The sequence below is a fragment of the Azospirillum brasilense genome, assembly GCF_003349955.1.
Classification (GTDB): domain Bacteria; phylum Pseudomonadota; class Alphaproteobacteria; order Azospirillales; family Azospirillaceae; genus Azospirillum; species Azospirillum brasilense_B.
In genome coordinates this window covers 1-50,914 of the sequence record NZ_QLKQ01000053.1, presented here as the reverse complement: position 1 = coordinate 50,914, position 50,914 = coordinate 1, and the positions used below count along the sequence as shown (strand labels likewise).

Genomic DNA, 50,914 nt, shown 5'->3' with positions numbered 1-50,914 from the left:
ATTTCGGCCGCGAGGCGGAGGCCGACGGCGGCTTCTCCTGGGAGAAGACCGACCTTGTCAACGATCTGCGCGCCGCTTTCTTCTAAGAGCGGCTTCTTCCAAGACCGGACCCGCTTGTCCGGGACGCAGGGGCCACACGGCCCCTGCGTTCGTTTTGGGACCCTGCTGTCACGATGACCGACTCCTTCCTGGACTCGTCCAAGAGGCTCTACGGGCGGCGCAAGGGGCGTCCGCTCCGCAAGCGCAAGACCGAGCTGCTCGACGGGCTCCTGCCGTCGCTGGAAATCCCGGTGCCGCAGCCGGGCGACCGCATCGACCCCCACGCCCTGTTTGCCAAACCCATGCGCGACGTCTGGCTGGAGGTCGGCTTCGGCAGCGGCCACCACATGGCGTGGCAGGCGGCGAACAACCGCGACGTCGGGGTGATCGGCGCCGAACCCTTCATCAACGGCGTGGCCGGCCTGCTCAAGCTGGTGGACGATGAGGGCGTGCAGGACAATGTCCGCGTCCTTCCGGACGATGCCCGCCCGCTGCTCGACGCCCTGCCGGACGCCTCCATCGGGCGCGCCTTCGTGCTGTTCGCCGATCCCTGGCCGAAGAAACGCCACTGGGAACGCCGCTTCATCGGTCCGGACAACCTGCCGCGCCTCGCCCGCGTTCTGAAGGACGGGGCGGAGCTGCGTCTGGCCAGCGACGACATGGGGCTGGTGCGCTGGATGCTGGAGCACACGGTGCGGCACCCGGATTTCGAATGGACCGCCCGCGGCCCGTCCGACTGGCGCCACCGCATCGCCGACTGGCCGCCCACCCGCTACGAGGAGAAGGCCATCGAGGCCGGGCGCAAGCCGGTCTTCATGCGCTTCATCCGCAAGGCGCGGGGGTAGACACCGCCGGCGCGCCGTAATGCTCCACCACCGGGAACGGGTCGTAGAAGCGGTGGAGCAGCGCCTTCCAGCGGGCGTAGCGGTCGGACCCGCGGAAGCCTTCGGTGTGGTCCTCCAGCCGTTCCCAGCGGACGAGCAGAAGGTAGCGGTCCGCCGCCTCCAGGCAGGGCCGCAGCTCCAGCCCGAGGAAGCCCGGAGTCGCGGCGATCAGGGGCTGTGCCTCGGCCATCGCCCGTTCGAAGGCCGGGCCCTGGCCGGGTTTGACCGCCAGGATGGCCGTTTCAAGGATCACGGTGAACTCCGTCTTGGAGGCGTTTTCCATGCGGCGCAACGGCCGCCGGAGGCGTGACCTTACCCCGCCCGGACCCGCTCACCAAGCGCCGGGCATAGGACCTTGCGGAAAAGCGCTTGCGGCCTGCTCCGGAATGTCTATATTCACCGCATGAACCCATACGGATCGGCGGCTCGGGAAACCGGGCCGGCGGGACGCTTTGCGGGTGGGCCTTGGCCCACTTATTTTTTTATCAGCGTATGGAATCCCCGTGTTGGTCCCAGGGCGCTGTGCCAGGGGAGACCGCGGGGGCGGGTCAGGTGGAATGGAAGCAACCGGTCGTATCGAGCAGATCATCACGCCGTCGGTCGAGGCCATGGGCTACGAACTCGTGCGTGTGCAGTTGACCGGTGGGCAGCGCATGGTTCTGCAGGTCATGGCGGAACGCGCCGACGGCGCGCCCATGACGGTCGAAGACTGCGCCGACATCAGCCGCGCGATCTCCGCGGTGCTCGACGTTGAAGATCCGATCAAGAGCGCCTACACGCTGGAGGTCAGTTCGCCCGGCATCGACCGGCCGCTGACCCGTCTGAAGGATTTCGAGCGTTTCGCCGGTTTCGAGGCCAAGCTGGAGACCCGGCTCGCCGTCGATGGCCGCAAGCGCTTCAAGGGCATGCTGAAGGGCGTCGACGACGGCCTCGTGTGCATCGAATCGGAACAGGGAGCCGCCCGGCTGGAGTTCGACAACATCCTGCGCGCCAAGCTGGTCTTGACGGATGAACTGATCCGCGCCAGCCAGGGCCAGGGTTGACGGCCGCTCCGGGCTTCACTCGAAGAACAAACGCCAGTCCAGGAAGTGTGACGGATGGAACTGCTGCAAGTCGCTGACGCGGTTGCCCGCGAAAAGAACATCGACCGGGACGAGGTCCTGGAGGCGATGGAGCAGGCGATTCAGAAGGCCGGGCGCTCCAAGTACGGCCACGAGCACGACATCCGCGCCCGCATCGACCGCAAGACGGGCGACATCCACCTGACCCGCCACCTGGAGGTGGTCGAGGCGGTGGAGAACGAGGCGACCCAGGTGACCCTCGCCTACGCCCAGCGCCGCAAGCCCGGCGCCCAGCTCGGCGATTTCCTGGTCGATCCGCTGCCGCCCATCGACTTCGGCCGCATCGCCGCCCAGACGGCCAAGCAGGTCATCGTCCAGAAGGTCCGCGACGCGGAGCGCAAGCGCCAGTTCAACGAATACAAGGACCGCACCGGCGAGATCGTCAATGGTCTGGTCAAGCGCGTCGAGTACGGCAACGTCACCGTCGACCTGGGCCGCGCCGAAGCGATCCTGCGCCGCGACGAGCTGCTGCCGCGCGAGCACTTCAAGAACGGCGACCGCGTGCGCGCCTACATCTTCGACGTGCGCGAGGAAGCGCGCGGCCCGCAGATCTTCCTGTCGCGCACCCATCCGATGTTCATGGCGAAGCTGTTCGCCCAGGAAGTGCCGGAGATCTACGACGGCATCATCGAGATCAAGGCGGTCGCCCGCGACCCGGGCTCGCGCGCCAAGATCGCGGTGATCAGCAACGACAGCTCCATCGACCCGGTCGGCGCCTGCGTCGGCATGCGCGGCAGCCGCGTCCAGGCGGTCGTCGGCGAGCTGCAGGGCGAGAAGATCGACATCATCCAGTGGAACCAGGAGCCGGCGACCTTCATCGTCAACGCCCTGGCCCCGGCCGAGGTCGCCAAGGTCGTGATGGACGAGGACAACAGCCGCATCGAGGTGGTGGTGCCCGACGACCAGCTGTCGCTGGCCATCGGCCGTCGCGGCCAGAACGTGCGGCTGGCCACCCAGCTCACCGGCTGGGACATCGACATCCTGACCGAGCAGGAGGAGTCGGAGCGCCGCTCGGACGAATTCCGCACCCGCTCGCAGCTCTTCATGGAAGCGCTGGACGTGGACGACGTGATCGCCCATCTCCTGGTCGCCGAGGGCTTCACCACGGTGGAGGAGATCGCCTACGTCGAGACCGAGGAGCTGGCCGAGATCGAGGGCTTCGACGAGGACGTGGCGGAAGAGCTGAAGCAGCGCGCCCTGAACTTCCTCGACGAGCAGGACGTCCGCATGACCGAGAAGCGCCAGGCGCTCGGCGTCGAGGACGCGGTGGCGGAAGTCACCGGCTTCAGCCCGACCCTGCTGGTGAAGCTGGGTGAGAACGGCGTGAAGACGATGGACGACCTCGCCGATCTCGCCGCGGACGAGCTGCGCGACATCCTCGGCAAGGAGGCCCCGACGGAAGACGAGGCCAACGAGATCATCATGGCCGCCCGTGCCCACTGGTTCGATGGCGAGGAAGGCGCGCCCACCGCGGCGCAACCCTCCACCGACGACCAGGCGGCGCAGAGCTGAGCCGGGACTTAGGACGCACAAACGGTACGGATGGTTGGGCTGAGCGACAGGAACGAACTGACTCCGGCGGACGGTGAACCGGATGGCTTCGCGGCCGAAGGGGAGGCGCTGTTGCCGGCGGACCTGGAAAAGGGCCCGCTGCGCCGCTGCATCGCCACCGGAACCGTGCAACCGAAAGACGGCATGATCCGTTTCGTGGTATCACCCGATGGCGAGATCGTGCCCGATCTGGAGGAACGGCTTCCGGGCCGCGGCCTCTGGCTGTCGGGGGACAAGGCGGCCTTCACGAAGGCCGTCGCCAAGAACATGTTCGCCAAGGCGGCGCGGCGCGCGGTGCGTGTCCCGCCCGATCTGGCGGAACGGCTGGAGAAACTGCTGGAACGGCGGTGCCTGGATGCCTTCGGGCTGGCACGCCGGGCCGGGCAGGCTCTGGCCGGATACGAAAAGGTGCGCGAGGCGCTGAAGACCAATCAGGTCGGACGCGCCGGACCGCCCTATCTGCTGGTCGAGGCCAGCGACGGTTCGCCCGACCAGCGGGGCAAGATCACAGCGCTGGCGCCGGATATGCCGGTCGTGGACCTGTTCGACGCCGCGGCGATGGCCGCGGCCCTGGGACGGGAAAACGCCGTGCACGCGGTGGTGGCGCGCGGGAAGCTGGCCAAGGGATTGGCACGCGACTCCGCGCGTCTCAAGGGTATCAAGGGCTTTGTCGCCGGCTCTGCGCCGGCCGGCCACGTAAGCAACGTCTGACCATTCGGGAACCGATGACCGACAGCAACGACCAGGACCAAAAGAAAGTCTTGCACCTCTCCGGCTCCGGCAAAGGGAAGCTGGAGCTGAAGAAGCCGGTCGAGACCCAGGTCCGGCAGAGCTTCTCCCATGGCCGGTCGAAGCCCGTGACCGTGGAGGTCAAGCGTAAGCGGGCCGTGGAGAAGGGCGCCCTGCCGGGTGTGGCCGATGGCGGCGCCGCCGCGCGTCAGGCCGCCCAGGGCATCCCCGTCCGGGGTGGGCCGGGCCAGCGCCAGCGTGGCGGTGGTGGCGGCGCGGTCCGTCAACTGACCAACCAGGAACGCGAGGCGCGCATCCGCGCCCTGCAGGGGGCGGCTGAAGACAACCGCCGCCGCGCCGAGGAGGAGGCCGAGGCCGCCGTCCTGGCCGCCGAGGCTGCCGCCCGCGCCGCCGAGGAGGCGGCCTCGCAGCCGGCCCCGGTGGTCGAGGCGGAGCCGGAGATTCTCGACGCCGAGACTCTGCGCCAGCGCGAGCTGGCCGAGCTGCGCGGCATCGAGGAGGCGGAGCGCGCCAAGGCCCAGGAGGCCGAGCGCCGCCGCCAGGAAGAGGAAGCCAAGCGCAAGGAGGCCGACGAGGCCAAGCGCAAGGACAGCGAACCGGCCCGTCCGCAGGGCGCCGGCGCCCGTCCGGCCGCCGGTGGCGCCGGTGCGCGCACCGCGGCCACCACCACGGAGGCTCCGGCCGCTCGTGGTCCGGGGGCTCCGGCCGCTCCCCGCTTCGGCGAGGAAGAGGACGACCGCCGCGGCAAGCCCGGGAACAAGAAGGCCCCGGCGCCGGCTCCGGTCCGCAAGGCCGCTCCGGGCGCCGACCGCCGCAAGGGCTCCAAGATGACCGTCTCGCAGGCGCTGAGCGACGAGGGTGGTGAGCGCACGCGCTCGCTGGCCGCCGTCCGCCGTGCCCGTGAGCGCGAGCGGCTCCGTCAGATGAGCCGTCAGGAGACGCAGAAAGTGACCCGCGACGTCGTGCTGCCCGAGGTCATCACCGTCCAGGAGCTGGCGAACCGCATGGCGGAACGCGGCGCGGACGTGATCAAGCAGCTCATGCGCATGGGCGTGATGGCCACCATCAACCAGACCATCGACGCCGACACGGCGGAGCTGATCATCGCCGAGTTCGGCCACCGCGTGCGCCGCGTGTCGGAGGCGGACGTCGAGGTCGGCCTGCGCCTCAACGACGATGCGGAAACGGCCCTGGTGCCGCGTCCCCCGGTCGTCACGATCATGGGCCACGTCGACCACGGCAAGACCTCGCTGCTCGACGCCCTGCGCCAGACCGACGTGGTCAGCCGCGAGGCCGGCGGCATCACCCAGCACATCGGCGCCTATCAGGTGCAGCTGGAGTCGGGTGCGAAGATCACCTTCATCGACACGCCGGGCCACGCCGCCTTCACCGAGATGCGCGCCCGCGGCGCCAACGTCACGGACGTGGTGGTGCTGGTCGTCGCCGCGAACGACGGCGTCATGCCGCAGACGATCGAGGCGATCCATCACGCCAAGGCCGCGAAGGTTCCGATCATCGTCGCCATCAACAAGATCGACCTGCCCGACGCCAAGCCGGACCGTGTCCGCCAGGAGCTGCTCCAGCACGAGCTGGTCGTGGAAGAGCTGGGCGGCGACATCCAGACCGTGGAAGTGTCGGCCAAGGCCAAGCGCAACCTGGACAAGCTGGAGGAGGCCATCCTCCTGCAGGCGGAAATCCTGGAGCTGAAGGCCAACCCGGGCCGCACCGCCGAAGGCGTCGTGGTCGAGGCCAAGCTGGAGCGCGGCCGCGGTTCGGTCGCCACCGTGCTGGTCCAGCGCGGCACGCTGAAGGTCGGCGACGTGTTCGTCACCGGGTCGGAGTGGGGCCGCGTCCGCGCCCTGGTCAACGACCGCGGCCAGAGCGTCGAGCAGGCCGCCCCGGCCAGCCCGGTCGAGGTGCTCGGTCTCAACGGCACGCCGCTCGCCGGCGACGACTTCACCGTCGTCGAGTCGGAAGCCCGCGCCCGTGAGATCGCCGAGTTCCGCCAGCGCAAGAAGCGCGAAGCCGCCAACGCGGCGTCGGCCCGCGGCTCGCTGCAGGACATGTTCAGCCGCATCCAGGCCGGCGAGGCCAAGGAACTGCCGGTCGTCATCAAGGGCGACGTGCAGGGCTCCATCGAAGCGATCTCCAACGCCCTGGAGAAGCTCACGGCGGAGAACACCGAGGTCAAGGTCCGCGTGCTGCACGCGTCGGTGGGTGCGATCAACGAGTCCGACATCACGCTGGCGAACGCCTCCAACGCGATGGTCATCGGCTTCAACGTCCGCGCCAACCCGCAGGCCCGCGACATGGCCAAGCGCGACAGCGTCGAGATCCGCTACTACTCGATCATCTACAACGTGATCGACGACGTGAAGGCGGCGCTGACCGGCATGCTGTCGCCGACCCTGCGCGAGCGTTTCATCGGCTACGCCGAGATCCGCGAGGTGTTCAACATCACCAAGGTCGGCAAGGTCGCCGGTTGCATGGTCACGCAGGGCACCGTCAAGCGCGGCGCCGGCTGCCGCCTGCTGCGCGACAACGTCGTCATCCACGAGGGCACGCTCAAGACGCTCAAGCGCTTCAAGGACGAGGTCAAGGAAGTGCGCGAGGGTTACGAGTGCGGCATGGCCTTCGAGAACTACGACAACATCCTGGCCGGCGACATCATCGAGGCCTTCGAGATCGAGGAGGTGGCGCGCGAGCTGTAAGGCCGCCGCCGCACCCCGGCTCTCGGACCGGTCACGGACGACGTTACAAGTGATGTTATAGATGACAAGGGCGCCCATGCGCCCTTGTCGTGTTTTCGCGGAGGGACCATTCCCTGCCGCACCGCATTCGGGATCGACAGCATGAGAAAGAAACACGATCTGGCTGGAAAGCCGCCGTCCCAGCGCCAGCTCCGCGTCGGCGAGGAAATCCGCCACGCCCTGGCCGACCTGTTCCGGCGCGGCGACTTCCACGACCCCGAACTGGCGGACCTGAACGTCACGGTGACCGAGGTGCGGATCAGCCCGGACCTGCGCAACGCCACCGTCTTCGTCACGCCGCTGGGCGGCGGCGCGATGGACGAGACGCTGACGGCCCTGCGCCGCGCCGCCCCCTTCCTGCGCGGCCAGGTCGCCCGTGCCGTCAACCTGCGCCATGCCCCGACGCTGAGCTTCGAGGCCGACACCTCCTTCGACTATGCCGGGCGCATCGACGACATCCTGCACAGCCCGGCGGTCGCCCGCGACGTCGGCTACCGCTCGCTCGCCGACCGCGTGAACGGCGACGACGACCATGACGACGACCATGACGAAGAGGACGACGGCTGGGACGAGGAGGACGAGGCCGAGTCCGACGACCTCGATGACGACCTCGACGGCGATGACGACCTCGACGACGAGGATGAGGGCGACGAGGATGAGGGCGATGGCGGCGAGGGCGAGGGGCGCCGTGGCTCGTAAGCGCAAGGGCGAGCCGATCCACGGCTGGATCGTGCTGGACAAGCCGGCGGGGATGACCTCGACGCAGGCGCTGTCCAAGGTGCGCCGCCATCTGAACGCCGAAAAGGCCGGGCACGGCGGCACGCTGGACCCCATCGCCACGGGCATCCTGCCCATCGCGCTGGGCGAGGCGACCAAGACCGTCTCCTACGCCATGGACGGCGAGAAGACCTACCGCTTCACCGTGGCCTGGGGCACCCGCACCACCACCGACGACCGCGAGGGAACAGCGGTGGAGACCTCCGCCGTGCGCCCCGACGCCGAGGCGATCCGTGCCGCTCTGCCCGCTTTCCTGGGCTTCGTCGAGCAGATTCCGCCGCAATACTGCGCGCTGAAGATCAACGGCGAGCGCGCCTACGACATGGCGCGCGAGGGGGAGGTGGTGGACATCGCCCCCCGCACTGTCCGCATCGACCGGCTGGAGCTGATCGAAACCCCGGACGCCGACCACGCGGTGCTGGAGGTGGATTGCGGCAAGGGCACCTATGTCCGCTCCATTGCCCGCGACCTCGCCCAGCGGTTGGGGACGGTGGGACACATCCGCGATCTGCGACGCCTGCGCGTCGGGTCCTTCACGCTGGACGGGGCGATTTCCCTGGACGATCTGACCGCGATGGAGCAAGGTGCCGCGGTCGAAAGACTTCTGCTTCCGATCGAGACCGCGCTGGACGACATCCCGGCGCTGGCCCTGACGGACGCGGAAGCGCACCGACTGAAGCACGGCCAGACGGTGGCCCTCCTCACCCGGCAGGACCGCGAACGCCTCACGGCGCTGCGCGGGGATGTTGGTGGGGATGGCACCGTCATTGCGCTTTTCGGCGGCAAGCCGGTGGCGCTGGCGCGCGTGGAGGGGGCGGAGGTCCGTCCGGTGCGCGTTCTCAACCTATGAACGATGGAGACCCCGATGTCGATCACGCCCGATCGCAAGCAGGAACTCATTAAGGACTATTCGCGCGGCACCAACGACACCGGTTCGCCCGAGGTCCAGGTCGCGATCCTGTCCGAGCGCATCCGGAACCTGACCGAGCACCTGCAGGGCCACAAGAAGGACTTCCACTCCCGCCGTGGTCTGCTGGTGATGGTCGGCCAGCGCCGCCGTCTTCTCGACTATCTCAAGAAGAAGGACAACAGCCGCTACGCCACGCTCATCGAGCGTCTGGGCCTGCGTCGCTGATTTCCAAAAGGCGTCCGTGCCGGTGACCGAACATCCGTCCCGATCCGCGCTCGACCCGCCGCACCGCGTTCCGGTGCACCAGGGAGCGTCGCGCCGGTCGGGACGTTCGGTTGTTCGCGAAGGTATGTTCTAGTCAGACGGCCGGCCCGGACCTTCCGGGACCGGCCGTTTGATTTTTTTAGCCCTTTTCGGGTTTTGCCCTTTGTTGGGTTTTCACATGCGGGGTCCGACGACCGATGACCCCGGCTTAGGCCAGCAATCCGGCGGGCCTAGGTGTCGGATGGAAGGAAGAATCCATGTTCAAAGTTTTCCGTAAAGAAATCGAATGGGGTGGACGCAAGCTGACGTTCGAGACGGGCAAGATCGCCCGTCAGGCCGACGGCGCGGTGCTGGTCACCTATGGTGAGACCACGGTCCTCTGCACGGTCGTCGGCGCCAAGTCGCCGAAGCCGGGCGTCGATTTCTTTCCGCTGACGGTCAATTACCAGGAAAAGTCCTTCGCAGCCGGCAAGATTCCCGGCGGCTTCTTCAAGCGTGAAGGCCGCCCGACGGAGAAGGAGACGCTGGTCAGCCGCCTGATCGACCGTCCCATCCGTCCGCTGTTCGCCGATGGCTTTCGCAACGAGACGCAGGTCATCTGCACCGTGCTGAGCCACGATCTGGAGAATGATCCGGACATCGTCGCGATGGTCGGCACCTCGGCCGCGCTGACGATCTCCGGCATCCCGTTCCTCGGTCCGATCGGCGCCGCCCGCGTCGGCTACGTCGACGGCCAGTATGTGCTGAACCCGACCATGGACGCCGTTGACGGTTCCGCGCTCGACCTCGTGGTCGCCGGCACCCAGGAAGGCGTGCTGATGGTCGAGTCGGAAGCCAAGGAGCTGTCCGAGGAGGTCATGCTGGGCGCCGTGATGTTCGGCCACAGCGGTTTCCAGCCGGTCATCAACGCCATCATCGATCTGGCCGAAGAGTGCGCCAAGGAGCCGTGGGACCTGCCGGAGCCGGCCTACGACCGCGCCGCCCTGAAGGCGAAGCTGCGCGCGACCGTCGGCGCCGACGTGGAGGCCGCCTACACCGAGACGGTCAAGCAGGTCCGCTACGAGAAGATCGGCGCCGCCAAGGCGAAGGCGCTGGAGGCTCTGGCCGAGGCCCATGAGACCCAGGCCATCGTGACCGAGTTCAAGGAGCTGGAAGCCGACATCCTGCGCGGCGCCGTCCTGAAGACCGGCCGCCGCATCGACGGCCGCGACACCAAGACGGTCCGCCCGATCGTGTCGGAGGTCGGCGTGCTGCCGCGCGCCCACGGTTCGGCTCTGTTCACCCGCGGCGAGACGCAGGCGCTGGTCGTCACCACGCTGGGCACCAGCCAGGACGAGCAGATCATCGACGCGCTGCAGGGCGAGTACCGGGAGCATTTCATGCTCCACTACAACTTCCCTCCGTACTCGGTGGGCGAGGCCGGCCGCATGGGCTCGCCGGGCCGCCGCGAGATCGGCCACGGCAAGCTGGCGTGGCGCGCCATCCACCCGCTGCTGCCGAAGAAGGAAGACTTCCCCTACACGCTCCGCGTGGTGTCGGAAGTGACCGAGTCCAACGGCTCCTCGTCGATGGCGACGGTCTGCGGCACCTCGCTGTCGCTGATGGACGCCGGCGCCCCGCTGGCGCGCCCGGTGGCCGGCATCGCCATGGGCCTGATCAAGGAAGACGACGGCTTCGCGGTCCTGTCGGACATCCTGGGTGACGAGGATCACCTGGGCGACATGGACTTCAAGGTGGCCGGCACCGACGCGGGCATCACCGCGCTGCAGATGGACATCAAGATCACCTCGATCACCGAGGAGATCATGAAGATCGCGCTGAGGCAGGCCAAGGACGGCCGCCTGCACATCCTGGGCGAGATGTCCAAGGCCCTGACCGGCGCCCGCGAGGCGGTGAACGAGAACGCCCCGCGCATCACCGTGATCAACATCCCGAAGGAGAAGATCCGCGACGTGATCGGCTCCGGCGGCAAGGTGATCCGCGAGATCGTGGAGCAGACCGGCGCCAAGATCGACATCGAGGACGACGGCACGGTCAAGGTGGCCGCGGTGGACACCAAGGCCGCCCAGGCCGCCATCGACTGGATCAAGGGCATCGTCGCCGAGCCGGAAATGAACGTGGTCTACACCGGCAAGGTCGTGAAGGTCGTCGATTTCGGCGCCTTCGTGAACTTCCTGGGCTCGCGCGACGGCCTCGTCCACATCTCCGAGCTGGCGCAGCAGCGCGTCGGCAAGGTGTCGGACGTGGTGTCGCAGGGTGACTCGGTGAAGGTGAAGGTCATCGGCTTCGACGACCGCGGCAAGGTCAAGCTGTCGATGAAGCAGGTCGACCAGACCACCGGCGAAGACCTGACCAAGAAGGACGGCCCCGCCGCCTGATAGAGGTCTTCTTCTCCCTCCCCTGCGAAAGCGGGGGAGGGTCGGGGAGGGGGCGACAGCCTCCGGCGGAAAGATGCCATCCCGATTGGCGTTCATCTTTCCCGTCGCCCCCCGCGAAGGCGCATAGGCGCTCACTTACCCCCCCAAGCCTCCGTTCCGAAACACGACCAGCTTTCTCGTCGTCACCCCCGCGAAGGCGGGGGTCCGGGAAACTCCGCGGACAAGTGCCTGAACGGACTGGATTCCCGCCTTCGCGGGAATGACGGGTGGGGGAAAGTGGCGGCCGACCGGAAGGGCACCCGGACAGTCAAAGACAGCGCCTGTCGGAGAATCGGAGAGGGGCAAGACGTCCTTCGTTCCGACCATTCTCCTTTCTCCGTCCCCCCTTCGCCTCGACAAACCTTTGCACGTTCCGACCGCGCCGGCAGTTCACTTCGGAGATTCGTGAACTGCCGGCGCGGTCGGAAGGTTTCTTGCCAAAGTTAAGTTTTTGGCGTCCGTCAGGTTGGCGCCCGTCAGGTCGGCGTCCGTCAGGTTGGCGTCCGTCAGGTCGGCGCGCATCAGGTCGGCGTCCGTCAGGTCGGCGTCCGTCAGGTCGGCGCCCGTCAGGTCGGCGTCCGTCAGGTCGGCGCCCGTCAGGTTGGCGTCCGTCAGGTTGGCGCGCATCAGGTTGGCGCCCCACAGGTCGGCGCCCGTCAGGTCGGCGCCCGTCAGGTTGGCGTCCGTCAGTTTGGCGCGCATCAGGTTGGCGCGCCTCAGGTCGGCGCCCGTCAGGTCGGCGCCCGTCAGGTCGGCGCCCGTCAGGTTGGCGCCCCTCAGGTTGGCGCCCCTCAGGTCGGCGCCCGTCAGGTCGGCGCCCGTCAGGTCGGCGTCCGTCAGGTTGGCGCGCCTCAGGTCGGCGCCCGTCAGGTTGGCGCCCCTCAGGTCGGCGCCCGTCAGGTTGGCGCGCATCAGGTCGGCGTCCGTCAGGTTGGCGCGCATCAGGTCGGCGTCCGTCAGGTTGGCGCCCCACAGGTCGGCGCCCGTCAGGTCGGCGCCCGTCAGGTTCAGGCAGGACAAACAAAATCGGGCAATGCTCCAATCAGCGACAGGCCCAAGCAGGCGATGCAGGGTTGTGATGGCCAACTTGGAGTTTTCCATTCCCTCCGGCTCCAACCGGATGATGGACCGTTCGGACGGCGCCAGCGTTGCCGAAACGGTGGCGTCCAAGGTGGCGAGAAGGGCGACCTCGGCGTTGCGGACTCGCCGCTCGGCCTCCCGGGCACGAAAGCTTCCTTCAGGAAGGGGCATGCCCACCCGGACGCAATCGTCGAACAGGCGGACCAGGGTGTGCCTCCAGCCGGCGGCATCCTCAGCGTTCTTCTTCGCCCTGCAAACGACCTCCGCCCTCAGGAAATCCAGCAGGTCGCGATCCATCACCGCCGGACCGCACAGGGCGAGCCAGCGCCGCAGTGCGCCCAGCACGTCATCCCGGTCGCCATCCGGCCCGAGCCTGCGATGGATCGCCGTCACCTCGTGCGCAATGCGCCGCGCAGTCAGAAATTGCCCAAAGCTCTTGTGGGTGAACTCGACGGCGCGATGCTCCTGCCCCGCGTGGGCGCGGCAGAAAAAGCTGTCCAGCAGGCTGGCGAGCGCCTCGTCCCGCTTGTCCGTCAGCCGGTCCAGATGCCCGTCGAGCCCGGCGTTCCCCAACCGCTTCCGAACCACAGGGAAGGGCACGGTTCGGTAGCCGCCAGCGTGCCAAGCCGCCACCGCCACTTCCTCCAGCATCCGTTCCAGATCGTCGCGGCCCAGCGCGTCCATCGCTTCCGGCGGCGCGTTTTCACCCCGGCGGTGGAAGCGGGTCAGCACATGGCCGAACAGGCGCGTGTAGAGGTCGTGAACGTCGTCGATGGTGGCGGCTCGCTCCTCCCCTTCCAATGTCAGAAGCTGGGCGACCAGCCAGTTCAGCAGCGGCTGTTCGGTCAGCGAATCCAGATGGCTGCTCTTTTCTTTGAGAACAACCGGCAAGCCTTCGGCCCGGCCAAAGCGCTTCCACCACTCGGACCGCTGGTCCAGCCGAGCAACCTCCTTGTCGTCGAACCACTCGCGCCGGTGATCCTCAATGCGGAACCGCAGAACATGCAGGCGGGCGCCGTCGGCGCGGGCGATGGGCTCCATGGCGTTGGCCGCCCCTGGACGACCGGCCAGCAGCAGCAGAACCCGCAGGCCGTCCCGATTCCATTCCGACCAGGCGTGCCCCAGGTTGCCGACGAAGCCACCCAGGAGCGTCTGCGCACCCTGGCCGGCCTTCGCCAATTCGTCCAGCCCGTCGAGAATCAGGACCAGCGGCGGCCCCCGGTCGCCCCGGATGCCGTCCAGCGCAACATGGCCCAGCTCATCGAGCAGGAAGCGGGACAGTGCGGTCCCCGCATCGTCCCGATAATTCAGCCGGCCGAGCGGCACCAGCAGAACCCGCCGGCCTTGCCGTGCCAACCTTGCGGCCAGCATGGCGCAGGCGCTCGACTTGCCGGCCCCCGGGTCGCCCGACAGGACCCGCACCGTGTCACGCGCGTCGGCCCGCCCGATCCATCCATCAAGCTCGGCGTCCAGCCAACGGATCGGGATCTTTGGATCGTCCTCACGCCGCTGGCCGGGGGCCGGCGGTTCTCCCACCGACGCCCGCAGCGGCACATAGAGATCGTGCAGGGAAAAGCGCGGAATTTTCTCCGAATCGAGCGAGCGCAGGGGCCGATGCACCGCTTCCACCAGACGGGCACGGTAGGCTTGCCAGTCCAGCGTCCGTTGCGCCGCGCCATCCAGCAGGGTCGTGCGCGTTACCTCGGCGAGCATGGCCCGGTAATCGGCCTCCCGGCTGGGGTCGCGCAGTTCGGCGGCCAGGGCCAGAACGAAATCCTCGCGGAAGGCTGACAGCATCGCCTCGCGATGGTCCTCCGGCACGCGGCAGACGCGCTGCCAGCCGGCGAAGGCGTCCAGCACCTCGGACAGCGCCGGCCAGCGCTCCGGGTCGGAAAAGGCGGTGGCGGTCAGTTCCAACGGCGTGCCGGCGGTGTGGCGGGCCAGTTCGGCCTCGATCTCGCGCGGGTCGGCCTCCGCGGCGAGGAAAGGGGCCTGCCGGGCGAAGCGCTGGATGCTGCGGATCGCCGCCGTGTAGGCGCCGCGCTGAAGCAGCAGGCGGGCGCCGTCCTCCGCTGTCGGGTCGCCCGGCCCGTCCTTGGTGAAAGCCGTCGCCGTATCGGCGAAGCCTTTGACCACGCCGCCGATGTCCAGCTTGATCGCGTCCACCACGACCTTGACGAGGGCTATGGAGAGTTTCTTGCGATCGACGCTTACAGTCATGCGGCACGCCTCCTGATCCAACCGAACAACGATAGGTCGGATCAGAAAAACACTCAACTCTTGCGGATGGAGGATTACAGCCGCTCCGCCCGGAACGTGTCGCAGGCGTTCAACTCACCACGCTCCAGACCGGTGCGGAACCATTGCACCCGTTGGGCGGAACTGCCGTGGGTGAAGCTGTCCGGAGTCACGGTGCCGCGGGATTGCCGTTGCAGGCGGTCGTCGCCGATGGCGCTGGCCGCCGTCAGGGCCTCCTCGACGTCGCCGGGCTCGATGATCTGGCGCTCGCGGTTGGCGTGGTTGGCCCACAGGCCGGCGAAGCAGTCGGCCTGAAGCTCCAGCCGCACCGACAGCCCGTTGGCCTCGGCCTGGGACCCGGCCCGACGCTGGGCCTGCTGCACCCGGTCGGAGATGCCCAGCAGGTTCTGCACATGGTGGCCGACCTCGTGGGCGATCACATAGGCCTGGGCGAAGTCGCCCGGCGCGCGGAAGCGGTCGCGCAGGTCGCGGTAGAAGCTGAGGTCGATGTAAACCTTGCGGTCCTGCGGGCAATAGAAGGGACCCATCGCCGCCTGGGCGAAGCCGCAGCCGGAATCCACCGTGCCGGAGAACAGCACCAGCGCCGGGTCCTGATAGGTGCGGCCGATCTGCTGGAACTGGGCGGCCCAGGTGTCCTCGGTGTCGGCGAGCACGACGGAGACGAAGCGCTTCAGCTCGTCGTCGCCGCCGCCGCGCGGGGCGTCCGACTGTTCGGTGCGGGCCTGCTCCTGCGGCGCCGTGCCCTGCAGAAGATCCAGCGGGTTGATGCCGAGCAGGAGCGACACCACCACGATCACCGCCAGCCCGCCGATGCCGATCCCGCCGCGCCCGATGGGGATGCCGATCCCGCCGGTGCGGAACCCGCCGCTTCCGGGCGCGCCGCGCCGGTCCTCGACATTCTCGCTCTCGCGACCGTCCTGCCACCGCATCGCCCGATCCTCCCCCGACGCATTGCGAGAGGAAAACCAGCGAGGGGGCGCGGCTGTTCCGGCGCTCCGCCGGATGCGTCAACCCCGCGCTTGACCGCAAGCGGGGCCGTGCCATTTCCTAAGGCATGAACCACCGCTCCTTCGTCCCGACGGAACCCGCAACCGACACCGGCCCGCTGCCCTTCCGGGTGTATTGGTGGCAGGCTCTGGTCTTCTGGCTGCTCACCAACACCTATGGCGTGTTCGAGCGGGGCGGGGAGCCGTTTCCCGGCTACCAGCCCTCGCCGCTGCAGCCGCCGGGCTGGGCCTTTCCCGTCGTCTGGTTCAGCATCAGCCTGATCCAGCTCTGGGGTTGCGTGCGGATGCTGAACGCGCCCTGGCCAATCGGCTGGCGCCCGGCGCTGATCGGGATGCAAGGGGCGCTGTGGCTGCTCTACGCCAGTTTCGGATTCGCCTATTTCACCATGGGCAGCCCGATCCTGGCGGCGGCCTGGACCATGGCCTATTTCATCATCGCCGCGACCTGCGTGCTGCTGGTCTGGCCGGACGACCGCGCCATCGCGGCGAGCTGGCTGCCGCTGGTGCTGTGGACCGGCTTCGCCTCCATCGTCGCCGTCCATGGCGTGGTCCTCAACCCGGACCCGCTGTTCGGGCTGGGGCCGGGGCTGGGGACGCGCTGATCAGCCGCGGTAGCGGTGGGTCGCCCCCGTGAAGTCCTCCGCCACATAACCTCCTTCGCCGTCCGGCCGCACCCAGCCCGGCGCGGCGGGTGCCTTGCCGTGCCCGCCGGGGATGTCCAGCACATAGGTCGGCTGGCAAAGGCCGGAAACGCGGCCGCGCAGCCCCTTCACCAGCGCCTGCCCCTCGGCCAGGGTCGGGCGGAAATGGCTGGTGCCGGCGGCGAGGTCGGGATGGTGCAGGTAATAGGGTTTGATCCGGTTGCGCACCAATCCCCGGAACAGCGCCTCCAGCGCCGCCGCGTCGTCGTTGATGCCCTTCAGCAGCACCGTCTGGCCGAGCAGGGGAATGCCGGCCTCGGCCAGCCGGGCAATGGCGCCGCGCGCCGGCTCCGTCAATTCGTCGGCGTGGTTGACGTGGACGGCCATCCAGGTCGCCAACTCCGGCGCCTTCAGCGCCTCGACCAGCTCCGCGGTGACGCGCGCCGGGTCGGCGACGGGGATGCGGGTGTGCAGCCGGACCACCCCGACATGGGGAATGTCCGACAGGCTGCGGACGATGTGCGACAGGCGCCGCGGCGACAGCAGCAGCGGATCGCCGCCGGTCACCACCACCTCCCACACCTCGGGATGCGCACGCACGTACGCCAGCGCGGCGTCCAGCTCGTCGGGCGACAGCGCCTCGCCGCCGGGGCCGACCATTTCCCGCCGGAAGCAGAAGCGGCAATAGACCGCGCAGGCGTGCAGCGGCTTCAGCAGGACCCGATCGGGGTAGCGGTGGACGATGCCCTTCACCGGGCTGCGCGCCACGTCGCCGATGGGGTCCGCGCGCTCCTCCGGCGCGGTGTACGCCTCTTCGGGAGAAGGGACGTACTGCGCGTACAGGGGATCGCCGGGCGCGGCGTCCGCCAGCGTTTCCAGCAGGTACGGGGTCAGGGCGATGGCGTAGCGGTCGGCCACGGCGGCCACCGCCTCGCCCGCCGCGGGCGTCATCAGCCCGGCGGCCACCAGATCGGTCACGCTGTGGGCTGCCTTCATCGCTCGTTCCCGATCCGCCGCTTTGCGCCTATCATGAGAGGCCCGCTCTTACTCCCGCAGGACCCATGCTGTCGACTCTTCCCCGTCTGATCGGCCACCGCGGCGCCAAGGAAAACGCGCCGGAAAACACCCTCGCCAGCCTGCGCGAGGCCGCCCGCCAGGGCGCCGCCTGGGTCGAGGTGGACGTGATGCTCACCCGCGACCGGGTGCCGGTGCTGATCCACGACGACACGCTGGAGCGCACCACCAACGGCGCCGGGCCGGTGCCGGACCTGACCCTGGCGGAGCTGAAGGCGCTGGACGCCGGCTCCTGGTTCGACGCCCGTTTCGCTGGCGAAACGGTGCCGACGCTGGAAGAGGCGCTGGGCGTGATCCGCAAGTTGGGCCTGGGCCTCAATCTGGAAATCAAGCCCTATCCCGGCCAGGAGGTGGCGACGGCGGACGTCGCGCTGGAGCTGCTGAAACGGCTGTGGCCCGCCGGTCTGCCCCTGCTGGTGTCCAGCTTCGAGGTGCCGTGTCTGGAGGTGGCGCGCGACCGGGCGCCGGAGATTCCGCGCGGCTACCTGCTGTGGGACCCGCCCGCCGACTGGGCGGCCATCGCCGACCGCATCGGCGCCGCCACCCTGAACGTCCATCAGGATCGCCAGACGGCGGAGAGCGTCGCCGCCTACCGCGCCACCGGGCGTCCGGTGCTGGCCTACACGGTCAACGACGCGGCGCGGGCGCGGGCGCTGTTCGGCTGGGGCGTGGCCGGAGTCTTCACCGACGCGCCGGGCCGCTTGGCGGCGGAACTGGCCGCCGGGACGACCCCGTGAGACGGTTTCCCCGGAGACCTCAGGTTGACGTTTGGGGACATGTCGCCGTGACAGATTTTTTTCTAACACCGCGAATCCACTCGTCCGCACGGAAATTTCCTCATATATAGATCGCTCATGGCGGCTTGGGCCGTCGGGGGCACGACTCCCGGCGGCGTTTTTCGTCGTCTTTCGGGTCGCGCTGTCCGGGCGCCCGCGCGCGGGCGCTCTCATGGTCTTGGAGGTTTCGTTGAAGGCGCTTAAGCCGTTGCTGATGTCTGGCCGGGAGGTTCTGCCGCTCGTCGAGGGTGGCAAGGGAATTGCCGTCTCCAACGGGGAAAGCTCGGGCGCCTGGGCGGCGGCCGGGGGTATCGGAACATTCTCGGGCGTGAACGCCGACAGCTACGACGAGAACGGGAATCTCCTGCCGCAGGTCTATCACGGCAAAACCCGCCGCGAGCGCCATGACGAGCTGATCAAATTCGGCATCCAGGGCGGCATCGCGCAGGCGCGCATCGCGCACGAGGCGTCGAACGGCCAGGGCCGCATCCACATGAACGTCCTGTGGGAGATGGGCGGCGCCGAACACATCCTGCACGGCGTGCTGGAAGGCTCCCAGGGTCTGATCCACGGCGTCACCTGCGGCGCCGGCATGCCCTACCGCGTGGCGGAAATCGCCGTTCACTACGGCGTGCACTATTACCCCATCGTCTCCTCGGCCCGCGCCTTCCGCGCCCTGTGGCTGCGCGCCTACCACAAGTTCCGCGAGAATCTGGGCGGCGTGGTCTACGAGGACCCGTGGCTGGCAGGCGGTCACAACGGCCTGTCCAATTCCGAGGACCCGCTGAAGCCGGAGGATCCGTTCCCCCGCGTCCTGGCGCTGCGCCAGATGATGAACAGCTTCGGCCTGAACGACACCCCCATCGTCATGGCGGGCGGCGTCTGGTGGCTGTCGGACTGGGAAGACTGGATCGACAACCCCGACCTCGGCCCGGTGGCCTTCCAGTTCGGTACGCGTCCGCTGTTGACCCAGGAGAGCCCGATCTCCAACGCCTGGAAGCACCGCCTGCTGACGCTGAAGGAAGGCGACGTCTTCCTGAACCGCTTCTCGCCGACGGGCTTCTACTCCTCCGCCGTCAAGAACCCGTTCCTGATGGACCTGATGGCCCGCTCGGAGCGTCAGGTGGCCTATCTGCCCAAGCCGGTGGGCGAGCATTCCGCCGAGCTGCCGCTGGGCCCGCGCGGCCGCCCGGTCTATGTGACCGAGACGGACAAGGCCCGCGCCGAGGGCTGGCTGTCCCAGGGCTTCACCAGCGGCCTGAAGACGCCGGACAGCACGGTCATCTTCGTCACGCCGGAGCAGGCGGAGCGCATCCACCGCGATCAGGTGGACTGCATGGGCTGCCTGTCGGCCTGCAACTTCTCCAACTGGGCGCAGAACGAGGAAGGCACGAACGGCAAGCGCGCCGATCCGCGCTCCTACTGCATCCAGAAGACCCTGCAGGCGGTCAGCCACACCGACGACTGCGAAAACCAGCTGATGTTCGCCGGCCACAACGCCTTCCGCTTCGCGTCGGACCCCTACTACAAGGACGGGTTCATCCCGACCGTGAAGCAGCTGGTCGAGCGGATCGCCACCGGCTACTGACGCCGGCGGTTCGCGGCTTTGCGGGGGGCGCTTGCCCCCTGACCTGAAATCGTTCTAAAGTGAGCGGGCTGCGGCAGATCGCCGCGGTCCGTTTCGCGTTCCGACTTTGCGACCTGAACCACGGCGAACAGACGACGATGACCGGCACCCGACCCTTCAAGCGCGCCCTCGACCGCCTGCAGACGGCCGGCTTCCGCCCGACGCGCCAGCGTCTGGGGCTGGCCCGCCTGCTGTTCGAGGGGGAGCACCGCCACGTCACCGCCGAGCAGCTCCACACCGAGGCCATGGGGGCGGACCTGCGGGTGTCGCTGGCCACGGTCTACAACACGCTGAACCAGTTCACCGCCGCCGGCCTGCTGCGCGAGGTGGTGGTGGAGGCGGGCAAGTCCTACTTCGACACCAACACCAGCGACCATCACCATTTCTTCCTGGAAGGGACTGGCCGGCTGGAGGACATCCCCGGCGACGACGTGGTGGTGCAGCATCTGCCGCCGGCCCCGCCGGGAACGCGCATCGCGCGGGTGGACGTGATCGTCCGGCTGAGCGCGGAGCAGGGCGAGGAGCGCTGAGGGGCGGGCGGCTCATGGCTGCTGCTGGAAAAAATCCGTCTCCCGGCCGGGTCCTCGGGGAATTTCCGGAACATTGACGCGTTTTGGGAGCAATGGCATAAGCCGTAGCCGAGGCTCGGCCGCCGGAGGCCCCACGCCCGCGCGCGGCCGGGCCGGACAGAACCCCGTCTGGAGAACGCCGCCATGTCGCTGAAGGGCACGAAGACCGAGCAGAACCTCAAGGCGGCCTTCGCGGGTGAGAGCCAGGCCAACCGCCGCTATCTCTATTTCGCCCAGAAGGCCGACGTGGAAGGCCACAACGAGGTCGCCGCGGTCTTCCGCTCCACGGCGGAGGGCGAAACCGGCCACGCCCACGGCCATCTGGAGTTCCTGGAGGAGGCCGGCGACCCGATCACCGGCCTGCCCATCGGCGATACGGTGAGCAACCTGAAGGCCGCCATCGCCGGCGAGACCCACGAATACACCGACATGTATCCGGGCATGGCCCGCACCGCCCGCGAGGAAGGCTTCGAGGAGGTCGCGGACTGGTTCGAGACGCTGGCCAAGGCCGAGCGCAGCCACGCCGGGCGGTTCCAGAGGATGCTGGACCAGCTGTCGTCATGACGGCGCGCCGGACCGCGATCACCCGCGCCGACATTCTTCCCCTGGACCGCTACGCCCGCGAACGCGCCGCCCGCCGCAGCGCTCTGGTCGCCGTGAAGAAGAGGCGCCGCGTCGCGGTCGGCCCCGACGCCCTCGTCCATTTCGAGAATTACGAGACGATGTGGCAGCAGGTCCACGAGATGCTGTTCATCGAGCGGGGCGGCGAAGACCAGATCGACGGCGAGCTGCGCGCCTACAACGGCCTGATTCCGCAAGGGACGGAGCTGGTTGCCACCGTGATGTTCGAGATCGCCGACCCGGCGCGTCGCGCCGCCGAACTCGGCCGGTTGGGCGGGGTAGAGCGGACGATGACGCTGCGCTTCGCCGGCCACACGGTGACCGGCCGGCCGGAGGAGGACGTGGCGCGCACGAACGGGGCGGGCAAGGCCTCCGCCGTCCATTTCCTGCATTTCGACTTCACGCCGGAGCAGATCGCCGCCTTCCGCACCCCCGGCACGGAGGTGATCCTCGTCATCGGCCATCCCGAGTACGGCCACATGGCGGTGATGCCGGAGGCGGTGCGGGCGGAGCTTGCGGGGGATTTCGGGTAGGGAGACCCTTGCCCCCACCCTAGCCCTCCCCCGCTGCGCAGGGGAGGGGACTTTTCTCCCTCTCCTGCGCAGCGGGGGAGGGAAGGGGCCCGCGGCGCCAGCCGTGGGAAGGGTGGGGGCAAACGGCCCACCGCCCGCCGGTTACTCGAACGTCTCGTCCTTGTAGGCGCCCCAGAACTCGCCGCGGCTCATCCAGCCGCGATAGCCCTTCAGGTCCACCTCGCACCATTCGCCCTTGCACTTGCGCAGCCAGCCGATCACGCCCGGCTGGGCGCGGGCCACGACGGCGGCGTCGCCGCGCGGCTCCTTGCGGACGGTGCGGATGTCGCCGGTGATGACGATGCTGCGCTTGCCCGACAGCATGCTCTGGTGGACCCAGCCCTCGCTGCCTTCCCAGTCGCGGATGCGGCGCCAGGTGTCGAATTCCTGAGTGATCTCCACCGGCATTTCCTTGCGGGTGAACACCCATTCGATGGGGTAGCGCACGTTGGGGCCGGTGCGCGCGTTCACCTCGCCCGAGCGCAGCGACACGAAGCGGGGGATCGGCAGGCCCGAGGCGTGGGTCGGGTCCTTCTCGCGCCGCGCGCCGTCCGACGCGTCGGCGGTGGACGGCGTGACCGGCGCCAGGGCTGCGACGGCCAGCGCCAGGACGGCGAGAGCGCGGCGGATGGCAGACGTCGTCGGCAACGGCAGCCCCGTGCTGTGGAGATCGGAAGGATGTGAGTCGGAGGCACTATAATTAGGGGTAGCCGCCGGGGGCAAGCGCAAGGCGCGGGCGGGCGAACGGCATCGGTTCTTGTCACATGGCGGGGCGGCTCATCGGGCTGGTCGCCGCGCCGAATCGTCACTGCCATCTGGACAGCTTCCCAACCGCTTGATAGGACAAGCGTCGGCCCGGAATGGGGGGAGGCACCGTCTATGACCGAAAAGAAGAAGCCGCTCGTCGTCGTCACGCGGAAACTGCCCGACGTCATCGAGACGCGGATGATGGAGCTGTTCGACGCACGGCTGAATTCCGACGACGAACCCCTGACCCACGCACAGCTCATCGACGTGGTGCAGACGGCCGACGTGCTGGTCCCCACCGTCACCGACCGGATCGACCGCGAGGTGATCGAGAAGGCCGGGCCGCAGCTCCGCCTCATCGCCTCCTTCGGCACGGGCGTCGACCACATCGACCTGAAGGCGGCGCGGGAGCGCGGCATCAGCGTCACCAACACGCCGGGCGTCCTGACCGAGGACACGGCGGACATGACCATGGCCCTGCTGCTGGCGGTCGGCCGCCGGGTGGCGGAAGGCGAACGGCTGGTGCGCTCCGGCCAGTGGAAGGGCTGGGGGCCGACGACGATGCTCGGCCACCGCATCCAGGGCAAGCGGCTGGGCATCCTCGGCATGGGCCGCATCGGGCAGGCGCTGGCGCGCCGGGCGCGGGCCTTCGGCATGTCGATCCACTACCACAACCGCCGTCGCGTCTATCCGGACGTCGAGCAGGAGCTCGAGGCGACCTATTGGGAGAGCCTGGACCAGATGCTGGCGCGCATGGACGTGGTGTCCATCAACTGCCCGCACACCCCGGCCACCTACCATCTGCTGTCGGAGCGCCGGCTGAAGCTGCTGCGTCCGCACTGCTTCATCGTCAACACCTCGCGCGGCGAGGTCATCGACGAGACGGCGCTGACCCGGATGCTGTCGAAGGGGGAAATCGCCGGCGCCGGCCTGGACGTGTTCGAGCATGAGCCGGCGGTGAACCCGAAGCTGCTGCGGCTCGACAACGTGGTCCTGCTGCCGCACATGGGCTCCGCGACCATCGAGGGCCGCATCGATATGGGCGAGAAGGTCATCATCAACATCAAGACCTTCGCGGACGGCCACGCCCCGCCCGACCGCGTCCTGGAAACGCTGCTGTAAGGCGGTGGGAGAGGGCGTCTAGAGGACGCCCTCATACAGGCTGGCCATGGGGATCTCGATCCCGACCGAGGGGAAGCGCAGCGTCCCGCCCCCGATGACATCGCGGACCACCCAGCTCTGTTCGTCCTCGCGGTGCCACAGCTCGGCATAGCGCTTCGTCGAGTCGAGCAGCAGGATTTCCTGCACCGACGGGATTTCCCGGTAGATCGCCAGCTTCCGGCCACGGTCGAACTGGGCGGTGGAGGGCGACAGGATCTCGACGATGATCGTCGGGTCCGGCACCGGAACCATGCCGGGCTTCAAGGGCTGGCAAGTCACCGCGATGTCCGCCTGGAAATAGGTGTCCTCGTGGTCGGACAGCCGGATGCCCGCTTCGGAAACGACACGGCATGGAGGCCGGAGCCGGGTTCCGATCTGAATGCCGATGGCCATCGCCAAGGCGCCATGAGTTGCGGCGGGCGGCGCCATGGCGACGGGTTGACCGCCGTCCAGCTCATAGCGGGTGTCCGTTCCGTCGTTCCAGACGAGGAACTCCTCCACGGTCATCGGGCGGGGTGCCGGATCGCTCATGCCCATGAGTATGGCCCTCTCCCTCGTCGCTTCCAAGTGGGCGCCGCCCAAGGGGCCGCCGCGGCTATTTCGCGGCCAGCCCGCCGCCCAGCTCGATGCGCACCTCCACGACACCCGGCTCGTCCAGGTTCTCCTTGCGGATGAAGCCGAGCGCGCGGCACATGCCGAGCATGCTGGTGTTCTCGCGCAGGACCTCGCCGTAGACCTCCCTGATCCCGCGGGAACGGGCGTAGTCCAGGATCTTGTTCATCAGCTGGTAGCCCAGCCCTTGGCCCTTCATGTCCGATCGCACCATCACGGCGTATTCGGCGCGCAGGTTGTCGGGGTCGGCGGTGATGCGGACCACGCCGTACATGATGGTCTCGCCGGTCTCCGGGTCCGGCCCGACCGCGACCAGACCCATCTCGCGGTCGTAGTCCATCTGGGTCAAACGGGCGGCGGCCTGGTGCGACAGCCGCTTCAGCGGCGCGAAGAAGCGCAGGCGCAAATCCTCCTGCGTCTGGTTGGCCACCATGTGGTGCACCAGCGGCTCGTCCTCCGGCAGGATGGGGCGGACGAGGAACTGGCGGCCGTCCTTGATGGTGATCCGGTCCTCCAGCCCCTTGGGGTAGGGGCGGATGGCCAGACGCTTGGCGCCGGGCAGGGCCGGCACCCCGACCTTGATGCGGGCGTCGAGCGCCAGCACGCCCTCCGCGTCGGCGAGCAGCGGGTTGACGTCCAGCTCGGCGATCTCCGGGAAATCGACGATGAGCTGGGAAATCTTGTTCAGCGTCAGCGCCACCGCCTCCAGATCGACCGCCGCGCGCGAGCGGTAGCCCTGCAACTGCCGCCAGATGCGGGTGCGGCCCATCAGCTCGGTCGCCAGCTTCATGTTCAGCGGCGGCAAGGCGAGCGCGTAGTCCTCCACCACCTCCACCCCGATGCCGCCCTCGCCGAACAGCAGGACGGGGCCGAACAGCTCGTTCTCGGTCATGCCGACGATCAGCTCGTAGGCGTCGGCGCGCACCGCCATCTCCTGGACGGTGAAGCCCTCGATGCGGGCGTCGGGCACCGCCTCGCGCACGCGGGCCAGCATGGCCTCGGCCTCGGCCTTGACCTCCGCCGGCTCGGTCAGGTGCAGGGCGACGCCGCCGACGTCCGACTTGTGGGTGATGTCCGGCGACAGGATCTTCAGCGCCAGCGGCCCGCCGATCATCTCGGCGCAGTGGGCGGCCTCCTCCGGCGTGTCGGCGCGGCGGGTATCGACGACCGGGACGCCGTAGGCGGCGAGCACGCGCTTGGCCTCATATTCGCTGAGCCAGTCGCGCTTCTCGGCGATGGCGCGGGAGATAATCTTGCGCACCGTGATGCCGTCGGGCTGGAAATCCTCCGGCACCGACGGCGGCGTCTCCATCAGCAGCTCCTGGTTCCGGCGGTATTCCACCAGATGCAGGAAGGCGCGCACCGCGTGGCTGGGCGTGTCGTAGGTGGGGACGCGGTTGGCGGCGAACAGCTTGCGCGCTTCCGCCGCCGTGTTGTCGCCCAGCCAGCTCGTCAGCACCGGGTGCTTGCGCGTCTTGTTGGCGATCATGGTGTCGACCACCGCCTGCGCGGCGGCCCGCCCGTCGGTCACCGCGGTCGGGCAGTTCAGCACCAGCACGGCGTCGTTGTTGGGGTCGGCCATCAGCGCGTTCAGCGCGTCGGCGTAGCGTTTGGGCGGGGCGTCGCCGCCGATGCGCAGCGGGTTGCGGGCGCTGCCGGCGCCCAGCGCCTTCTCCAGCGCGTCCATCGTCTCCGGCGCGAACTGGGCGAGCCGCCCGCCGGACAGGATCAGGCTGTCGGTCGCCATCACCCCCATGCCGCCGCCGTTGGTCAGGATGGCCAGCCGGTCGCCGGTGATCGGCGACCCGGTGCCCAGCGTGCCCACCGCGTCGAACAGCTCGTCCAGGCCGCTGACGCGGAGGATGCCGGCGCGGCGGAAGGCGGCGTCATAAACGGCGTCGGACACCGCCAGCGCCCCGGTGTGGGAGGTCGAAGCCTCCAGCGCCTCGTCGGTGCGGCCGGACTTGATGACGATCACCGGCTTCTGACGGGCGGCGGAGCGCGCCGCCGACATGAACTTCCGCGCGTCGCTGATGCTCTCGATGTAGAGCAGGATGGCGCGCACGTTGGCGTCGCCGGCCAGATAGTCCAGAAGGTCGCCGAAATCGACGTCCGCCTTGTCGCCCATCGAGATCAGGTGCGAGAAGCCGATCCCCCGCGCCGTCGCCCAATCGGCGATCGACGTCACCACCATGGAGGACTGCGCCACCAGGGCCACGTCGCCCTTTTTCGGCGTGACATGGCCGAAGCTGGCGTTGACCCCGCGGCCCGGCACCATGATGCCCAGGCTGTTGGGGCCCAGGACGCGCATCAGGTGGGGCTTCGCCGCCTCGCGCAGGGTCTGGATCTGCTCCTTGGAAAAGCCGCTGGAGATGACGATGGCCGCCTTGGTCCCGCGCTTGCCCAGCGCCTCGATGGTGGCGGGCACCGTGGCGGCGGGGGTGCAGATCACCGCCAGGTCCGGCGTGACCGGCAGCTCGTCCACCGTCTTGTAGGTCAGAACCCCCTCGACCGCGCGCTCGCCGGTCACCGGCATGATCGGGCCGTCGAACCCGGCGTTGAACAGGTTGCGGGCCACCACGGCGCCGATGGTGTTCGGCTTTCGGGTCGCCCCGATCAGGGCGATGGAGGCGGGTTTGAACAGGCGGTCGAGGTTGCGAACGGTCATGGCCGGGTTCCGGGAGTTCGTCTCACACAGCAAGGCTCGAACAGCCGCCATTCCGCTAAAGATCGGACCGGGGCCGTCGAGTTGCAATCAGCGGTAAGGAGGCAATCGCAGGACGGGAACGCGACCGATCGCCGCTCATGTTGCGGTGCAACATACACATTGGTCATACCTTTGTACAGGCGCCCTTTGTCGCGCCCCCCTCCGAAACGGATATCCATGCCGCGCATCGGGGCTTGAGCGGGCGGGCGCGATGCTCCACCCTGTTGACCTCAATGGAAAAAATGGGAGCGGGAGCCATGAAGGTCGGGATCGTCGGGGCTGGCGCGGTGGGCGCCACGGCGGGCTTCGCCATGGTGATGAGCGGTTCGGCCAGCGAGGTCGTGCTGGTCGACATGAACGAGAAGCTGGCCGCGGCCCAGGCGCAGGACATCGCCCATGCCGTGCCCTTCGCCCGCGCCGCCCAGGTGCGCCAGGGCGGCTACGCGGCGCTGGCCGGGGCCGGGGTGGTGGTGCTGGCCGCCGGCGTGGCGCAGCGGCCCGGCGAGACGCGCCTGCAACTTCTGGAGCGCAACGCGGCGGTCTTCGGGGCCATCATCCCGGCGGTCCTGGCGGCGGCGCCCGACGCCATCCTGCTGGTGGCGACCAACCCGCTGGACGTGATGACGCAGATCGCCACCCGCATCTCCGGCCTGCCGCCGTCGCGGGTGATCGGCTCCGGCACGATCCTCGACACCGCGCGGTTCCGCGCGCTGCTGGCCGACCGGCTGGGGGTGACGGCGAAGTCGGTGCACGCCCATGTGGTGGGCGAACACGGCGATTCGGAAGTCCTGCTGTGGTCCGGCGCCACCGTGGCCGGACTGCCGGTGGATCGTGGTGCCGAGCGGCTGAAACGTCCCCTGACCGCGGAGGACCGCGCCGCCATCGACGAGGGTGTGCGCCGGGCCGCCTACCGCATCATCGACGGCAAGGGCCACACCGCCTTTGGCATTGCGGGCGGCCTGTCGCGCATCGTGGCGGCCATCGCCGGGGACGAGCGGGCGGTGCTGACCTGCTCGATCATCAACGACGAGGTTCTGGGCGTGCCGGACGTGGCGCTGTCGCTGCCGCGGGTGATCGGGCGGGGCGGCGTGCTGGAGACGGTGATGCCCGACCTGTCGGAGGAGGAGGCGGCGGCGCTGAAGCGCAGCGCGGAAATCCTGAAGGAGGCGGTGACCTCGGTGGAGAAGTCGCTGCCGTGACCGGGTGAGAAAAAAAGCGGGTCCGGTCCGCGTTGCAGGACCGGCCCCGCGCTGCGGAGCCGGCCCTTGCAACCCGTCCAGTCGACAGGCGCGTCAGACCACCGGGCCGAGCTGACCTTTGGTGGCGGCGGCGGCGCGCTCCATGCCTTCCTGGATCTTCCTGGCGGCTTCCTGCTCGTCGCCCCAGCGCAGGATCTTCACCCACTTGCCCTTTTCCAGATCCTTGTAGTGCTGGAAGAAGTGGGCGATCTGCTCGGTGGTGATCTCCGGCAGGTCCTTGTAGGACTTCACGCTGCTGTAGAAGGGGTGCAGCTTGTCGACCGGAACGGCCAGCAGCTTCTCGTCCTCGCCGCCCTCGTCCTCCATGAACAGCACGCCGATCGGGCGCGAGCGCAGGACGGCGCCCGGGATGACCGAATGGCGGCCGACCACGCAGACGTCCACCGGGTCGCCGTCACCCGACAGGGTGTGCGGGATGAAGCCGTAGTTGCAGGGGTAGTACATGGCGGTGTGCAGGAAGCGGTCGACGAACATCGCGCCCGACTCCTTGTCGATCTCGTACTTCACCGGCTCGCCGCGCAACGGGATCTCGATGACCACGTTCACGTCCCACGGGGCGTTCTTGCCGACCGGAACCTTGCTGAGATCCATGGAAAACCATCCTTCGACTGCAAAAGCGGGTTGCGCTTGGTTGTGGACGCGGGCCAAAGCTCCCGGCGCCGCGCGCGCGGAGTTTTAGGCAGATGCGGCCATAAGTCAAAGCGCACTTGCGCAGGTGCGGCAAAGGGACGAGCCTTCGCCATGCCCTGCATCCTCTTTGCGCTGCTCTGTCTCGCCTTTTTTCCCCTTGCGGCATGGGCCGACCCCCCTGCGAAGGCTGCCCACGCCATCGCCATGCATGGCGACGCCGCCTACCCGCCGGGTTTCGCGCATTTCGCCTACGTCAACCCCGACGCGCCGAAGGGCGGCACGCTGCGCCAGGCGGTGACCGGCGGCTTCGACACGCTGAACCCCCATGTGGTCAAGGGCGTGCCCGCCCTGGGGCTTGGTTTCGTTTTCGAAACGATGCTCGCCCGCTCGTGGGACGAGCCCTTCTCGCTCTACGGCCTGCTGGCCGAGAGCCTGGAGGTGCCGGAGGACCGGAGCGCCGCCGTCTTCCACCTGAACCCCGCCGCGCGCTGGCACGACGGGACGCCGGTGACCGCCGCCGACGTGTTGTTCTCGCTGGAGGTCCAGCGCGCCCACGGCACGCCGAACCGCCGCCAGTACTACGCCAAGGTGGCGGACGCCGAGGCGCCCGACGCGCGCACCGTCCGCTTCGCCTTCGCCCCCGGCCCGGACGGGCGGTTCGACCGCGAGATGCCGCTGCTGATGGGGTTGATGCCGATCCACGCCAAGGCGTGGTGGGCGGGGCGTGACTTCGCCGCGACGACGCTCGACCCGCCGCTGGGCAGCGGCCCCTACCGGGTCAAACAGGCGGAGGCCGGACGGCGCATCGTCTACGAGCGGGTGGCCGACTATTGGGGGAGGGACCTGCCGTCGCGGCGCGGGCTGTTCAACGCCGACACGCTGGATTTCACCTATTACCGCGACGACTCGGTGGCTCTGGAGGCCTTCCTGGCCGGGCAGGGCGACGTGCGACGCGAATCCGATCCCGCCAAATGGGCCACCGGCTACGACGGCCCGGCGCTGCGCGCGGGGCGGATCGTGCTGGAGGAGTTGCCGCACCGCCGCCCGGAGTTCGCCCGCGGCCTGATCTTCAACACCCGGCGTCCGCCGTTCCAGGACATCCGGGTGCGGCGGGCGCTCGGCCTCGCCACCGACTTCGCCTGGATCGGCAAGACCCTGTTCCACGGCGCTCTGGTCCGCACGGCGAGCTATTACCCGAACTCCGAACTTGCGGCCGAGGGGCTGCCGGGGCCGGAGGAACTGGCGGTGCTGGAACCCTTCCGCGACCGCCTGCCGCCGGCGCTGTTCACCGAGCCCTTCACCTTGCCGCGCACCGACGGCAGCGGTCCGGCGGGGGCGCGGGACAATCGGCGCGAGGCGCTGCGCCTGCTGGCCGAGGCCGGTTGGCGGGTGAGCGGCGGGCGGCTGATGGACGGGGCGGGGCGTCCCTTCGCCTTTGAGATCCTGCTGGGCAACCCGTCGGACGAGCGGGTGGCGCTGGAATACACCCGCTCGCTGGAGCGGCTGGGCATCGTCGCGACGGTGCGCACGGTGGACAACGCCCAGTATCAGGGGCGGCTCGACCGTTTCGATTTCGACATGACCTTGCGCTGGTGGGTTTCCAGCCTCTCGCCGGGCAACGAGCAGCTTTACTATTACGGGTCGGAGGCGGCGGACCAGCCGGGCAGCCGCAATTACCCCGGCATCCGCGACCCGGTGGTGGACGCCATTGCCGCCTCCATCGCCGAGGCGCGGACGCGCGCCGACCTCGTGGCCCGCACCCGCGCGCTCGACCGGGTGCTGCTGTGGGGCCAGTACATGGTGCCGCTGTTCCACAGCCCGGCCGACCGCATGGCCCGCTGGTCGCGGCTGAAGCACCCGGAGGCGACGCCCCTCTACGGCCCGCTGGTCGAGTCCTGGTGGATCGAAGAGGGCGGCTGAACCTCCGCATGCCCATCATGGACCCGGTAAGCGTGTAGGATCACATCGACCACGGCGTCCAGATCGGTGAAGCGGTCGGTGTTGACGATCAGGTCGTATTGCAGCGGATCGCCGTTGGAGATCTTGAAGAACTCCTTGAAATAGCGGGCGCGGGCGGCGTTGACCCGCTGCACCTCGTGCAGCGCGTCGGCGACCTTGGCGGGGTCGCCGCCGGCCAGCCGCGCGGCGCAGACCTCGTCCGAGCCGACGATGCGGACGCGGAAGCGCGGCGCCCCGCGCAGCAGCAGATGCGCCCCGCGCCCGACGATCACCCCGCCGCGGAAGGCGATGCCGTTGACCACGCGGGTCAGCAGCCGCTGGTGCTCGGTCAGCGGGTCGTGCAGCCCCATCAGGCTGGCGTAGAGGAACATCCCCGCCCGCCCCGGCAGCTTCTCGTCGAGCTGGCGCATCAGCGTCGGGTCGGAAGTGGCGGTCGCCACCACGGCGTCGAGGATTTCCTTGTCGAAGCAGGGCACCCCCAGCGCCTGGGCGAGCTTCGCCGCGATCGCCTCGCCGCCGGTGCCGTGCTCGCGGGCGATGGTGACGACGGGGGGCGGGGACTCCAGCGGGCCGGAGCGGGGCCGGTGCGGCTGGAGCTGGTCGGTTCGGATGTAGGTCAGAAGCGCCTGGAATTCGTCGCGGGCCATGGCTTCCCTCCGCGAACGGTTGCGACGGTTCCAGTGTCCGGCCGGGCGGCGGCGGGGTCAACGACCCCCAAGGGGGAGGGGCACGCGGTCGCACCCCTTCCGCGCGCCGCCGAAAAGGCTCTACAGAACCCGGACCGCGATCACCGTCAGCAGGACGACGATGATCCACAGGGCGACGCGCTCGCTGATCCGGCGTTCCACCCAGCGGTCGAGCATGTGCTTGATCGAATGGGGGTGCAGGCGCAGGCCGCCGTCGGCCAGTTCGGCGGCGGCGCGTTCGGCCTGGTTCACCAGCCGGGGCAGGCGGCGCACCGTCGACACCATGGCCTCCAGATCGTCGAGGATCTGGGCTTCCGGCCCACGGTTCTCGCGCATCCAGTCCTCGATCAGCGGGCGCGCCAGCTCCCACATGTTGATGTTCGGATTCAGGATGCGGCCCACCCCCTCCGCCGTCAGCATGCTCTTCTGGAGCAGGAGGAGCTGCGGCTGGGTCTCCATCTCGAACTGCTCGGTCACCGCGAAGAGCTGGGCGAGCAGACGGCCGACGGAAATCTCGCTCAGCGGCTTGTTCTGCAGCGGCTCGCCGATGGCGCGGCAGGCCTGGGTGAAGACCTCGATCGACTGGTGGCGGGGGACGTAGCCCGCCTCGAAATGCACCACCGCGACGCGGCGGTAGTCGCCGGTCAGGAAGCCGATGAGCATGTCGGCCAGATAGGTTCGCGTCGCCCGGTCCAGCCGGCCCATGATGCCAAAATCGACGGCGGTGATGTTGCCGTCCTGGGTGACGAACAGGTTGCCCGGATGCAGGTCGGCGTGGAAGAAGCCGTCGCGGAACACCTGGTTGAAGAAGCTGGCCGAGGCCTTGGCCAGGATCTCGTCGCGGTCGTGGCCGGCGGCGTCGAGCCTTTCCGACTCGTCCACCTTGAAGCCGCGGATGCGCTCCAGCGTCAGGACGCGGCGCGCCGTGCGGTCCCAATCGATGGCCGGGACGTTGAAGGTGGGGTCGTCCTTGAAGTTGTCGCCCAGCTCCGAGGCCGCCGCGGCTTCCATCCGCAGTTCCATCTCCAGGCGGGAGGTGCGGGCGAAGGTGTCCACCACCTCGCGCGGGCGCAGCCGCTTCAGCTTGGGCATGACCAGGACGGCCAGCTCGGCCAGCCAGTAGAACAGGTCGATGTCGCGCTCGAAGGCGTTCTCGATGCCCGGCCGCAGCACCTTCACCGCAACCTCCCGCCCTTCGGCGGTGACGGCGAAATGCACCTGCGCGATGGAGGCGGCGGCGACCGGCACCTCGTCGAAGCTGCGGAACAGCTTGCCGATGGGGGCGCCCAGCTCCTCCTCGACGATGGCGCGGGCCTGCGATCCTGGGAAGGGCGGCAGCTTGTCCTGGAGTTCGGCCAGATCGAGCGCCATCCGCTCGCCGACGAGGTCGGAGCGGGTGGACAGCAGCTGCCCCAGCTTGATGTAGGTCGGCCCCAGATCGGCCAGCGCGCGGGCCAGCCGCTGGCCGACGCGGCCCGGCTCCTTGGCGTTGCCGACCCAGCGCCAGAACAGGGCGAAGCCGGGGGCGGTCTGCGGCAGCGTTTCCGGCAGCGCGTTGTAGCGCGCCAGCGTGCGGCCGATCACGAAGAGGCGGCCGATGTTTCGGGCGGTCCGGAACAGCATCCGGTCAGATCCGCCAGCCGGAATGGATGGCGGCGATGCCGCCGGTCAGGTTGCGCACGCGCACCGCGCCGAAGCCCGCGGCCTCGATGCGCTTGACCATCGCCTGCTGCTCGGGGAAGCGGCGGATGCTCTCCGCCAGATAGCGGTAGCTGTCCTCGTCCCCGGCCACCACGCGGCCGAGCCGCGGCAGGACCTGGAAGGAATAGACGTCGTAGATCTCGCGCAGGACCGGAAGGACCACGTGGCTGAACTCCAGGCAGAAGAACTTTCCGCCGGGCTTCAACACGCGGCGCGCCTCGGAAAGCGCGGCGTCGATGCGCGTGACGTTGCGCAGGCCGAACGCAATCGTATAGGCGTCCACCGAACGGGAGGCGATGGGCAGCCGTTCGGCGTCGCCCACGGTCCAGTTCACGCCGGTCAGCAGGTTGCGGTCGTAGGAACGGTCGCGCCCGACGCGGACCATCGACTCGGTGATGTCGCAGACCACGGCCCGCCCGCCGCCGCGCTCCAGGAAGCGGAAGGCGATGTCGCCGGTGCCACCCGCCACGTCGAGCAGCGTCATGTCGGCGCGCGGGGCGACCATCTCCATCAGCGTGTCCTTCCACAGCCGGTGGATGCCGCCCGACATCAGGTCGTTCATCAGGTCGTAGCGCCCGGCCACGCTGTCGAAGACGGCGCGGACGAGGCCGGACTTGGCGTCGGGATCGACGGGGCGGTAGCCGAACCAGTTCCCTTCGGCCCCGGCGGACACGCCGGTGGCCTGGGCCGGAGCTGCGGGCTGGGACGGGGCGGAGGGGGTGCGCGGATCGGTCATGGCGCGCAACATAGCGCGCGACCTGGGCTTGCGCCAGCCGGGGCGTTGCCGTGACGCACCCCCGGCGCGCGGTTTTTGCGGGCTTGACCCCGTGCCCGGCCTTCGCCACCGTGCCGCAGGTGTACGACGGGGAGACCATGGCCACGCTGCAGAAAGCCCTGCTGGTCGCCTTCGACCTGCTGCGGGAGGGGCGCTTCAGCCGGAGTCGGCGGCCATCCGCAACAATCTCCCCGACGCCCACGCGCTCTGCGGCGACTCGGCGGCGGCGCTTCCCGCAGCCGCGGTGGAGCGGTCAGCCTCTGGGCGGCGGGCTGATGTTCGCCACGCTGCGCCCGCTGTTGACGCAATCGTCAACAGATAAGACGCAATCATCAACAGGGGCTTTGGAGGGTTGCCTGTTGGACTGCGACGCCCGGCTGCGCGCGCTTTTCCGGTAGGTCTGCTACCCTTCGCACCCTTCACCATCCAGTGCGGACACACGCGGACACATGGCGACAATCGCGGAAGCCCTGGCCATCGCCTTCGACCATCACGAGTCCGGCCGTCTGGCCGAGGCCGAGATCCTCTATGGCCGCATCCTCGACGCCGATCCCCATCAGGCGACCGCGCTGCGTCTGCTGGGCGTGCTCTACGGCCAGACGGACCGGCCGAAACTGGCGGCGGCGCTGTTCGTCGGGGCGATCGGGCTGCTTCCCGACGACCCCGGCCTGCGCTACGACCTTGCCCGCGTCCGGCTGATCCTGGAGGACGGGGAGGGGGCGGTGGCCGCCCTGCGGCGGGCGCTGGCGCTCCAGCCCGACCACGCGGCGGCGCTGTTCCAGCTCGCCCTGGCCTGCCGCGGCGTCGGGCGGCACGGCGAGTCGCTGCTGGCGCTGGAACGGCTCCTGACGCTCCAGCCCGACAGCCTGGAGGCCCGCTACCTCGCCGACCGCGCGGTCGAGCGGGAGGGCCGGGCGCTTCTGGAGCGGGGGGAGATCGGGCGGGCGGTGGCGCGGCTCACCCGCCCGGTGGCGGAGGCGATCGGCGTGCCGCTCCTCTCCGCCCACGCCGCCGCCCTCTACCGCGACGGCCGGGCGGGGGAGGCCGCGCGGCTGCTGCGCGGGATGCTCGCCGTCCTGCCGGCGGAGGCCATGGCGCTGTGGAACCTGTCGCTGGGGCGGCTCGACGGTGGCGGTGGCGGTGGCGGCGACGCGGCGGCGGCGGAACGGCTGGCCCGCCGGGCGCGGGCCCTCGCCCCGCAGGAGGCGGAGGCCCACGCCAAGCTGGGGCTGGCGCTGGCCGCCCAGGGACGGCGGGTGGCGGCGGCGGTGGCCGCCCGCGCCGCGCTGGCCTGCGATCCGGCGCACGCGCCGTCCCTGTCCAACCTGGGCGCGCTGATTGTCCAGACGGAGTGCGGGCAGGCGCTGCGGCTGGCCGACCGGGCGCTGCGGCTGGCCCCGGAACTGGCCGAAGCCCAGGTGGTCCGCGGCGACGCCCTGGTGCATCTCGACCGCCCGCGGGACGCGGAGGAAGCCTTCCGCGGCGCGTTGCGCGTGGCGCCCCAACTGGTCGTCGCCCATTGGAATCTGTCCCATCTGCTGCTGCGGCTGGGCGATTACGCCGCCGGCTGGGCGGAATACGAGTGGCGCTGGCGGAGCGAGGCCCTGGCCGGGCAGCGCCGGCCCTTCCGCCAACCGCTGTGGGACGGCACGGATCTGGCGGGGCGGACCATCCTGGTCCACGCCGAACAGGGGCTGGGCGACACCATCCAGTTCGTCCGCTTCCTCGGCGCGGTTCTGCGGGCCGGACCGGCGCGCGTCTATCTGGAGGCCCACGGCCCGCTGCTGTCCCTGCTGGAGCGCAACACCGACCCGGCGCGGGTGACGGTGATCCCGAGGGCGCCCGACTTTCCGGGGGTGGGCGGGCTGCCCGACACCGACGTCCAGATCCCGCTGATGAGCCTGGCCGGCCTGTTCTGCCCGAGCCTGGAGTCCATTCCCGCCAATGCGCCCTATCTGCGCGCCGATCCGCAACGCGCCGCCGCCTGGAGCGAGCGGCTGGCGGTGAAAGAGCCGGGGCTGCGGGTCGGGCTGGTCTGGGCGGGCAACCCGTCCTTCCACGGCGACGCGCAGCGCTCGCCCCGGCTGGCCGGGCTGCGGCCGGTGCTGGACGTGCCGGGCGTGCGGTTCTTCGCGCTGCAGAAGGGGCCGGGGCGCGAGGACCTGGAGCGGATGGACCTGCCGCCCTCCTTCACCGACCTCGGCCCGGAGATCGCCGACGTCGCCGACACCGCGGCGATCATGGCCAACCTGGACCTCGTCATCTCCTCCTGCACCGGGCCGGCCCATCTGGCCGGGGCGCTGGGGGTGCCGGTCTGGGTCGTGCTTCCGCACCCGGCGGACTGGCGCTGGCTGATGGAGCGGGACGACAGCCCCTGGTACCCCACCGCCCGCCTGTTCCGCCAGACCCGCAGCGGCGACTGGTCCGGCCCGGCGGAGGCGGTGGCGCGGGCCTTGCGGGGGCTGGTGGATGGTTCGGAGGGCTGAAGGCGCCCCTTGCGTCAACCGGCGCTTCCCACCATCCTCCTTGCCATCATGCCCGAACTTCCCGAAGTCGAAACCGTCTGCCGCGGCCTCGCCCCCCATCTGGAGGGGCGGACCCTGGTCCAGGTGCTCCAGCGCCGCGCCAACCTGCGCGTTCCCTTTCCGGACGGCTTCTGCGAGCGGCTGACCGGCCGCCGCGTCGAGTCGGTGCGCCGCCGCGCCAAATACATCCTGGTCCATCTCGACGACGGGACGGTGCTGATCGCCCATCTCGGCATGTCGGGCCGCATGATCATCACCCCGGAACGGCCCGACGCCTGGGGCGCCCACGACCATGTCGTGCTGGAGACCGACGCCGGGACGGTGGTGACCTTCAACGACGCCCGCCGCTTCGGCCTGATGGACCTCGCCATGGTGGAGACGCTCGCCGAGCACCGGCTGCTGCGCGGCCTCGGGCCGGAGCCGCTGGGCAACGAATTCTCCGGACCGGTGCTGGCCACGCGGCTGGCCGGGCGGATGACCAGCATCAAGGCCGCCCTGCTGGACCAGGGCGTGGTCGCCGGGCTCGGCAACATCTACGTGTCGGAGGCGCTGTTCCTCGCCCGTCTCAGCCCCACGCGCATCGCCGCCACGGTGACCGGCGCCAAGGCGGAGCGGCTGGCCACGGCGATCCGCGCGGTTCTGGAACGGGCCATCGCCGCGGGGGGATCGTCCTTGCGCGACTACCGGCAGGCGTCGGGGGAGCTCGGCTATTTCCAGCACCAGTTCTCGGTCTACGACCGCGAGGGCGCGCCCTGTCCGGGCTGCACCTGCGACGTGGCGAAGACCGGGGGCGTCCGCCGGATCGTCCAGGCGGGTCGTTCGACTTTCTATTGTCCGCAACGCCAGCGTTGATATAGGTGGAAGGTATGACGGCTCCATCGGCCACCGCGAGGGCGACGCTCGCCGCCCTCCTCCTCGCCGGCCCCGCCCTTGCGGGTCTGGCCGGGGTTCCTTTGCCCGCAACCTTGTCCGTCTGGGCGGCCCCCGCTTGGGCGGCCGACTCCGCCCGTTACGTCGAAGGCATGGGGGACGTGCCGGTCATGCCGGGCCTGGCCCCCGCCGAGGAGGCGCCGCTGGTCTTCGACAAGCCCGCCGGACGCATCGCGCAGTCCGTGATGGCGGGAGCCATGGACCGCAACGCGGTCCTGTCCTTCTACAACCAGACCATGCCGCAGCTCGGCTGGAGCCGCGCCCCGCAACGGGCGGGCGGCAGCGCCAGCTTCCTGCGGGAGGGCGAGGAGCTGCGCCTGGAATTCGTCGAGCCGGCCGCCCGGAAGGCGGCGGCCACGGTGGTCCGCTTCTCGCTGATTCCGCGCTGATCCTCCGAACGAGACCAAGAGAAAACCAGAAGCACCCCCGCCCGGAGCGAGGGGGCAAACCACGGGAGCCTGCTGCATCATGCCGTACGAAACCATTCTCGTCGAAACCCGCGGACCGGTCGGGCTCGTCACGCTGAACCGGCCCAAGGCGCTGAATGCGCTGTCCGACCTGCTGGTGACCGAGCTGGGCCAGGCGCTGGACGCGCTGGAGGCCGACGACTCCGTCGGCGCCATCGTGGTCACGGGTTCGGAGAAGGCCTTCGCCGCCGGCGCCGACATCAAGGAGATGCAGAACTTCTCCTACATGGACGTCTACAAGGCCAACTTCATCACCGCCAAGTGGGAACGGCTGGCCAAGTGCCGCAAGCCGACCATCGCCGCGGTCGCCGGCTACGCGCTGGGCGGCGGCTGCGAGCTGGCGATGATGGCCGACTTCATCCTGGCCGCCGACACCGCCAAGTTCGGCCAGCCGGAGATCACCATCGGCACCATCCCCGGCGCCGGCGGCACGCAGCGCCTGACCCGCTTCGTCGGCAAGTCCAAGGCCATGGAGATGTGCCTGACCGGCCGCCTGATGGACGCCGCCGAGGCCGAGCGCGCCGGCCTCGTCAGCCGCGTCGTGCCGGCGGCGGAGCTGGTGGACGAGGCTGTGAAGGTCGCCGAGAAGATCGCCAAGCTCTCGCGCCCGGTCGTCATGATGGCCAAGGACGCCGTCAACGCCGCCTACGAGACGACCATGTCCGAGGGCATCCGGGTCGAGCGCCGAATCTTCCACTCGACTTTCGCCACCGAAGACCAGAAGGAAGGCATGGCCGCCTTCGCCGAAAAGCGTCAGCCCGATTGGAAGCATCGCTGACATCCCCCGACTCCTCCCCCGTATCTAGCGGGGGAGGGGCAGAAATCCGTCAAGATCTCGTAATCTTTCCTTTGCCGAAAAACAGTGTTGGACGGTGCCTTGACTCCCATTCGGCTGGAGCGTATAAGGCCCCCTCGCACTGGGACAGGCGTGTCGTCCGGAGTAGGGTTTTCATGGCCAATCATAAGTCTGCTGAAAAGCGCATTCGTCAAACCGCGCGTCGTACGGAGATCAACCGTAACCGCGTCAGCCGTATCCGCACCTTCGTGAAGAAGGTCGAGACGGCGATCTCGTCCGGCAACAAGGCTGAAGCCGCTGAGGCTTTCAAGGCCGCGCAGCCGGAAATGATGCGTGGAGCCTCCAAGGGCGTTCTGCACAAGAACACCGTGTCGCGCAAGCTGTCGCGCCTGTCGGCCCGCATCAAGGCTCTCTGAGTTTACTCGGCGTTATAAAGCCGCGCACCAGGTCTGGGCGCGGCTTTTTGCGTTTTTGATAAGTACAGTCTCCGTTCTTTCCGAGTCCTCCGGCAGAACTCCGGTGGGGCAGGGGATCGCGGCTGTTGGATGGCGAGTCGCCTCCGGTGGTCCTGATCTTTGGCGACGACAGGGGCGGGTTTCGGAATCGCTGCGTGATTTTTGCCGCAGTCCGGACCGTTCGCATTCTGTCCTATTGCCACGGCGAGGGCGGCTGATTAGACTTTCCTTCCGTTGGGAATGACGCACCGATGTCGTCTTTGACGTCACGCGCCGTTCACTGAGGGACGGAGACGTTCAAAGCCGCGGGCAAGGTTGCGGGACGCTCAAGAAGCTCGACTCGACCCGTTGCTCCTGGAGCGATGCTTTTCTTAAAACTCGACGTGGCAAGGGCGGAGTCCAACTTCGCCGAAGGGATAGTATTGCCGTCCAGTTGGGAGGCATCCACCGTTGGAGTCTTCAGGAGAGGAATGTTTTGAAGGCAGGAAGCCTAAGTTAAAGGACCTGCGTTAAGGGGTCCGGGTTCGGTCGGGCGGGATCGTGCCCCCTGCGGCGCGGGGCCGTCCGGGGGGAAAGGAGCGGGGTAGGGGAAGCATGTCGGTCGGCGCGTCGTTGGATCAGCAGTGGGCCCGCATTCGGGGCCGCCTCAAGGACGAGGTGGGCGAGATCGCCTACCGCAGCTGGCTGCAGCCGCTTTCCTTTGCCGGAATCCGCGGCGGGGAGGTGCGCATCGTCGTGCCCACCCGCTTCATGCGCGACTGGGTGCTGACCCACTACGCCGACCGCATCCGCAACCTGTGGGCCGGCGAGAATCCGGACGTCCTGTCCATCGACGTCGTGGTCGCCTCCGCCAACGCCCCGTCCATGCTGATGCCGGAATTGACGTCGGATGGGGACGCGGGCGAGCCGTCGCGCGACTCCGATCCGGCCGACGGCACCGTCGGCGGCGGCCCGGTTCCCCCGGCGCCCGCCCCGCGCGCCGCGGCGCTCAGCCAATCCGGTTCCTATGGGGCCGCCTCCTACGGGGCCAATTCCTACATCGGCTCGTCCTATTCGGCGGGGCCGCCCTCCTTCGCGTCGGACGAGTCGCCCACGGCGGTCGCCTCGGTGCTGGAGGACCGGACCGACATCTCGGCGCCGCTGGACCCCCGCTTCACCTTCGAGAACTTCGTGGTGGGCAAGCCGAACGAGCTGGCCCACGCCGCCGCCCGGCGCGTCGCCGACGCCACCTCGGTCACCTTCAACCCGCTGTTCCTCTATGGCGGGGTTGGGCTGGGCAAGACCCACCTGATGCACGCCATCGCCTGGCAGATCCGGCGGAACGATCCGAACCGCAAGGTGATCTACCTGTCGGCGGAAAAGTTCATGTACCAGTTCATCCGGGCGTTGCGCTTCAAGGACACCATGGCCTTCAAGCAGCAGTTCCGCTCGGTGGACGTGCTGATGATCGACGACGTGCAGTTCATCAGCGGCAAGGACAGCACCCAGGAGGAGTTCTTCCACACCTTCAACGCGCTGGTGGACCAGAACCGTCAGGTCATCATCTCCGCCGACAAGAGCCCGTCCGACCTGGAAGGCATGGAGGAGCGGCTGCGCTCCCGCCTCGGCTGGGGCCTCGTCGCGGACATCCACCCGACCACCTACGAGCTGCGGCTGGGCATCCTCCAGGCCAAGGCGGACGCGCTGAACGCGGCCATCCCGCTGAAGGTTCTGGAATTCCTCGCCCACAAGATCACCTCCAACGTGCGCGAGCTGGAAGGGGCGCTGAACCGCATCGTCGCCCACGCCGAGCTGGTCGGCCGGGCCATCTCGCTGGAATCGACGCAGGAGGTGCTGCACGACCTGCTGCGCGCCAACGACCGCCGCGTCACCATCGACGAGATCCAGAAGCGGGTGGCGGAGCATTTCAACATCCGCGTCGCCGACATGCATTCGGCCCGCCGCGCCCGCGCCGTGGCCCGCCCGCGGCAGGTCGCCATGTATCTCGCCAAGCAGCTCACCGCCCGCTCCCTGCCGGAAATCGGGCGCAAGTTCGGCGGGCGCGACCACACCACCGTGATGCACGCGGTGAAGAAGGTGGAGGAGCTGCGCACCACCGACCCCGCCTTCGCCGAGGACGTCGAGCTTCTCCGCCGCATGCTGGAGAGCTGACGGCTTCGAGGTGTTCCCTTGGCCGTTACAGGTCGATGAAGTTTGCGCCCACGCCCGCTTGAGCCATGGACGGCGCCCGGATATCGCGGCACAGTTGCCGCTGCGGCGGAGTCCGGCTGGACCGGTTCCGCGGCCGGCCCCGCGATGGGCACAGCCGGCATGAATTCGGGCCAATAAGAAAAGGGGAGAGCAGGTGCCATGACCAAGGTTCCGGAAACCACCAGCCTGGAACAGCGCTCCAGCGCCGAGACCCAGCGCGCCGCCAAGGGCTTCACCCGCCGCCTGCTGCTCCAGGGGACCGCCGCCGCCGCGGGCGTCGCTGCGGTCGGCCCCTTCATCCTGCGCGAGGGCCGCGCCGCGTCAGGCAGCGTCAAGATCTTCTCCTGGGCCGGCTACATCAGCCCGGACATGCTGGCCGACTTCGAGAAGAAGACCGGCATCAAGGCCAGCCTGACCGAATACGGCACCAACGACGAGCTGCTGAACCAGCTCAAGGCCACCGGCGGCGCCGGCTTCGACATCATCCACCCCACGGTGGACCGCGTGCCGAACTATGTGGAGTTCGAGCTGGTCCAGCCGCTGGACGAATCGAAGGTCAAATGGGACGGCTGCTTGAAGTCGGCGGTCGAGGGCTCCGCCGCCATGGGCGCCGTGGTCGGCGGCAAGCGCTTCTTCGCGCCCGCCGACTGGGGAACCGAAGCCATCGCCTACGATCAGGCCAAGGCGCCGCTGACCTACGGCACGGCCAGCTACGGCGACCTGTGGAAGCCGGAGCACGCCGGCAAGGTGACGGTGCGCGGCCATTCCGGCCTGATCGGCATCGGCCTGTGGCTGGAAGGCCAGGGCAAGCTGCCCCACCCGATCCGCGAGCAGTTCAAGGACGAGGCGAAGGCGCGCGCCAACTTCGACGCGATCCTTCAGGTCGCCGCCGCCAACAAGAAGGCCATCGGCCAGTTCTGGTCGAACGAGAACGAGGCCCAGGGCGCCTTCCGCACCAACGGCTGCGTCATCGGCCAGACCTGGGATTCGTCCGCGGTCGCCCTGCGCAAGGAGGGGCTGCCGATCCGTTTCCTGGCGCCGAAGGAAGGGGCGCTGGCCTGGATGGAGGGCTTCGCGATCCCGGCCAAGGCGGCGAACCTGGAGCAGGCCTACGCCTGGATCAACTGGTTCTACACGCCGGAGGCGGGCGCCCTCTACACCAACCATTCCGGCATCTCCAGCACGGCGGTCGGGGCGGAGGCGCATCTGTCCGACCTGAACAAGCAGTTCTTCGCCGACGCCTATCCGGGCGACGCGCTGCAGAAGCTGTGGTGGTGGCCGATCCAGGAGGCTTGGTACGTCTCCATCCGCAACGAGTACCAGGACCGCTTCCTGGCCGCGTGACACTAAATCTCTCCCGTCCCCAGTGTCCCCTCTCCCCCCTGGGGAGAGGGATAGGGTGAGGGGGTTGCGCTTGGCGGTACGTCCGGCACAAGCGCAACCCCCTCACTCAGCCCTTCGGGCCACCCTCTCCCCGGAGGGGAGAGGGGTAAGGGCGGCGCCTCCGCCAGAGGACTTCAGCATTCCAATCAGGTGCCTATGAGTCAGGACGTCCAGCTCGAGTCCGTCACCATGCGGTTCGGTTCCGTCACCGCCGTCCGCGACGTGTCGCTGACGGTCGGGGCGGGGGAATTCTTCAGCTTCCTCGGCCCGTCGGGCTGCGGCAAGACCACCATCCTGCGCATGGTCTCCGGCTTCATGGAGCCGACGGAGGGCGCCATCCGCATCGGCGGCCGCGACATGCGCGGCATCGGCCCGAACAAGCGCCCGACCGCGCTGATCTTCCAGAACCTCGCCTTGTTCCCGCTGATGACGGTGGCGGAGAACATCGGCTTCGGGCTGGAGGTGCGCGGCGTGCCCTCGGCGGAGCGCCAGGGGCGGGTGCGCAAGCTGCTCGACCTCGTGGCCCTGCCCGACGCCGCGGAGAAAAAGGTGACGGAGCTGTCGGGCGGCCAGCGCCAGCGCATCGCCATCGCCCGCGCGCTGGCGGTCGAGCCCGCCGTCCTGCTGCTGGACGAGCCGCTGTCGGCGCTCGACCTGAAGCTGCGCCAGCACATGCGCGCCGAGCTGCGCGACCTGCAGAAGCGGACCGGCGTGACCTTCATCTACATCACTCACGACCAGGGCGAGGCGCTGACCATGTCCGATCGGATCGGCGTGATGTCCAAGGGCGTGCTGGAGCAGGTGGGCGACGGCCGGGCCATCTACGATCACCCGGAAACCGCCTTCGTCGCCTCCTTCGTGGGCGAGAACAACCGCTTCGCCGGCACCGTCGCCGAGTCGGCGGGGGGCATGGCCGTTCTGGACACGCCCCGCGGCCGTCTGATCGGGCGCAACCCGCGCCGCCTGTCGCCCGGCGACCGCGCCACCCTGTTCGTCCGGCCGGAGCGCATGGCGGCGGGGGCGGGGGCGGAGAACGCGCTGGAGGCGCGGGTCACCCACCGCGATTTCGAGGGCGCCTTCATCAACGCCTTCCTGGAGGGCGGCATCACCGTCCAGGTCCCGCATCTGGGCGACGAGCCGCCGCTGACCCCCGGCGAGCCCGCCCGCCTCGCCTTCCGGGCGGAGGACGCCGTGGTGCTGCCCGACGCGCCGGTTTGATCTCAATCAGCGCCCGATTGGCACCGCCACAGGGATGGCCGCGCGGAAGGGCACCTTTTCGAAGTCGCTGACCAGAGCGTCCAGCCGCACCGTCCAGGACCCGGCCACCGGCAGCGTCACCCCGTCGGCCGCGTAGACGCCGGGCGCCAACTTGGGGAGGGGGCGGGTGATGCCCTCGACCCCGGCGGCGGGCAGGGCCAGCTCCGCCGACACCTCCAGCGCGTCGAGCGGCGCGCCGTCCGGTCCCGTCAGGCGCATCTCGACGCGGTTCGCTCCCGGCGTCGCCGGGGTCACCGTCACGATGGCGGTGCGCCCGCGCGCCACGACCGCGGTGCTGAAGCCCGCCGGCTTCTCGGCGAAGACCGGCGGGGCCTGGGTGCGCGGCGGCGGCGTGGTGCCCAGCCCGGCGGTGAACAGCACGACCAGCGCCGCGACCACCATCTCGGTGTGGACGCTGGCGCGCAGCCGGGCCGCTCCCTCAGTCCCCATGGTCTCCAGCCGTGGGGACAGCCACCAGCGGTTGACGGCGGCCAGCCCCAGCAGGGCCAGCGCGCAGACGATCTTGCCGGTCCAGATCTGGCCGTAGGCGGTGGTCAGGATGGCGCGCGAGTCGGCGATCTGCAACACGCTCAGCCCCGCGCCGGCGAGCAGAAGCACGGCCACCGCCGGAACCGCGATGGTCGAGAAGCGGCGGACCAGCCGCAGCGACTCGGCCGGCGGTTCCGTCCGCAGCAGCACGGCCAGCGGCCAGAAGCTGCCGATCCAGAAGGCCACCGCCAGACCGTGCAAGGCGACCAGCGGCACGCTGAGCCAGCGCGGCTCCGCGGTCGCGGCGTGGCCGGTGGCGGCCAGAGCCAGCGCCGCCCCGACCGCCCCGGCGATCAGCAACACACGGCCCGCCGTCCCGCGGTCCTCCAGGGCCAGCCCGAGGGCGGCGGCGATCAGGCCGAGCAGGGCGAGAAGGGCGCTCGGCCCCGCCGTGCTGGTCAGGCCGGCGATCCAGGGCGAGGCTCCGGCCAGGGCGGACAGCGGCGCCCCTTCCAGAACCGCACCGGCCAGCCCGGCGTTCAGCACCGCCACCAGCGCGGCGACGCCGACGCCCAGGCACAGGCCGGGGCGCAGGCGACGATTCAGCGGACTCCACCGCCCCGCCACCAGAACCAGGAACAGCCCACCGCCCACCGCGGCGAGCAGGCTTCCGTAATGGAGCGCCCGGACCGCGGCGGCGGCCAGCAGGGTGGCATGCGGCGTCGCCCCACCCAGCTCCGACAGTCGTTCCGGTTCCGCACCGATCCCGAACAGGAGTGATCCGGCGACCGGGTGGCCGTCCGCCGAGCTGACGCGGTAGTTGAGGATGTGCGTTCCCACCGCCAGCCCGCCGGGCAGGGTGACGCGCAGCGCCCCGTCCCCGGCAGCGGGCGGGGCGGGCAGGGGAAGCTCCACCCCGCCGGGGCCGATCAGTTTCACCGACACCGGCCGCACCGGCTCGTTGAAGCGCAGCACGGCCTCGGCGGGCGGGCTGTCGAGCCGCGCCCCGTCCTCCGGGGCGCTCTCGACCAGCACGGCGTGCGCCAGGGCCGGCGCGGACAGGGACAGCAGCATCAGGGCGGCGACCCACCCCACGACCAGCCGGCGCATGCGATCGTCCCTTCCCTTACGGCTTGGCGGTCAGGGTGACGCCGGGGGCCGGCTCCTTGTAATCGTGGTCGGTCTTGCCCGGCTCCGGAATCTCGATCCAGCGGTGCACGCCCGTCTCGCACTCCTGCACCACGGGGAAATAGACCACGGTGCCGGGCGCGGCGTCGGGCAGGCGGGCGCGGAAGACGAACTCGTCGTAATGGGCGTCGGGCAGCGAGCCGCCGGTCCAGGCGATCTCGGTGACCCCCTTGCTCAGCGACTCGCCGTAATAATCATAGGCCTTGGCGTATTGGCCTTCCTTGGTCGTCAGGGTCCAGCCGGGCTTGGGCATCGGCTTCACCGCGATGACCCCCTCCGGGATCTGCACGCGCAGGGCGACGGTGGGGGAGGCGCCGCAGCCATGGCCGACGCGCAGCACGCCCTTGTAGGTGCTGGCGGCGGGAGCCTGCTTGGTTTCCAGCGTGGTGTGGGCGAGGGCGGTGGCAGCGGGCAGGCAAACGAGGACGGCGGCGGTCAGCAGGGCGCCGCGGGTGTTGCGGGTCATGGGAACTCTCCGGTGTGTGCGCAGGCGTCGGATGGGGCCGTTGGGCCTGGTTCCGATTGACGGGGTTTCCGTTTCCGCAGTGCCCCCACCCCGGCCCTCCCCCGCTTCGCAGGGGAGGGTGCCTTGCGCGAAGCGGCGTCCGTCCCCTCCCCTGCGACAGCGGGGGAGGGTTAGGGTGGGGGCAACCGTCAGCGACGACGGGGAGACGGAAAGAGAAACGGTCGCGTGCCGGAAAAAGGCCGTTCAGCCGCAGGCCCGCGCCTGTGAGTGCGTGTGTGTCTGCGAGGGAACTCGGTCAGACACTCACCGGAGGCGCCCGGGCGGAGAAGGCGCGCGGGGCGCGGCCCGCCCCGGCCTCGTCGTCCGCGGGCCGCGGAAGGGCGGCCAGCAGGATCCCGGCCGGCGGCAGCGGGGCCGGGGCCACGGCCGGACCCAGCAGGGACCCGCCGCCCAGCGACAGGCAGATCGGGCAGTAGGTGACGTGGCCCGGCGTGCCGTCGGGGACCGGGCCATGGTCGGCGTGCGGCGCGGCGGAGGCGTCGGGCGCGGCGCCGGAATGGCAGATCGAGCCGGCCATGGCGAACGGCACCGACTCCGCCAGGACCTTGGCCAGCGGCGCCGGGACGTGGGTGGCCATGACCAGGGCGTGGAAGACCAGCACCAGCGCGGCGACCCACGCTGTGGCTTCCCTCATCACCCCGGATGTCCGCCATGCACGCATGCCCCCACTATGGGCACAGTCCAAGCCTCGAAAAAAGGCAATAAAGTTGTGGTTATTGGGCGGGGCATGGCCTCGCTTGCGCTCCGGCCCGCGGTCGTGAGAGGCTTTCGATCCTAGAATCTCGGTGGGTTGGGGGAGTGGTCATGGGCGGCGTGCTGCGCCGGTACGGTCCGGTGTTGACCGCGGCGATCCTGCTGGCGGTGGCCGTGTGGCTGCTGCTGCTGGTCGTGCTGCCGCAATTGCTGATGGTGGATTTCTCCTTCCGCCCGTCGCTGCCGCCCAGCAAGGCCGGCGGGCCGGAGGACGTCTACACGCTGCGCAACTACGCGACGCTGTGGACCAACCAGATCCATCTGGCGATCTTCCTCAAGACGATCTGGGCGAGCAGCCTCGTCACCGCGGTGACGCTGGCCGTCTGCTACCCCGTCGCCTTCTACATGGCGCAGGTGGCGCCGCGGCGGCGCCTGCCGCTGCTCGTGTTGATGCTCGTCGTCCCCTTCTGGATCAACGAGCTGCTGCGCACCTTCGCCTGGTACATCATCCTGGCCTTCAACGGGCCGCTGAACGCGCTGCTCGTCGGGCTCGGCATTTTCTCGGAACCGCAGCGGCTGCTCGGCGGCGATGCCGGGGTGATCATCGGGATGGTCTACGTCTACATCCTCTTCATGGTGTTCCCGATCATGAACGCCATGGAGTCGCTGGACCGCAACCAGATCGAGGCGGCGCGCGACCTGGGGGCCGGCTGGCTGCGCATCCACCGCCGCATCGTCATCCCCCACGCCAAGCCGGGCATCGCGGTCGGCTGCATCATGACCTTCATGCTGGCGGCGGGCAGCTACGCCGTGCCGGCCCTGCTCGGCGGACCGCAGAGCCGCTGGTTCACCGAGGTCATCTACAACTGGTTCTTCGAGGGCGGGAACTGGAACCAGGGGGCGGCCTACGCCTTCATCCTGCTGATCCTGTGCGTCGCCTTCATCCTGCTGATGATGCGGCTGTTCCGCGTCGGTCTCACGGATATTGCGAAATGATGGGGCCGACATGACCGCCGCACGCTTCCGCCGCTGGGTCACCGGGGCCTATCTGGTCCTGTTCTTCGGCTATCTGTTCCTGCCGCTGGGGATCATGGCGGCGGCGACCTTCAACAGCAGCCGCTTCCCGACCGTCACCCCCTGGATGGGCTTCACGCTGCAATGGTTCGGCGCCCTGTGGGCCGACCAGCGCATGTGGCAGGCGCTGGGGACCAGCCTGCTGGTCGGGGCGGGGGTGATCGCGGTGGCGGTGCCGCTGGGCTTGGCGGCGGCGCTGCTGCTCGACCGGCTGCACAGTCGGGCGCGGACCTTCCTCTACGCCGTGATGGTCTCGCCGCTTCTGACGCCGGGGGTGATCGTCGGCATCTCCACGCTGGTCTTCTGGCGGGAGTGGTTCGGGGTGACCGGCGGCCTGTTCCTGACCATCCTGGCGCAATCCAGCTTCATCGCGGCCTACGCGATGCTGCTGTTCCTGGCGCGGCTGCAACGGTTCGACCAGACGCTGGAGGAGGCGGCGCTGGATCTGGGCGCCACCCACGGGCAGGTGTTCCGGCGGATCACGCTGCCCTATCTGACGCCCGCCATCCTGTCGGCGTCCTTCCTGGCTTTCCTGCAGAGCTTCGAGAACTACAACACGACGCTGTTCGTCCGCGGGCTGGACACCACGCTGACGGTCTACATCGCCTCGAAGGTGCGCACGGGCCTGACGCCCGCGGTCAACGCGCTGTCGCTGATCCTGATCGCGCTGACCATCCTGGGCGCCGTCGTCTACGAAATCCTGCGCCGGCGCGAAGCGCGCCGGCAGCCGGACCCCGCGTGACGGCGGCAGACCTTATTCTTCGCTTTCGTCGGCGTCGGCTTCGATCTGGGCGGCCAGATCGCGCAGCATGTCGATGACGTCCTCGTGGCTGGTCTCGTCCACGGCGGTGTTCACGGCGGCCTCGATCATGGCGACGGCGATGTAGGGGCCGAGGACCCCGCCTTCCTTGATCGCCGCGTCGAGATGCTTCTCGGCGACCGACAGGGCCTTCTCGAAGAGGGCCTCGGCCGTCTGGTTGGTGCTGTCCTTGCTCATCTTGCGGTCCGTTGCGGGTGTTATGGTGCGACTCCTATAACACCGGCCCGCCCGGGTTGGCGCGGCAAATCGGGACGGTGCGGGGAATGACCGTCATGCCCGGGCTTGCCCCGGCCCGCCGCACCGGCCACATTCGGCCGGAACCACCATCCGACAGGCGACCATGACCGATCCGACCCGTCCCGACCTCTACCGTTTCTGGATCGCGGAGCATGTGCGCTTCGCCGACCTCGACGCGCTCGGCCACGTCAACAACAACGCCATCGGCGTGTATTTCGAGCAGCTCCGCGTGTCGCTGGTCCATGACTGCGGCGGTTTCCGCGGCGAGTCCCCCTGGACCGTCGTGCTGGCGCGCAGCGTCATCGACTACAAGGCCGAACTGCTGTTCCCGGCGGACATCCGCGTCGGCGCGCGGGTGGCGAAGGTCGGCAACACCTCCGTCGTGCTGGGGGCGGCGATCTTCGACGGCGACCGCTGCATCGCCGTTCAGGAGGCCGTCTGCGTCATCGTCGACAAGGACAGCCACCGCCCGACCCCGGTGCCGGCCGACCTGCGCGACGCCCTGGCCCGCTACGCGTGAGGACGCCGTGCCGCCGCTTCTCCCGCTGACCCGCCGCACTCTGCTGACCGGCTCCGCCCTGCTGGCCGGGTCCGGCCTGCTGCCGCGTGCGGCCCGTGCGGCGGTGGTGGGGGAGAGGAGGGCGGTCCGCCTGTCCGCCGGCCCGGCCCGCGCCAGTCTGGCGGGGGCGGGCTTTCCCGACACGGCGGTGTGGGCCTATGACGGGCGGATTCCGGGGCCGGAGTTGCGCTTCCGCCAGGGCGACACGGCGCGCATCGCCTTCGCCAACGCCCTGCCGGAAGCGACAACCATCCACTGGCACGGCCTGCGCGTTCCCAACGCCATGGACGGGGTGCCTGGCCCGTCGCTGCCGCCGGTGCCGGCGGGCGGGCGCTTCGACTACGAGTTCCCGCTGAAGGATGCCGGCACCTTCTGGTACCACCCGCACGTCAACAGCGGCGTGCAGGTGGCCCACGGCCTGACCGGCGCCTTCGTCGTGGAGGAGCGCGAGCCGATCCGCGTCGACCGCGACCTGCTCTGGCTGCTCGGCGACTGGCGGCTGACGAAGGAGGCGGAACTGGCCGGCGGCTTCGGCCACCCCATGGACGCCACCCACGCCGGGCGCATCGGCAACACCGTCACCATCAACGGCGCGGTGCGGGACCGCGTGTCGGTCCGCGCCGGGGAGCGCGTCCGCCTGCGCCTGATCAACGCGGCGAACGCCCGCGTCTTCGCGCTCGACTTCCAGGGCCACGCGCCGCGGGTGATCGCGCTCGATGGCCAGCCGGTGACGCCGCACACCCCGCCGGACGGCAAGGTGGTGCTGGGACCCGGCCAGCGCGCCGACCTCGTGATCGACATGGAAGGCCGACCGGGGGAGGGCTTCGACGTGGTCGACGGCTTCTACCCGCGCATGGCCTACCGGCTGACCCGCCTGACCTACGGCGACGAGGCGCCCCTGCGCGACTCGCCGCTGGACGCCCCGATCGCGCTGGCCGCCAACCCGCTGCCGGAGCCCGATCTCGCCGGCGCCGTCCGCCAGGACGTGGTGCTGGACGGCGGGATGCACGGCGCCATGCCGAAGACCGCCGGGCCGCGCGGCCCCTTCTGGGCGCTGAACGGCGTCGCGGCCATGGGGCATCATCATCTGGAACCGCTCATCACCGTCAAACGCGGTCAAACGCAGGTGACGGCCTTCGTCAACGAGACCGGCTGGTGGCACCCCATGCACCTGCACGGCTTTCCTTTCCGCGTCCTCTCGCGCAACGGCCGGCCGGCCGAACACCGCGAGTGGCGCGACACCGTCCTGCTCGGCCCCCGTGAGACGGCCGAGATCGCCTTCGTGGCCGAAGAGGCCGGCGACTGGATGCTCCACTGCCATGTTCTGGAGCATCAGGAGACCGGCATGATGGCCGTCCTGAGAGTGACCGCGTGAAACGACCCGCCCCCAAACACCGCC

At 69.4% G+C, this 50,914-nt stretch carries 46 protein-coding genes; 31 read left to right on the top strand and 15 right to left on the bottom strand.

What is annotated here, in order from left to right:
- The first annotated feature begins 173 nt into the window (after positions 1-173).
- On the top strand, positions 174-884 hold the full coding sequence (trmB, locus tag DXK32_RS21520; RefSeq protein ID WP_114860370.1) for a tRNA (guanine(46)-N(7))-methyltransferase TrmB: 711 nt from the start codon (positions 174-176) through the stop codon (positions 882-884).
- On the opposite strand, the gene DXK32_RS21515 is transcribed toward trmB, so the two are convergent.
- Positions 862-1,206, bottom strand: a complete 345-nt coding sequence (locus tag DXK32_RS21515) for an antibiotic biosynthesis monooxygenase family protein (RefSeq protein WP_114860369.1) — start codon at positions 1,204-1,206, stop codon at positions 862-864. The genes trmB and DXK32_RS21515 overlap by 23 nt on opposite strands.
- Before the next feature lie 274 nt (positions 1,207-1,480).
- Between DXK32_RS21515 and rimP the strand changes: the two genes are divergently transcribed.
- The 8 genes from rimP to pnp all read left to right on the top strand — a co-directional run bounded on the left by rimP (position 1,481) and on the right by pnp (position 11,424).
- Positions 1,481-1,966, top strand: a complete 486-nt coding sequence (gene rimP, locus DXK32_RS21510; protein WP_014238849.1) for a ribosome maturation factor RimP — start codon at positions 1,481-1,483, stop codon at positions 1,964-1,966.
- A gap of 54 nt (positions 1,967-2,020) precedes the next feature.
- Positions 2,021-3,556 (top strand): transcription termination factor NusA, encoded by a 1,536-nt coding sequence (nusA, locus tag DXK32_RS21505; RefSeq protein ID WP_114860368.1) that lies wholly within the window; start codon positions 2,021-2,023, stop codon positions 3,554-3,556.
- 30 nt (positions 3,557-3,586) lie between these two features.
- The gene (locus DXK32_RS21500; protein ID WP_114860367.1) at positions 3,587-4,306 is read left to right on the top strand and encodes an RNA-binding protein; all 720 of its coding nucleotides are present in this window, start codon (positions 3,587-3,589) and stop codon (positions 4,304-4,306) included.
- A gap of 14 nt (positions 4,307-4,320) precedes the next feature.
- Complete coding sequence (gene infB / locus DXK32_RS21495; RefSeq protein WP_114860366.1) at positions 4,321-7,056, top strand: translation initiation factor IF-2; 2,736 nt, start codon at positions 4,321-4,323, stop codon at positions 7,054-7,056.
- 141 nt (positions 7,057-7,197) lie between these two features.
- Positions 7,198-7,794 (top strand): 30S ribosome-binding factor RbfA, encoded by a 597-nt coding sequence (gene rbfA, locus DXK32_RS21490; protein WP_114860365.1) that lies wholly within the window; start codon positions 7,198-7,200, stop codon positions 7,792-7,794.
- On the top strand, positions 7,784-8,722 hold the full coding sequence (gene truB / locus DXK32_RS21485) for a tRNA pseudouridine(55) synthase TruB (protein WP_109072606.1): 939 nt from the start codon (positions 7,784-7,786) through the stop codon (positions 8,720-8,722). The genes rbfA and truB overlap by 11 nt, the downstream gene beginning before the upstream one ends.
- Positions 8,723-8,737: 15 nt before the next feature.
- Complete coding sequence (rpsO, locus tag DXK32_RS21480) at positions 8,738-9,007, top strand: 30S ribosomal protein S15 (protein ID WP_035670129.1); 270 nt, start codon at positions 8,738-8,740, stop codon at positions 9,005-9,007.
- Positions 9,008-9,303: 296 nt separating this feature from the next.
- Positions 9,304-11,424 (top strand): polyribonucleotide nucleotidyltransferase, encoded by a 2,121-nt coding sequence (gene pnp / locus DXK32_RS21475; RefSeq protein ID WP_114860364.1) that lies wholly within the window; start codon positions 9,304-9,306, stop codon positions 11,422-11,424.
- 429 nt (positions 11,425-11,853) lie between these two features.
- Here the strand turns inward: pnp and DXK32_RS21470 are convergent, their stop codons facing one another.
- Both DXK32_RS21470 and ypfJ read right to left on the bottom strand, forming a co-directional pair.
- Positions 11,854-14,763, bottom strand: coding sequence for a pentapeptide repeat-containing protein (locus tag DXK32_RS21470; protein ID WP_114860363.1), 2,910 nt, complete (start codon positions 14,761-14,763; stop codon positions 11,854-11,856).
- Positions 14,764-14,837: 74 nt separating this feature from the next.
- Positions 14,838-15,731: a KPN_02809 family neutral zinc metallopeptidase gene (gene ypfJ, locus DXK32_RS21465; RefSeq protein WP_114860362.1), complete on the bottom strand. Its 894-nt coding sequence runs from the start codon at positions 15,729-15,731 to the stop codon at positions 14,838-14,840.
- Positions 15,732-15,856: 125 nt separating this feature from the next.
- Here ypfJ and DXK32_RS21460 point away from each other — a divergent pair, with 125 nt between their 5' ends.
- Positions 15,857-16,411 carry a TspO/MBR family protein gene (locus DXK32_RS21460; RefSeq protein ID WP_114860361.1) on the top strand — a complete coding sequence of 185 codons (555 nt, stop codon included), beginning with the start codon at positions 15,857-15,859 and terminating at the stop codon, positions 16,409-16,411.
- On the opposite strand, the gene DXK32_RS21455 is transcribed toward DXK32_RS21460, so the two are convergent.
- On the bottom strand, positions 16,412-17,446 hold the full coding sequence (locus DXK32_RS21455; protein ID WP_114860360.1) for a lysine-2,3-aminomutase-like protein: 1,035 nt from the start codon (positions 17,444-17,446) through the stop codon (positions 16,412-16,414).
- A 65-nt stretch (positions 17,447-17,511) separates the two neighbouring features.
- On the opposite strand from DXK32_RS21455, the gene DXK32_RS21450 reads away from it, so the two are divergent.
- The 5 genes from DXK32_RS21450 (at position 17,512) to DXK32_RS21430 (ending at position 21,650) form a co-directional block, all read left to right on the top strand.
- A complete protein-coding gene (locus tag DXK32_RS21450; RefSeq protein ID WP_114860359.1) occupies positions 17,512-18,261 on the top strand; it encodes a glycerophosphoryl diester phosphodiesterase in 750 nt (249 codons plus the stop codon).
- A 229-nt stretch (positions 18,262-18,490) separates the two neighbouring features.
- On the top strand, positions 18,491-19,888 hold the full coding sequence (locus DXK32_RS21445) for an NAD(P)H-dependent flavin oxidoreductase (RefSeq protein WP_038531606.1): 1,398 nt from the start codon (positions 18,491-18,493) through the stop codon (positions 19,886-19,888).
- Between the two features lie 137 nt (positions 19,889-20,025).
- Positions 20,026-20,457: an iron response transcriptional regulator IrrA gene (gene irrA / locus DXK32_RS21440; RefSeq protein ID WP_114860375.1), complete on the top strand. Its 432-nt coding sequence runs from the start codon at positions 20,026-20,028 to the stop codon at positions 20,455-20,457.
- A 183-nt stretch (positions 20,458-20,640) separates the two neighbouring features.
- The gene (locus DXK32_RS21435) at positions 20,641-21,060 is read left to right on the top strand and encodes a rubrerythrin family protein (protein WP_014238831.1); all 420 of its coding nucleotides are present in this window, start codon (positions 20,641-20,643) and stop codon (positions 21,058-21,060) included.
- Positions 21,057-21,650 carry a DUF3501 family protein gene (locus DXK32_RS21430; protein ID WP_114860358.1) on the top strand — a complete coding sequence of 198 codons (594 nt, stop codon included), beginning with the start codon at positions 21,057-21,059 and terminating at the stop codon, positions 21,648-21,650. Before DXK32_RS21435 ends, DXK32_RS21430 begins: the two co-directional genes overlap by 4 nt.
- 141 nt (positions 21,651-21,791) lie before the next feature.
- Here DXK32_RS21430 and DXK32_RS21425 read toward each other — a convergent pair whose 3' ends face one another.
- Positions 21,792-22,337 (bottom strand): SH3 domain-containing protein, encoded by a 546-nt coding sequence (locus DXK32_RS21425; RefSeq protein ID WP_247877270.1) that lies wholly within the window; start codon positions 22,335-22,337, stop codon positions 21,792-21,794.
- 231 nt (positions 22,338-22,568) lie between these two features.
- Here DXK32_RS21425 and DXK32_RS21420 point away from each other — a divergent pair, with 231 nt between their 5' ends.
- The gene (locus DXK32_RS21420; protein ID WP_014238828.1) at positions 22,569-23,558 is read left to right on the top strand and encodes a 2-hydroxyacid dehydrogenase; all 990 of its coding nucleotides are present in this window, start codon (positions 22,569-22,571) and stop codon (positions 23,556-23,558) included.
- 18 nt (positions 23,559-23,576) lie between these two features.
- On the opposite strand, the gene DXK32_RS21415 is transcribed toward DXK32_RS21420, so the two are convergent.
- Both DXK32_RS21415 and DXK32_RS21410 read right to left on the bottom strand, forming a co-directional pair.
- A complete protein-coding gene (locus DXK32_RS21415; RefSeq protein WP_114860357.1) occupies positions 23,577-24,134 on the bottom strand; it encodes a Uma2 family endonuclease in 558 nt (185 codons plus the stop codon).
- Positions 24,135-24,192: 58 nt separating this feature from the next.
- Positions 24,193-26,877, bottom strand: coding sequence for a bifunctional acetate--CoA ligase family protein/GNAT family N-acetyltransferase (locus DXK32_RS21410; protein ID WP_114860356.1), 2,685 nt, complete (start codon positions 26,875-26,877; stop codon positions 24,193-24,195).
- Positions 26,878-27,173: 296 nt separating this feature from the next.
- On the opposite strand from DXK32_RS21410, the gene DXK32_RS21405 reads away from it, so the two are divergent.
- The gene (locus DXK32_RS21405) at positions 27,174-28,115 is read left to right on the top strand and encodes an L-lactate dehydrogenase (protein ID WP_114860355.1); all 942 of its coding nucleotides are present in this window, start codon (positions 27,174-27,176) and stop codon (positions 28,113-28,115) included.
- A gap of 93 nt (positions 28,116-28,208) precedes the next feature.
- Here DXK32_RS21405 and ppa read toward each other — a convergent pair whose 3' ends face one another.
- Positions 28,209-28,766, bottom strand: coding sequence for an inorganic diphosphatase (gene ppa / locus DXK32_RS21400; RefSeq protein WP_114860354.1), 558 nt, complete (start codon positions 28,764-28,766; stop codon positions 28,209-28,211).
- Positions 28,767-28,916: 150 nt separating this feature from the next.
- Here ppa and DXK32_RS21395 point away from each other — a divergent pair, with 150 nt between their 5' ends.
- Positions 28,917-30,725 carry an extracellular solute-binding protein gene (locus DXK32_RS21395; RefSeq protein ID WP_114860353.1) on the top strand — a complete coding sequence of 603 codons (1,809 nt, stop codon included), beginning with the start codon at positions 28,917-28,919 and terminating at the stop codon, positions 30,723-30,725.
- Here DXK32_RS21395 and DXK32_RS21390 read toward each other — a convergent pair.
- From DXK32_RS21390 to DXK32_RS21380, 3 genes are all read right to left on the bottom strand, one after another.
- The gene (locus tag DXK32_RS21390; RefSeq protein WP_114860352.1) at positions 30,680-31,411 is read right to left on the bottom strand and encodes an AAA family ATPase; all 732 of its coding nucleotides are present in this window, start codon (positions 31,409-31,411) and stop codon (positions 30,680-30,682) included. The two genes, DXK32_RS21395 and DXK32_RS21390, sit on opposite strands and share 46 nt — an antisense overlap.
- A gap of 120 nt (positions 31,412-31,531) precedes the next feature.
- Positions 31,532-33,073, bottom strand: a complete 1,542-nt coding sequence (gene ubiB, locus DXK32_RS21385) for a 2-polyprenylphenol 6-hydroxylase (RefSeq protein ID WP_247877269.1) — start codon at positions 33,071-33,073, stop codon at positions 31,532-31,534.
- 4 nt (positions 33,074-33,077) lie between these two features.
- A complete protein-coding gene (locus DXK32_RS21380; protein ID WP_247877268.1) occupies positions 33,078-33,887 on the bottom strand; it encodes a class I SAM-dependent methyltransferase in 810 nt (269 codons plus the stop codon).
- An 83-nt stretch (positions 33,888-33,970) separates the two neighbouring features.
- Between DXK32_RS21380 and DXK32_RS21375 the strand changes: the two genes are divergently transcribed.
- The 9 genes from DXK32_RS21375 to DXK32_RS21335 all read left to right on the top strand — a co-directional run bounded on the left by DXK32_RS21375 (position 33,971) and on the right by DXK32_RS21335 (position 43,890).
- Positions 33,971-34,324 carry a hypothetical protein gene (locus DXK32_RS21375; RefSeq protein ID WP_162801294.1) on the top strand — a complete coding sequence of 118 codons (354 nt, stop codon included), beginning with the start codon at positions 33,971-33,973 and terminating at the stop codon, positions 34,322-34,324.
- A 51-nt stretch (positions 34,325-34,375) separates the two neighbouring features.
- Positions 34,376-36,412: a tetratricopeptide repeat protein gene (locus tag DXK32_RS21370; RefSeq protein ID WP_114860349.1), complete on the top strand. Its 2,037-nt coding sequence runs from the start codon at positions 34,376-34,378 to the stop codon at positions 36,410-36,412.
- Positions 36,413-36,460: 48 nt separating this feature from the next.
- A complete protein-coding gene (gene mutM / locus DXK32_RS21365) occupies positions 36,461-37,303 on the top strand; it encodes a bifunctional DNA-formamidopyrimidine glycosylase/DNA-(apurinic or apyrimidinic site) lyase (RefSeq protein ID WP_114860372.1) in 843 nt (280 codons plus the stop codon).
- A gap of 14 nt (positions 37,304-37,317) precedes the next feature.
- On the top strand, positions 37,318-37,770 hold the full coding sequence (locus tag DXK32_RS21360; protein WP_114860348.1) for a hypothetical protein: 453 nt from the start codon (positions 37,318-37,320) through the stop codon (positions 37,768-37,770).
- Positions 37,771-37,849: 79 nt separating this feature from the next.
- Positions 37,850-38,626: an enoyl-CoA hydratase gene (locus tag DXK32_RS21355; RefSeq protein ID WP_114860347.1), complete on the top strand. Its 777-nt coding sequence runs from the start codon at positions 37,850-37,852 to the stop codon at positions 38,624-38,626.
- A 173-nt stretch (positions 38,627-38,799) separates the two neighbouring features.
- Positions 38,800-39,060: a 30S ribosomal protein S20 gene (gene rpsT / locus DXK32_RS21350; RefSeq protein ID WP_014238814.1), complete on the top strand. Its 261-nt coding sequence runs from the start codon at positions 38,800-38,802 to the stop codon at positions 39,058-39,060.
- Between the two features lie 633 nt (positions 39,061-39,693).
- Positions 39,694-41,250 (top strand): chromosomal replication initiator protein DnaA, encoded by a 1,557-nt coding sequence (gene dnaA, locus DXK32_RS21345; protein WP_114860346.1) that lies wholly within the window; start codon positions 39,694-39,696, stop codon positions 41,248-41,250.
- Positions 41,251-41,448: 198 nt separating this feature from the next.
- Positions 41,449-42,633: an extracellular solute-binding protein gene (locus DXK32_RS21340; RefSeq protein ID WP_205215788.1), complete on the top strand. Its 1,185-nt coding sequence runs from the start codon at positions 41,449-41,451 to the stop codon at positions 42,631-42,633.
- 195 nt (positions 42,634-42,828) lie between these two features.
- Entirely contained in the window at positions 42,829-43,890 is a 1,062-nt protein-coding gene (locus DXK32_RS21335; RefSeq protein WP_114860345.1) for an ABC transporter ATP-binding protein, read from the top strand.
- 6 nt (positions 43,891-43,896) lie between these two features.
- On the opposite strand, the gene DXK32_RS21330 is transcribed toward DXK32_RS21335, so the two are convergent.
- From DXK32_RS21330 to DXK32_RS21320, 3 genes are all read right to left on the bottom strand, one after another.
- Positions 43,897-45,528, bottom strand: a complete 1,632-nt coding sequence (locus tag DXK32_RS21330; protein ID WP_114860344.1) for a CopD family protein — start codon at positions 45,526-45,528, stop codon at positions 43,897-43,899.
- 16 nt (positions 45,529-45,544) lie between these two features.
- Entirely contained in the window at positions 45,545-46,072 is a 528-nt protein-coding gene (locus tag DXK32_RS21325; protein WP_114860343.1) for a YcnI family copper-binding membrane protein, read from the bottom strand.
- Positions 46,073-46,367: 295 nt separating this feature from the next.
- Positions 46,368-46,766 (bottom strand): DUF2946 family protein, encoded by a 399-nt coding sequence (locus tag DXK32_RS21320; RefSeq protein ID WP_162801293.1) that lies wholly within the window; start codon positions 46,764-46,766, stop codon positions 46,368-46,370.
- A 170-nt stretch (positions 46,767-46,936) separates the two neighbouring features.
- On the opposite strand from DXK32_RS21320, the gene DXK32_RS21315 reads away from it, so the two are divergent.
- Together DXK32_RS21315 and DXK32_RS21310 are read left to right on the top strand one after the other, a co-directional pair.
- Positions 46,937-47,821, top strand: a complete 885-nt coding sequence (locus DXK32_RS21315; RefSeq protein ID WP_114860341.1) for an ABC transporter permease — start codon at positions 46,937-46,939, stop codon at positions 47,819-47,821.
- Between the two features lie 10 nt (positions 47,822-47,831).
- Positions 47,832-48,641 (top strand): ABC transporter permease, encoded by an 810-nt coding sequence (locus DXK32_RS21310; protein WP_114860340.1) that lies wholly within the window; start codon positions 47,832-47,834, stop codon positions 48,639-48,641.
- 12 nt (positions 48,642-48,653) lie between these two features.
- Here the strand turns inward: DXK32_RS21310 and DXK32_RS21305 are convergent, their stop codons facing one another.
- Complete coding sequence (locus DXK32_RS21305; protein ID WP_014238802.1) at positions 48,654-48,896, bottom strand: hypothetical protein; 243 nt, start codon at positions 48,894-48,896, stop codon at positions 48,654-48,656.
- Between the two features lie 163 nt (positions 48,897-49,059).
- Between DXK32_RS21305 and DXK32_RS21300 the strand changes: the two genes are divergently transcribed.
- Positions 49,060-49,476, top strand: a complete 417-nt coding sequence (locus DXK32_RS21300) for an acyl-CoA thioesterase (RefSeq protein WP_114860339.1) — start codon at positions 49,060-49,062, stop codon at positions 49,474-49,476.
- A 7-nt stretch (positions 49,477-49,483) separates the two neighbouring features.
- Positions 49,484-50,890, top strand: a complete 1,407-nt coding sequence (locus DXK32_RS21295; RefSeq protein WP_114860338.1) for a multicopper oxidase family protein — start codon at positions 49,484-49,486, stop codon at positions 50,888-50,890.
- Positions 50,891-50,914: the final 24 nt, after the last annotated feature.

Coding starts and splice junctions, on each gene's coding strand:
- DXK32_RS21330 (WP_114860344.1), bottom strand. CDS start 45,528: ATGCGCCGGCTGGTCGTGGGGTGGGTCGCCGCCCTGATGCTGCTGTCC.
- DXK32_RS21320 (WP_162801293.1), bottom strand. CDS start 46,766: ATGAGGGAAGCCACAGCGTGGGTCGCCGCGCTGGTGCTGGTCTTCCAC.
- dnaA (WP_114860346.1), top strand. CDS start 39,694: ATGTCGGTCGGCGCGTCGTTGGATCAGCAGTGGGCCCGCATTCGGGGC.
- DXK32_RS21455 (WP_114860360.1), bottom strand. CDS start 17,446: ATGAAGGCAGCCCACAGCGTGACCGATCTGGTGGCCGCCGGGCTGATG.
- DXK32_RS21450 (WP_114860359.1), top strand. CDS start 17,512: ATGCTGTCGACTCTTCCCCGTCTGATCGGCCACCGCGGCGCCAAGGAA.
- DXK32_RS21390 (WP_114860352.1), bottom strand. CDS start 31,411: ATGGCCCGCGACGAATTCCAGGCGCTTCTGACCTACATCCGAACCGAC.
- DXK32_RS21340 (WP_205215788.1), top strand. CDS start 41,449: ATGACCAAGGTTCCGGAAACCACCAGCCTGGAACAGCGCTCCAGCGCC.
- DXK32_RS21435 (WP_014238831.1), top strand. CDS start 20,641: ATGTCGCTGAAGGGCACGAAGACCGAGCAGAACCTCAAGGCGGCCTTC.
- DXK32_RS21300 (WP_114860339.1), top strand. CDS start 49,060: ATGACCGATCCGACCCGTCCCGACCTCTACCGTTTCTGGATCGCGGAG.
- DXK32_RS21360 (WP_114860348.1), top strand. CDS start 37,318: ATGACGGCTCCATCGGCCACCGCGAGGGCGACGCTCGCCGCCCTCCTC.
- nusA (WP_114860368.1), top strand. CDS start 2,021: ATGGAACTGCTGCAAGTCGCTGACGCGGTTGCCCGCGAAAAGAACATC.
- rpsT (WP_014238814.1), top strand. CDS start 38,800: ATGGCCAATCATAAGTCTGCTGAAAAGCGCATTCGTCAAACCGCGCGT.
- DXK32_RS21500 (WP_114860367.1), top strand. CDS start 3,587: ATGGTTGGGCTGAGCGACAGGAACGAACTGACTCCGGCGGACGGTGAA.
- DXK32_RS21405 (WP_114860355.1), top strand. CDS start 27,174: ATGAAGGTCGGGATCGTCGGGGCTGGCGCGGTGGGCGCCACGGCGGGC.
- rbfA (WP_114860365.1), top strand. CDS start 7,198: ATGAGAAAGAAACACGATCTGGCTGGAAAGCCGCCGTCCCAGCGCCAG.
- pnp (WP_114860364.1), top strand. CDS start 9,304: ATGTTCAAAGTTTTCCGTAAAGAAATCGAATGGGGTGGACGCAAGCTG.
- DXK32_RS21305 (WP_014238802.1), bottom strand. CDS start 48,896: ATGAGCAAGGACAGCACCAACCAGACGGCCGAGGCCCTCTTCGAGAAG.
- DXK32_RS21410 (WP_114860356.1), bottom strand. CDS start 26,877: ATGACCGTTCGCAACCTCGACCGCCTGTTCAAACCCGCCTCCATCGCC.
- DXK32_RS21310 (WP_114860340.1), top strand. CDS start 47,832: ATGACCGCCGCACGCTTCCGCCGCTGGGTCACCGGGGCCTATCTGGTC.
- DXK32_RS21395 (WP_114860353.1), top strand. CDS start 28,917: ATGCCCTGCATCCTCTTTGCGCTGCTCTGTCTCGCCTTTTTTCCCCTT.
- mutM (WP_114860372.1), top strand. CDS start 36,461: ATGCCCGAACTTCCCGAAGTCGAAACCGTCTGCCGCGGCCTCGCCCCC.
- DXK32_RS21370 (WP_114860349.1), top strand. CDS start 34,376: ATGGCGACAATCGCGGAAGCCCTGGCCATCGCCTTCGACCATCACGAG.
- DXK32_RS21460 (WP_114860361.1), top strand. CDS start 15,857: ATGAACCACCGCTCCTTCGTCCCGACGGAACCCGCAACCGACACCGGC.
- ubiB (WP_247877269.1), bottom strand. CDS start 33,073: ATGCTGTTCCGGACCGCCCGAAACATCGGCCGCCTCTTCGTGATCGGC.
- infB (WP_114860366.1), top strand. CDS start 4,321: ATGACCGACAGCAACGACCAGGACCAAAAGAAAGTCTTGCACCTCTCC.
- rpsO (WP_035670129.1), top strand. CDS start 8,738: ATGTCGATCACGCCCGATCGCAAGCAGGAACTCATTAAGGACTATTCG.
- DXK32_RS21430 (WP_114860358.1), top strand. CDS start 21,057: ATGACGGCGCGCCGGACCGCGATCACCCGCGCCGACATTCTTCCCCTG.
- ppa (WP_114860354.1), bottom strand. CDS start 28,766: ATGGATCTCAGCAAGGTTCCGGTCGGCAAGAACGCCCCGTGGGACGTG.
- rimP (WP_014238849.1), top strand. CDS start 1,481: ATGGAAGCAACCGGTCGTATCGAGCAGATCATCACGCCGTCGGTCGAG.
- DXK32_RS21515 (WP_114860369.1), bottom strand. CDS start 1,206: ATGGAAAACGCCTCCAAGACGGAGTTCACCGTGATCCTTGAAACGGCC.
- irrA (WP_114860375.1), top strand. CDS start 20,026: ATGACCGGCACCCGACCCTTCAAGCGCGCCCTCGACCGCCTGCAGACG.
- DXK32_RS21325 (WP_114860343.1), bottom strand. CDS start 46,072: ATGACCCGCAACACCCGCGGCGCCCTGCTGACCGCCGCCGTCCTCGTT.
- DXK32_RS21420 (WP_014238828.1), top strand. CDS start 22,569: ATGACCGAAAAGAAGAAGCCGCTCGTCGTCGTCACGCGGAAACTGCCC.
- ypfJ (WP_114860362.1), bottom strand. CDS start 15,731: ATGCGGTGGCAGGACGGTCGCGAGAGCGAGAATGTCGAGGACCGGCGC.
- DXK32_RS21470 (WP_114860363.1), bottom strand. CDS start 14,763: ATGACTGTAAGCGTCGATCGCAAGAAACTCTCCATAGCCCTCGTCAAG.
- DXK32_RS21380 (WP_247877268.1), bottom strand. CDS start 33,887: ATGACCGATCCGCGCACCCCCTCCGCCCCGTCCCAGCCCGCAGCTCCG.
- DXK32_RS21335 (WP_114860345.1), top strand. CDS start 42,829: ATGAGTCAGGACGTCCAGCTCGAGTCCGTCACCATGCGGTTCGGTTCC.
- DXK32_RS21315 (WP_114860341.1), top strand. CDS start 46,937: ATGGGCGGCGTGCTGCGCCGGTACGGTCCGGTGTTGACCGCGGCGATC.
- trmB (WP_114860370.1), top strand. CDS start 174: ATGACCGACTCCTTCCTGGACTCGTCCAAGAGGCTCTACGGGCGGCGC.
- DXK32_RS21355 (WP_114860347.1), top strand. CDS start 37,850: ATGCCGTACGAAACCATTCTCGTCGAAACCCGCGGACCGGTCGGGCTC.
- DXK32_RS21415 (WP_114860357.1), bottom strand. CDS start 24,134: ATGGGCATGAGCGATCCGGCACCCCGCCCGATGACCGTGGAGGAGTTC.